We start from the raw sequence: 57,671 nt of genomic DNA, 5'->3' as shown, positions 1-57,671 counted from the left end.
AAGCCCAGCATCCTTTAATGGACTAATAACTTTTAATTCATTAGCTGCCTTCATTCCTGGTCTATAATCGGAAACATCATCAGCATTTGATCCATCCAAAACTGCGTTAATATTATTATCATCAGCAACTTTTCTAACCTTCGAGAAAAGTTCCTTTTTACAGAAATAACATCTATCAATAGGATTTTTAGCAAACCCTTCAATTTCTAATTCTTCAGAAATTATTACTATATGTTTTGCTCCAATGTCTCCAATATATTTAACAGCTTCTTTAAATTCTCTTTCTGGGTACGTTGTTGACTTTGCAGTAATTGCTATAACCTTATCCCCTAAAACATCAGCTGCTACTTTTAGAAGAAATGTACTATCAACCCCACCTGAATATGCTATGGCTACACTTCCTAAACTCTTAATATTTTTCTTTAAGTTTTGAAACTTTAAATCTAATTCCATATTTCATCCTCCTCGTTTAAAACAATTACTATATAAAATAAAAATTTACCAACATATTTAATGTAACACAATATTTAACTTTTGGATATAATAATATACTTTAAATTTTAAGACTTACATAAAAAAAGAACATTGATCTGTTAGATCAACATTCTATAAATTTTATTGAACTTAAAAAAGCTAAGTATTATTCTGCCATTCTTCTTTGTTCTTCTTTTTCTTCTTGTTTTTTTAGTTTATATTCATAACAAAGGTAAAGCTCTTCTATTTTAGTATTAAAAAACTTAGGTGATATCTTAACCTGTGTTAAATTACCAAGTTTATTTAAATCCTCAAAGAACTTTTTGATTATATTCTCTATAACTTCTACATTACTATATTTCACCTTATCAATTATAGCATCACATTCATCATTGAAAATCCTAAGAACCAGTTTAACCATATCTTCCGTCTTATCTTCCACTAGCTGGTTGCCTTGTTTTATACTTCCATTAATAATCCATTGCTTAAATTCTATGGCTTCTTTAGATTTAATCATCTCCATTTGCTTTTCTCTTATTTCTTGAAGCATTTCAGATGATTTTTCTGAATCCATTAAATCATATTTAGGTTTAGAAATTCCAAAACTTTGCATTAATACTTCAGTATCTAAGTTGACTATTTGAGATTTCAAACTGTCTACACGTGTTGTTACATTGTTATATTCCGAATTAAGTTCCTCAACAGATTTTGTTTTAGCCTCAATTAAAATTTCAAATTCACTGGATTTACTTTTAAGCTCATTAGCTTTTAATCCGATTAAGTCCTCATATTCTTTACTTTTCTTTTCAATGAATTCATCGTATTCCGTGGATTTATCTTCAAGTTCTTTATTCTTTTGTAAGATCAAATTATCATATTCATCTAATTTCTGTTCAAATTCTTTAGATTGATACACAGCTTGATTATTATATTCCATTTTAAGTTCTTCTATGTCTTTTGTTTTTGTTTCAATTAAGCTATTGTATCCTTCAAGCTCCACTTCAAGCTCTTTAGTTCTAGATAAAATTTGGCTCATTCCCATTTGAGTTGGAGTTAGTTTTATGTATTTTAAATTTTTATTTTCCTCGATTAATTTTTCAATCTCAGATTTATATTGTTTCGCGTTTAGAGCATCCTTAATAGATGTAAGTATTGCCATTCATAACCCTCCTTATTTCGTTAACAATCTACATTATACCACAAAAAATTCACGCGTAAAAATAGTAAAGTATTCCAAAAATAGCTTGATAATTAAGTTACTAATTATCAAGCTATTTAAATTAATACAAATAATTTTTGGTGTTAATTTTTAATTAACTATATATGTAATTAATTCAATTGATATTTTTGGGAAATATGCATTTCCTTTTGCTGCAAATACAACTGATTTGAGCATACTATTAATTTTGATATTTGCAAAGCCCCAGACAAGGCATATGTTATATCCCTTGTTGAACTCTCTAATTCCGAATTATATTTTTCTTGTAGCTTAAGTGCTATACCTTCTACATTATCTTTCGGCTTCTCTTGATCATTAAACTCTATCTTTCCTGTTAATAGAAGTGTTATTAATTTCACATGAAGCATCTCTTCATAAAAAAGGTGCTCAACTAAACCTTTTTTCTCATTACCTTCCCTGTGATATAGACAAAAATAATCACAAGCGAAATGACAAATCACCCCTAAAGACCTTGAAAATTCTTTGATAGAAATGTTTTTATTCATCAATTCTTCTGAATATTTATTAACACTATATAAGCTTTCCTCTAACGTGTGTGAATGATTAATATCTTTGTTAATTAAATCTGGTTTTATATTACCATATGCAAATGCTAACCTATCTAATTTAAAATTCATATTATTTGAAATGTATTTATATAATATTTGTGATATGAGTAAGTGGGTATCAACTACCATAGTATTACACCTCCCTATACTTATATACTATTCCAAAATGATGAAATTATAATTTAGATTAGGTTAAAATTTAGTTATCTTATGGTTAAAAATAAGATATTAACAAAGTTGGAAGTAAACTAGAGTCATACTGTAGGCATACTGTAGGCATACTGTAGACATACTGTAAACATAATACAATCAATTTCCACTTAAAAGACACTGTGACAAAAATATTTATATACTTTAGTCACAGTGTCAAATTAATAATATATTTTATTAGTTGGTGTTTGTTCTTTTATTACCATTCTTTTTTCCAACTAAATCAATAGCTCCGAGTACAATATGAGCTGCACCGAAACCAACTACTCCCGCTGCTATCATTGGTGCCATCTCCATTGCTACCATAACTGCGCCAACACCTGTTACAACAGTGCCTAGTGCTACTGGAACCGTTCCTTCACGAACTGCCATAATTATTCCTCCTTTAAATTACACAACACACCAAAGACATGACATGCCTAAATATCAATTGTATTTCCTTTAATATCTTGTGTATTTAAAGTTTTTTTATTCTCAATTTTGTTACAAATTTGGAGCCTCTTAATATCGCTTTTTTCTATTTATAATATTCTCATCACGAAAATTATTAGCTTTTGTCCATCTTATTCTTTCGTTTATCAAAAGTACCATAAGAGAATTCATTGTATTAAGTGATTTAGCTGTAAATGCATCAAAATATTGAAGAAAGGTTAAAGTTCCGAAAAAGAAATTATATGCTTGTGAAATTGTTATAGTATGATTTATTTCTTTTAAAGATTTATTGGATATCAAAATCAAATCCACAAGCTTTTCCATATCATCTTCAAAAATTATACAATCTGATTGTAATTTAAGTTTATCACAAGCATTATTTGAGAAACTTACACTTACATCTGCTGCTCCCATTGCCCTTTCATCGTTTATTCCATCTCCGACCATTAAAATTTTTCCTTTATTCCTAAGTTCTTTAACAAACCTCTCCTTTTGTTCATAATTATACCCACTAAATATTTTGTTTTCATCAATAGATAATCTTTTGGCAACATCTAATGCTACATCAAAATTATCTCCAGTAAGCAAGTAAATATCCTTTAAACCAATTTTCTTTAACCTTTTAACAAGCTCTATTGAACTTGGTCTTATAATATCTTGCATTGCAAATAAACCAGCAAGATTACCATTCACGCTTACCAATATAGGCTTACAATGTATTTTTTTATATTCTTCTAATTTATAAGATGCCTCTGATGTATTTATACCATTTTCGTTTAAGAAATCTAAACTTCCTATTAATACCTTTTGCTGATTACAATAAGCTTCTATTCCCTTTGATGGAATTTTTATAATATGTTCTACTCTGTTTGCATTACTATTATTTATATTACGTGTAGCTTCTTTAAATGATAGAGCAACTGCATGATAACTGTCTGCTTCGCATTCTGAACAAAGGATTAAAAGATCATCTCTACTATAACTGTCATTAAACGAATCAACGCGCATTATATTCATATTTCCTTGTGTCAGTGTACCCGTTTTATCAAATACAACCTGAGTAGTATTACTAATGCTTTCGATGCATTCTGGGTTTCTTAAATATATATTTTGTTTACTAAGCGCTGTTACATAATTTCTAATCCCCGAATTTAAGGCTGTTCTACTAGCCGAAGGTGTAAACACAAGTAATATACCAAAGGCATTTAATATGTTCCCTGTAAAAATGAAATTTAATGTAGCCATTCCTATAGAAACTGGTGTAATAATTTTTTCATACACGTTGAGCTTAGCAGTAACATCAAGTTCCTTTAATAAGAGATCAGTTTTATTATATTCTTCTGGCACTTTACTTACCTTTATTTTTAATTCACCTTCAATTAGTATAATTCCCTCATGCACTTTGTTACCTATAGTGACTTCATTAATAATTGGTTGCCCTGTAAGGTATAAGCTATTAACAGAAGCTTTTCCATCAACTACTTCACCATCAACAGGTATTAACTCTCCCTTGTGAATAACTATTATATCTTCAAGCTTTAAGTTCTTAACATTTTGTAGTATTTCCTGTTGATTATCTCTAATTAGCCATGCCATTCCCGAAGTACGGGACATGTTGCAATTTAGAGTTCTCATACACGATGCATCTGAAGCAAGCTTTATATAATTGTTCATGTGTTTAAGAACTAGAACTAGTACTCCTTTACTACTTTCTCTTGAAAGAGTAAAAGAAATCGCAACTATATTCAATATTACTTCTGATTGTGATGAAATACTACGAGTTGACTGCTTAAAAAGTTTTCTAAATAAAGGGTACCCCCCTATAATAGTAACTAAAGATGCTAATTCAAATACAAGTACATTTCTGCTAAGAGAAAACTTTCCAAAGGAGATTTGTTTTGTTTTAAAGAATATGTATATTAAACTAAAAGCTAAAAATTTATTTCTTGAAATATTTCTCTTTTCCAGAGTTTTATAGTACATATTGTAATGATTCAATTTCTCTTTTGTCTCCATTGCACTTGAGTTAATTACACAATATAAATTTTCTTTAATTGTATTATAATCAATTTTTTTAGAATCATATTTAATAAGAATTGAGGTGGTATATATATTTACATTACAATATATTACACCAAAGAGCCCATCAGTATATGTATTAATATATTCTGCCAAAGGCTTGTTGTTGTATATTTTATTACTTTTAAATCGTATACGTCCTGGTAAACTGCTTATAGCTTCCAATATTTACTGATTCCACCTTTCAATAAAAGCTAAAATAAAACTATAGTATTGAAAGCTGCTTTTTTATTTCTGCAAGCTGCTTTTTCAAATTATCTATATTTTCACTTGTATTAGCTTCTTTTTCTTTAGTACTATCTTCATTAATCTTTCTATAACTTTCCTTATTAAGTTTTAGCGCTGTTTCTGTTGCTTCCTTAAAAAAGTCTTTTGTGTTTTCACCTAATGATATTGTACTTTCTACAACTTTTACTATTCCTGGTTTAAATTTATTTTTAAATGAGTTATAATATTTGCACCCAATTATGCCCATACCCAAACCAATTAACAAATCACTTTTTTTCATAAAGGTTACCTCCATTAATGAATTTTAATAACTAAATTATTCCCTTTAATTTAGTTGTTAAACATTAAATTCATACAAAGCACAAAAAAATTTGCCCCCGCAAAGGGACACTAAAATTTATTTTTTTTGAAAATCATACTTTTAATTAATTTTTTATAAACATGTTTATTTCCCGTTCGCTCACATTCCAAAAATAACAAATCACCTATATGGAATACGTGTTTTGTCCAAAGAGATATTATTTCTTTTTCCTTTGATGGACTATTTTTCATTTCATTCAAAGACCAAATTAATACCTTTGATAACTCTTCTTCAATATTATTTAGAGAGTTTGAAGTTGTGTTTATATCTAATGAATTCATTTTGCTCTCCCTCATATAACTTACTTAAAAAATCTAAATATGTTTCTTTTTATTTTCATATTGAGCTTCCGCCACTATATCTTCAAAGCCTTCTTTTACATTTGACATTCCTTCTACTGTTTTATCCATCATTAAAAAGACAGATTGTATAGTTCCAATAGCTATTTTTCTCAAAGGATTAATAAGAATTTTTTTCAATGAAAATTCCATTTTATTTTCATTGAACATATTACTAAATGAATTATTTTCATAATCTTTTTTAAAGTTGTTTAATTCATTCATAATATTCTCCACATTTTTGCTAACACTCTGTACCACCTCATATGAATTTTCAACAATATCATTCATACTGTTTTTACTATCCTCAAGCCCCTTTACATCCTTAAGAAGTGTGTCATATTTTTGTCTTAAATCGTCAATTTCCTGTTGAAGTTGATTCTTGTCATTATTTATAGTTGTTTCCATCATAATCACTCCTTCTTATTTACATCTAAAATTATATTGTTTACCATTTATGCTAGATTTATTCTTGACAAAAAAAATAAAAGCGATATAATATTGCTCTCAATAATTAATAATCTGTAAGCATGTTATTTATTCTTAATACATATACTTTATATAGTTTGTGGTATCAAGGCCAAGATACCTAATCTTGAAAGGAGAATAGCATGCTTAATATTGTAAACTATTTAAGTGAAAGAGAACTTTTTAAAGTATTAGATAAGTATACTGTCTCTGAGATAGCAACCCATGGAAAAAAAGTCTCAAGTTGCGCCCTTCGTTTATTTGATTCACTAAATACTTTCTGTGATGTTAAATCTGAAGAAAGAAATCTCCTTCATTACAGTGCACTTCTCCATGATATAGGTTATTTTATTAACAAAAAAAAACATCATCAGCATACAAAATACATTATTCTAAAGGAACCACTTTTATACAATATACCAGCTAATCTTAGAGACAGTTTAGCATTCATTGCCAGTGGACATGGAAAATCTATTGATGATTCTTTAGATTTATACTCAGCTAAGGAAAGAGTCACCCTACTAAAATTAACATCTATTCTTAGAATTGCTGATGCCCTAGATCATAAACACAATCTCCAAGTTTCACTAGAAAAAGTTGAAATGGAAAACGGTATTTTAAACATTCTAATTAAGGGGGAGTCTTCTAACATAATAATAAAAAGATGCAAACAGAAATCCTCCTTATTTTCAAAAATATATAATATACCAATATATATGGAATGCTCTTAAAAGGCACCTACTTTAATAAAAGTAGATGCCTTTTCGTATTAATAATGATATGATATGTTTTTCTTTAACTTTAAAAGTATCAATCATATTATCTTCATATTATTATGTTAAACTAATAATATGCAAAATAAATATTTTTATTAAATTAAGATAGATTAAATGGAGGGATATAAATGAATATGATAAAAAAATGGTACAATAATTTTATAAAAAATATGGAAAAAGCCAATAAAGAAAGTTTTGGCGATAAGAAATTAGGTTGCTGTGGATTAAACTCTAGTAAGCCAAAAACTAATAATGGTAAAAACCCTAAAGTTTAAATCTTTAGGGTTTTTATCATTATTTCTATTTTAAATTTATTAATAACTCTCCAGCCTTTACCTGTTGACCTTCTTTAACATTAATTGACTCAACTTTGCCTGCTTTTGAAGCTATAACCCTAGTTTCCATCTTCATAGCTTCAACTGTCATTAATGGTTGATTCTCAGTTACTGTGTCTCCTTCTGCTACAAGAATGGCTAAAACGGTTCCAGGTATTGGTGATCCAATCTCTGATGGATTTTCTGGATCCGCCATATCGGTTGCCGCAAAATCCCGAACAGCTTTGTTATTTCTATCTTTTATCTTTATTTCTCTTCTATTTCCATCAACCTCGAAAACAAGAACTTTATTTCCCTCTAAATTCAATCTGCTAATGTGAAGCAACTTTATCATATAAGTTTTTCCATCAGCAACTTCGGCTTCACAGGTTTCACCCTCATTAAGCCCGTGGAAATAAACATCACTACCTATTCTACTTAAATCTCCAAACTCCTTAGTATATTTTATATATGCATCAAATACCTCAGGGTATAATGAATAGCTTAGTATATCTTTTTTATCTGGAGTAATATTAAATTTCTCTATTAAGTGGTTTTCTATCTTATCAAAATCTTCATCAGGAAGTAATTCACCCGGTCTGCAAGTAATTGGCTTTTCACCCTTTAAAACTAATTTCTGAAGTTTTTCTGGGAATCCTCCCATTGGTTGACCCATCATTCCTTTAAAATATGATACAACAGAATCTGGGAAAGACATCTTAGTTGCTTTTTCATATATATTTTCTGGTGTAAGATCATTTTGAACCATAAATATTGCAAAATCTCCAACCATCTTAGATGATGGTGTTACCTTTACAATATCCCCTACCATGTCATTTACATCTTTATACATTTCTTTAATTTCATTAAATTTATGTCCAAGACCAAAACTTTCTACCTGGGGTTTAAGGTTAGAGTACTGACCTCCTGGAATTTCATATCTATAAATTTCAGCAGATCCAGATTTCAAATCTGATTTAAATCCATCATAAACTGGTCTTACAGCATCCCAATAATCTGAAATACCCTGTATCCCTTTTAAATCTATACCTGTATCTCTGTCAGTATTCTTAAGTGCTGCAACAACTGAGTTTAAAGCTGGTTGACTTGTAAGTCCTGACATACTGTTAAAGGCTGTATCTACAATGTCAACACCAGCTTGCGCTGCCATCAAAACCGTAGCAACTCCATTTCCTGTAGTATCATGAGTATGAAGATGAATAGGCATTCCTACTTCCTGCTTTAAAGCATTAATTAGCTTAAATGCAGCATGAGGTTTAAGCAATGCAGACATATCTTTTATTCCCAAAATATGGGCTCCAGTTTTTTCTATTTCCTTTGCAAGCTTAATGTAATAATCTAAATTATATTTATCTTTTTTATCATTTAAGATATCACCTGTGTAACAAATACAAGCCTCTGCAACCTTGCCACTTTTAATAACTTCTTCGATTGAAATTTCCATTCCTTTTAGCCAGTTAAGAGAATCAAAAATTCTAAAAACATCAATGCCTGTAGCTGCTGATTCTTTAATAAATTCGCGAATTACATTATCCGGATAATTTTTATAACCTACTGCATTTGCCCCACGTATAAGCATCTGAAAAAGAACATTTGGAACTTTCTTTCTAAGTTCTGTTAATCTTTCCCATGGAGATTCATTCAAATAGCGATATGCTACATCAAAAGTTGCTCCTCCCCACATCTCAAGAGAAAACAAATCTGCTCCATAGACAGCGGTAGCACTTGCTATCTTTAACATATCCTTAGTTCTCATCCTAGTTGCCATTAAAGACTGATGTGCATCTCTCATTGTAGTATCTGTAAGAAGTAATTTATTTTGACTCTTAATCCATTTTAAAAGGCCTAACGTACCTTGATTATCTAAAATTTGTTTTGTCCCACCTAATCTTTCTGGCAATATAATTTTAGGAACTACTGGCACATCATAAAGCCTTTTAATGCCACTTACTTCATTTACCATTTTTTCGCCAATAAATCTAAGCACTCTATCTTCTTCATCTGCATGAGGTGCAATTGATATTAATTCTGGGTTTTCTTCAATAAAATCTGTATTGCATTCACCCTTCAAAAAAGTAGGATGATTCAATACATTAATTAGAAAACCTATATTAGTCTTAACTCCTGTAATTCTAGTTTCTTCTATAGCTCTTATTGACTTCTTTATAGCATCTTTAAAGGTTCTAGACCATGATATATTTTTTACGAGCAAACTATCATAGTAAGGGCTGATTACAGCTCCAGCAAACCCATTTCCTCCATCTAGCCTTATTCCAAAACCTGAGCCAGTTCTATATTCTTCTATTTTCCCAGTATCTGGTGCAAAATTATTAGAAGGATCTTCTGTTGTTATCCTACACTGGATAGAATATCCATTAACCTTAACATCTTCTTGTGAGTTAATTCCTATTTGAGGTGAATTTAAAGCATAATCTTCAGCTATTAGTATTTGACTTTGAACTATATCAATACCCGTTACCATTTCTGTAACAGTATGTTCAACTTGAATTCTAGGATTCATTTCTATAAAATAATGATTTCCCTTAGTATCTACTAAAAACTCCAAAGTTCCGGCACTTCTATAATTTACTGATTTAGCTATCTTTAGTGCGTCATTACAAATTTCATTTCTTTTTTCCTGTGATATTGAAAATGCAGGAGTATATTCTACAACCTTTTGATGCCTTCTTTGAATTGAGCAATCTCTCTCATGCAAATGAACAACATTTCCAAACTTATCCCCAAGAACCTGCACTTCTATGTGTTTAGATTTTTCAAGATACTTTTCTACATAAAGATGGTCAATACCAAAAGCTTTTTTTGCTTCACTTTTAGCACTTTTATAAGATGAGGACAACTCGTCTTCGCTTCGTACAATTCTCATCCCACGTCCACCACCACCAGCAACTGCCTTTATCATAACCGGATATCCACATTTTTCTGCTAGTTTCTTTGCCTCGTCTATCGTTTCAACTACTTTCTTATCTCCAGGTATAGTTGGAACACCTACAGCATTTGCAACAATTTTAGACTTAATTTTGTCACCAAGACTATCCATCATATCCGCTGTTGGTCCTATAAATTCGATACCTGCTTCGGTGCATTTTTTCGCAAATTCAGGATTCTCTGACAAAAATCCGTACCCTGGATGAATTGCATCTACTCCCTTTTTAATTGCAAGGCTTATTATTTCTTCAATGTTTAAATATGCATCAACAGGACCCCTGTTTTTACCAATCATATAAGCCTCATCTGCCTTAGTTTTAAACAATGAGTATTTATCCTCATTTGAATAAATTGCTACTGTACGAATCCCAAGTTCATTACAAGCTCTAAAAACCCTGATTGCAATTTCACCTCTGTTGGCTACTAATACTCTTTTAAATTTCCTCACTTTTGTTACCCCCTCTTAATCTATAATCTATTTCATTATTCATTATTTATTAATCATTATTCATTAGAATACAGGATTTTACGCAAAAATGCAATGAAATAAAGATTGCATTGTTTAATGCAATACGACTGTTATAAATCAAATGATTGTAATAAGCTATATTTTGCTAAAAAAAGATTAAAGTTAAATAAAAGAGAGTTCAAGGAGCAGCCTTCTGCTTTATGAATTCTCTTTTATTTCTAAAACTAATAATTATATCTAATTACTCATTCCGTCATAAGTATAATGCAATTTTTATCGTTATATCCTTTTTATTAACTTTAAATCCTCAATAAATGACTTAACAGCCTCTTCCTTTGTAGCCCATGATGTAACTAGTCGAATAGCCGAGTTATCATTATCGACTTTTTGCCATATAAAAAATGAATACTTTTCTTCTAGCTTCTTTATTATTTTATTAGGTAATATTGGAAATATTTGATTTGTTGGCGAATCTATTAAAAAGTTATATCCGCAATTACTAATTCCTATTTTTAATATCTCTGCCATACCGTTCGCATGTTTTGCAAGTTCAAAATAGATATCATCTTTAAATAACTCTAAAAACTGTATACCAATTAACCTTCCCTTTGCAAGTAGTCCTCCCTTTTGTTTAATGTGATACCTGAAATCTTCCTTAAGTGAATCATTGCAAATAACAAGAGCTTCTCCCATTAATGCACCGTTTTTTGTTCCACCTATGTAAAAAGCATCAGTAAGATTTGGCAAATCTGAAATTTTTATATCATTCTCTTTTGAGCATAAAGCAGATCCGAGTCTTGCCCCATCCATATATAAAATTATATTGTTTTTTTTACAAAAATCATTTAAATCTTTTAATTCTTGTTTCTTATATATAGTACCGATTTCTGTTGGATTTGATATATAAACCATCTTAGGTTTTACCATATGTTCATCTGTATGCATATCTATTGCTATTTTAACATGACTTGGATTAAGTTTTCCGTCCTCTACCTCTATGCTAATAACTTTGTGGCCAGTTGCCTCTATTGCACCAGTTTCATGAACTAATACATGCCCAGTATTTGCTGAAATGACAGCTTCATGAGATCTTAAAAAAGCAGAAATAACAGTTAGATTTGTTTGAGTTCCACCACAAAGCATATGAATGTCAACATCATTCGATTTTAATTTACCCTTTAACAATTTAATAGCCCCAAGTGAATACTTATCTTCTCCGTACCCATCTGTTTGCTCCATATTTGATTCCATTAAAGCTTTTAATATGCTTAAGTGGGCTCCTTCACTATAATCATTTTTAAAACTATACATTATTTTGCCTCGCCTTCTATTATAATTTTTATTTTTTATATTTTTAAGTTTCTATATCTATTGTATGATGCCATTATTTCTTGTTTTCTCGGCATTGCTAAACTTCCATTTCCACCTTTTACTTTTTCTATTGATATTAACCCATTTTTCTCTATAAGGCAAATTATATTATCCACCATATTAGCAAAGGTTAAGCCTTTATTCATAATACTTACCTCAACCCACTTCATAATTAAGCCGATAGCATTTATTTGTTCGTTATCAACTATCTGCTCCACACCCCTTAAATCTATGTCCTCTCTGTTTATACATAATGTGCTTAATCCTATTGCTTTGATTTTAAGACCTTTTTCTCCTTTAATTATAGTTTTCTCTTTTACTTTCCGATTAAAATTAATATCTATTTTTAAATCTCTATCATTAACTCTTTTCAATATATTACCATGTCTTAGTTTTTTGGCTTCTTTTGTAACATCTAACGCATCATAATTATCTAATAAGACTACACAATCTGCTACATCAAAAAAATCTCCTGAGCTTCCTACAACCATTATTGTTGAAATACATTTTTGTATATATAAAGGCCTCACTATTTCAATAAAAGGTGTGATTGGCTCCTTTTCTGCGTTGACTAATTTTTGCATTAAGTCATCTCTCATCATAAAATTAGTGGCAGAAGTATCCTCATCAATTAACAATAACTTAGCTCCACTTTCTATTCCTTCAATTATGCTCGCCGCTTGTGATGTACTTCCACTTGCGTTCTCCGTACAGAATTCTTTTGTGTCTTTCCCATTAGGTAAATTATTTATAAAAAGTGATATATCAGTTTTAGTAATAAATCTACTATCTTCCGCCCGTACTTTGAGCGCTGATCCATCTGTTATTACAAACTCTCTTCCATCACCCTCAATATGATTATAAACTCCAAGCTCTAAAGCTTTTAGTAATGTAGATTTACCATTATATCCTCCACCTACTATAAGAGTTATGCCGGCCTTAATACCCATACCGCAAATTAAACCTTTACTTTTTGTATTAAACTGCACTTCTAATCCCTTTGGGGATACAAATGCTTTGCCACCTTTTAATGCTTTTGTAGAGACACCACTCTCTCTAGGCAGCATTGATCCATTAGCTACGAATGCAATCAGTCCCCTGCTTGATAACCCATTTCTTATAAATTCTTGATCTTCCACCAACTCTACTCTATTTATTAATCCTTCACTATCAATATTTTTATAGATTAAAGTTTTCTCTACAATGCTAGGTATAACATTATATAAAATTTTCTCAAGTTCTTTTGATAAAACACTTCTTCCTCTTGCTGGAAATCCAACATAAAATCTAGCTTCTATTTTATCCTCATCTATAATTATAGAAGTTCTATTTAGTATCTCTTGTGGACATTTGCTTATAGCTATTAACCCACTTTTCCCAGATCCAAAAACCTTTTGAGAGCATTTATTTATATTAGAATAAAATTCTCTTGTTAAATAATCTGCTGTAGCTATATTTTTATTTTTGTTATTAAAAATTTCATTTGGGAATTTAGCATTTTTTTGGTCTACTATTACTCTAATTCTTGAAGGAGACGCAAATGGATCACCTTGAACATGATCTATGCTGAGGACAAAACTTCCAAAATCATATTCTCCCTCTAAATCTTTATATAGCCTATAACTTTTCCCATCAATTCTATCTAATTCTTTTTTTAATACTTCCAAACTTTTCATATAACTCTCCTTTTATTCCTTATAAAAATTTTCACTTTTTTATAATAAAAAAAGCTACTAAACTATGAATGTTTTGTTTAGTAACTTTCTATGTTGTCGCACATATGGCTTGTTATTTTAGTTAGCCTAGTATTAATTATACACATATTTAATTGCTGTATCAATAAGCAAAAAAAAGGGGGCATTACCCCCTTAAAATTTAAATTTCATATTCTACTATTTCATCAATAATATCACTAAACTTAATAGTTCTACATTGGATAAAATCAAGCCATTTATTTGCGAATTTTTCATTGATTCCATTTTTATATTCATTTTTGTATAATGATAAATCTTTCTCTGAAGTTAATTTGATACCAAAACCTTTTTCATTAATAATAGTTGTTGTAACGTATGAATAATCTGTAACTTTTATAATATCTGCTAATTTACCATTTCTTATTTTAGCAACAAGATTAGCATTTAAAGCTATTACATCGAAGTCTTTTGTGTAATCATAACTTTCACCAAGGAAAGGCACGCTGTCACCTATTTTATATTGAGTAGCCTTTATTAACTTTTTCTTAATTTGTAATGCTTTAATATCAAAATAATATTCATCAAAACAATTAATAGGAAGTTTAACCTGATCCTTACTAAAACTTGTTGCAATTACTCCAGCAGTGTCTACAATGCCAGAAATAATTCCACCACCACTTACATCATAACCATCTACAATTACAAATCTACCAGTGTTTTGGTTATCCGCAAACTTATCAAAACATATTTTTCCCTTTGTCCTTATAGTAACTTCTGCTACATCATTGGTTTTTGCCTCAGTTGCATTTTCATAAGTTCCTATAGTACTTGCATCTATAACTTTATTAAAAGATACAACTTCACATTCTACTTCTTGAGTTACAAGTTTTATCTTATATTTCTTACCCTTTACTAAACTATTTTTCCCCATCCAGAATATGTTTGTTGTAAAAACATCAGCAATTACAGGAGCATTATCAATATGTGAAATTATTTCTCCTCTTTTATTGAAAAACTCATCTTCAAAAGTAATTCCCACTGACATTCCTGCACTTATAGTATCTACCCTATCTTTTTCGACAAATGCTTCTATACTTTTAACTTTTGTGGTTCTGTTAGACGGAGAAATAAGAATTTCATCGCCAACCTTAAGTGTACCTGCTTCTATTCTTCCTGCAATTATACGTCTATTATCAAACTTATATACATCTTGAATTGGGAATCTTAATGGCTTTGCTTCTAGTCCTTCTTCCTGAGTAAATAAATCTAATGATTCAAGCACGGTTTCTCCTTTGTACCAAAATAATTTATCTGATTTTGAAGTTAAATTTTCACCGTAAAATGCTGAAATAGGAATATAACTCATTGGATGTACATTTAATTTTTTTAGAAAAACATTCATTTCATTTTTTATAACATTAAATTTTTCCTGGCTGTAATCTATAAGATCCATTTTATTAACTACAACACACACCTGCTTTATACCAAGTAGTGATAATATATAACCATGTCTTTTAGATTGTTCTTGAATGCCTTCTTTAGCGTCTATTATCAAAAGCGCAGCTTCAGCACTAGCTGCACCTGTAATCATATTTTTAAGAAATTCTATATGTCCTGGTGCATCTATAATTACATAGTCCCGCATGTCCGTATGAAATTGAAGTGACGTTGTATCTATTGTAATTCCTTGCTTTTGTTCTTCTTCAAAAGCATCTAATAGATACGCATATTCAAAAGGTTTACCTGTTTCTTTAGCAATTCTTTTAACTTTTTCAATTGCACCTTCTGGTAGTGATTTTGTATCATACAATAATCTTCCAATTACTGTAGACTTACCGTGATCTACGTGTCCTACTGCAACTATTCTTAATTGTTCTCTTGTATTTTCCATTAGTAATAAACCCCTCCCTTACATGTAACCATCTTTACGAAGTTTTTGCATAGCATATGAATCTTCTTGATCTTGAGCTCTGCCTGCTCTTTCTCCTGTTGTAGTATGTTTTAATTCTTCAATTATTTGATCAATCGTCACCGCATTAGACTTTATTTTACCAGTACACTCAGCACATCCAAGGCTTCTGTATCTCTCACCGTTCTTTGCAAAATATAAATCTATAAGTGGGATATTTTCTCTCTGTATATAAGACCAGATATCTATCTCATTCCAATGAAGTATTGGATGAACCCTAATATGATTTCCTTTTGGAAAATCAGTTTTAAATTGATCCCAAAGTTCTGGTGCTTGATTTGTATAATCCCACTCTGAGTCCTTATTTCTTTCACTAAATACTCGTTCCTTAGAGCGAGAACCTTCCTCATCACTTCTAATTCCAAGAATTAATCCATCAAATTCATATTTAGTAACCACTTGTTGAAGGCCATCTGTTTTTAGTGCCTTGCAACAAACGAGTCTTCCTTTATCTGGTCCCATACCTGCGTCGATTGCTTCCTGATTTGTATGCACTATAAGGTCGATATTAAACTCTTTAGCAATTTTATCCCTGTATTCAATCATCGCCGGAATTTTATGCTTTGTATCTACATGAATAAACGGGAAAGGAGAATGTCCGAAAAAAGCCTTTTTTGATAACCATAATAATACTGTTGAATCCTTTCCAATTGACCATAACATTCCAAGTTTACCTAATTTTTTATAAGATTCTCTTAATATGAAAATACTTTCTGCCTCTAATTCATCTAAATGATCCATAATTTTACCTCCCTAATATTTATTACCCTCTGTTTCATCTGTTGTTATAATTATCTCTTCATTATTCGGTTTAAAGATATGCCAATGAAGAAGTTTTTTTTCTTTTTTCGTATTTAAATAAGTCCCTTTACCTCCGATATCAACTCCAAGATAATAATTTATAGCTGCTACCGGGCATTCCTTAACACATGCACAACATCCCCAACACTCATCTGGGTATTTTATATATGCTTTTGATTTTTCATTTTTGGATATAAGATTTCCTGGGCAAGTTTCAAGGCATTTCCCACATCCCACACATTTTTGTGCATCAATTTTAATGCTCATAAATTTCATCTCGCTTTATTAAATTTCTTAAAACAACTTTAACCTTGCCATCTTTATATATTGTATTGACATATTTAAGCAATTTTTCATCTTTTTCCGGGTAATCTGCATTTTCACCATAACATTTCCAACGGGTTTCTTTTCGCTCTAGAAGATGAACTATCAGGACTTTGCAAACATATAATCTATCAATAACTTCAAATATTTTCAAAAGTTCACGCATATCCTTTGCCCCTAGATTACTTGAAAGTCCTAAAAGTTCCTCTATTTTTTCACTGGCTATGTGCAATCTCTTAGAACTAAACACATAATTTTTAGATATGCCACCTGCATATTCATCCATTACCTTTTGCATTGACTCTTCAATTTCATTTATAGAAAATGCACTTTTACAATTTTTAAGAAAAGCTTCTAAAAATATTGCTTTAGAGTTAATTTCTTCTTGACCTAGTAACTTATTATTCTTGTTTTTTATAAAACCAATTGCAGCTTCAGATGCAATTTCGCCTTCTACAAAACAACCAGTTACATATTTTTTTGGGCTTCCACCTGCTACATCCCCAGCCGCATATAAGCCTAAAATAGTAGTAGCTCGATTTGTATCCACCCAATAGCCACTTGCCCCGTGTCCACCAACTATATAAGGTTCTGTACCTTCTATCTCTAAATTTTTCAAGCTAGGTCCCTTCCCATCCTCAATCCATTTTAAAGTCTGCGCTGGTGCCATATTAAGATATGCCTTGTAAAGTTCTTCTTCTTCAACTTTTGAAATTCCCTTAGTTTTTAGGTAGCATGGACCGAGGCCCTTTCTATTTTCTTCTACAGTCGCAAATAACCTTGTAATGGTTAAAGGCTTGCCGTAATTTTTTACATATTCATTTCCATAGGCATTAACTTGCTTTGCACCAATCCCTTGGGCTACCGTGCCTGTCGGTGCTATAGTATCCTTACACCTGAGTGCAATGAATCTCATTTCAAAAGAAGTCATCTCAGCTCCCGCTCTTATTCCCATAGCATAACCTGCCCCCGTATTAAAGGGTGAATACCACATTTTATGTTTAGAAAAACCAGGATTATTAGGTTTATAAAGACCAGAAGCTCCACCAGTGGTGCAAATAACAGCCTTAGAATAAATTACATAAAAAGTATTTTCCTCTATATGAAACCCGTAAGCACCAATTACCACATTATCTTTAATAATATAATCTATTATATTTACCTTGTTTATTACCTTTATATTTTTCTTTGAGTTAACCTCATTTGCAAGAATAGGTTTTATATTTTCCCCATTGATTTTAATACTTCTTTTGCCACGAGTGACATACTTTCCATCTGGATCCTTTAAAATTGTAAGCCCCAGACTCTCCATGTTTTTTGTAACCTTATTTAAATTTTGTGCAATTGAATATACAAGGTCTTCCCTAATTATTCCCTCAGCTTCTTTTTTAACATAATCTACGAAGTCTTCTGGGGTATATCCTTCATTAATGTAAGCATTGATTGCATTAACTCCTGCAGCTAAACATCCACTTCTTTTTATATTAGCTTTATCTACTACTATAATGTTCATCTCTTCATTCTTACTTAATGTTAATGCAGCGTAACATCCAGCGGTGCCTCCACCAACAACTAATACATCAGTTTCCAAAGTTTTTATTTCAAGTTTCATCGTAACCTCCTAAACTATAGCTTTAAATAATCTAATATTTTGTCTACACATTGATCTATATTTTGATCCTTTGTATTTACCACAATTTCAGGATTTTCAGGTTCTTCATAAGGCGAAGTTATTCCTGTAAATTCTTTAATTACGCCTTGTCTTGCCTTTTTATATAAATTTTTAGGATCTCTTTTCTCACATTCAATTATTGGACAGTCTACAAATATTTCAATAAAATCCTCACCTAAGGTTTTTCGTACCTTCTCGCGGTCTACTTTTAATGGAGAAATAAAACAAGCTATAGTAATGATTCCTGCATCTACAAATAATTTCCCAATCTCACCAATTCTTCTTATATTTTCACTTCTATCATCCATAGAAAATCCAAGATCCGAATTTATTCCAAGACGAACATTATCACCATCCAACAAATAAGTTGTAAGTCCTTTTTCATTTAACCTACTATCTAATCTGTTTGCAACTGTAGACTTACCAGAACCTGATAATCCAGTAAACCATAATAACTTAGATTTTTGTGAGAGCATTTTTTCTCTATGCTGCCTAGTTACATTTGCCTCATGCCATGTAAGATTCTCAGTACTCATTTATTTCAACCTCCATCATTTTTTAAAAACTACACCCTGTCAAGACCCCATTTATGCCTCATATTTTTCTCTAATCTAGAAAAAACAAGTTTATCCACTAATAGCCCAAGAATTATTATTACTATCATTACAGCTACAACTTGGCTAATATCTGCTAAATCTCTACCTACCATAAGCACTTGCCCAAGACCTTTTGTAGAAGAAAGCATTTCCCCTGCCATTAGAGCTCTCCATGCAAAAGACCACCCCTGCTTTAATCCACTAACTATATCTGGTAATGCAGCTGGCAGGATTACCTGAGTATAAATTTTACTACCCTTTGCTCCCATAGTTTTTGCAGCTCTAATATATAGTGGATTAACATTTTTTATCGCATATTTAACTGACATAGCCACCGCAAATGTAGAACCAATTGCAATTACAAAAATAATAGAAATCTCACTAAGTCCAAACCATAAAATTGCGAAAGGCAACCAACAAATACTAGGTAAAGTCTGTAATCCTAAAATTAATGGTCCTAAATTCTCGTCTAAATATTTGAATTTAGCAATTGTGAGTCCTAACGCCACTCCTATTATTATTGAAATAAAATATCCCACTATAATTCTCTTCAAACTTGCAACAATGGCTATACCTATTGTGTTATCTTTTATTAAAACTGCTAAAGTACCAAAAACATCTATAGGTGATGGAAAAATGTAAGGCCTCCAAATTCTTAGAATATCAACACCTAGTTTATAAATCCCCTCCCATATTACTATCAGAAGGATATAGAATAGAATTCTCTTTAAAATCCCAATCACCATCGTACTCTGCTTTTGCAACCTTCTCCACCTCCTCTTTTAATGCTTTCATTATTTTACTAGTATAATAAGATATATCACTGCTTTCCATCTGTCTTGGTCTTGCAAGTTCTATAACAAACTCTTGCTTTATTCTACCTGGATTAGCCGCCATAACTACAACTCTATTGGCTAAATAAACAGCTTCTTCTGCATTATGTGTAATAAAAATAATTGTTTTTTTTGTATTTACCCATATTCGTTGCAATTCTTGCTGCAACATCATTTTAGTCTGACTATCAAGTGCCGCAAATGGTTCATCCATTAAAAGTATTTCTGAGTCAAGAGAAAGTGCACGAGCGAGTGCTACTCTCTGCTTCATCCCCCCTGAAAGCTCATACACATAAGAATTCTGGAACTTTGACAGATGTACCATTTTCAGATAATGTAGCGCCTTCTCATATCTAATTTCCTTAGGCATTCCAGCCATCTTCATTCCAAATTCTACATTATCGATTACCTTAAGCCACGGAAATAATGCGGCTTCCTGAAACATTACTGTCCTATCTGGTCCTGGTCCAGTTATTTCATTGCCATTAAGTATAACCACACCTTTAGTTGCCTTTTCAAGTCCTGCTAAAATATTTAGCAAAGTAGATTTTCCACAACCAGAAGGTCCTAATATACAAACGAAGTCACCCTTTTTTATCTCTAAATTAAAATTTTGGAGTGTGCTTGTCTTTTTATATTTAGAAACAAACTCCTTACTAACATCCTTAACAATAAGACTCAAATTTATCACCTCTATTATTTTATTTCGTCTAATCCTTTTGCTTTTAGAACTTTATTCAAGATAGTAAGATTAAATAAATCCTTTGTATCTGGCTTTAATTTTAAAAAACTCTCATTAAGTGAAAATTTAACAAAATCAAGTACAGAATCCTTTTCCGGATTATTTGTAATTGTTAACCTATTAAAAGCAGCATCTAAAACATCTTTGTCTATTGGTTTTTTAGTTAATTCAATAATTTGTTTATTAACTATTTTCTTTGCCGTATCTGGATTCTTATTAATATACTCTGTTATATCTACATGATTTTTTAGAAAATTTTCAACAATTTTTGGATGATCATTTAAAAATTCCGTTCTAACAACTACTACAGCAGATGTATATTTTCCTTTTCTAAATAATTCCTTGTAATCTAAAATTATATTTGCTTTCGCCTCTTTAATGAGTCTAGAACCCCAAGGTTCTGGTACCAAGGCTGCATCTATATCTCCTTTTTGTAATAAGCTTAAAATATCTGCATTAGATGCTTGTCTTACTTCAACAGTTCCACCTTTTGTTGTATCTTTAAGTCCATTCTCAGACATTATATTTCTAAGTGTTAAATCTTGAGTGTTTCCAAACTGTGGAACTGCAATTTTCTTACCATTTAAATCCTTTAGATTTTTAATAACTAATCCTTTTCTAGATACAAATATTGCTCCTGCGTCAGTTGCACCTGCAATAATCTGAATATCTCCTTTGGATTTTGCATATCCATTAATCGCTGGCCCAGGCCCTATATATGCTATATCAATAGCTTTTGCAAAAAGTGCTTCTACTTCTGCTGGCCCTGCATTAAATAATTTCCACTCTAGTTTGTTTGTTTTCCCTATAGCCTTTTGAAAACTCCCCTGTTCTCTCCCTACAAGAGCTTGTGAATGGGTTATGTTTGGAAAATATCCAACCCTAACATTAACATTTTCATTCGCATTTTCGACTTTTTTAGGTGAACATCCTGATATTCCTACAATTAATAAAATACCTAACAATAATACAATAGAAGATTTAACCTTATGCGAATTTTTCATTTTACACCTCCTTGTATAAAAATATTAAACCATAATAATAACAATTCAATATAATAACACAATGATTACATTTTTAACTTTTTACAATTTTGTCAGAAGTACTTAGTTCCTATAATTAGCATATCAAAGTTTCAAGCAGGTCTAATGAATTTAATTATTCATAGTCTTAGCTTAAATCATATTCATACTTTTCCTATAGGTTAGGTGTATATTATCATTAGTTTAATTAATTGTCAATAGAGTACTTAGTAATATCCACTTAAGTTTTACCAGCTAATATCTATATTCATAAATTTATCTGCGATAAGTACATAATAGATAGATTTTGTGTAGAGAATATGAAGGTGGAGAAAGTATAGATTTAAATCTCGTAATAACATAATGTAAGTGAAAATATTTATACAAGACATAGTTTTGATAACTATGTCTTGTATTATTTATAATTATGTGGTATATTTTTAATATACATTAAATTAATTAAAATAATCAATTTAGAAACTTATAATTTGATTTTATGGAGGTATATTATGGAAATAAAAGATAGTTACGTTATTGTAGCTTATGGAGATTCTATTACAAAAGGAATTATTTACGATGATAAAAGATCTAAATACGCAACTTTAAAAGAAAACTTTACGAGCATCGTTGAAAATAAAATAAAAGGACCTGTGTACAATGCAGGTAAATTCGGCAATACCATTCTAAGGGGCGCACGTAAGATGTACAATGATGTGATCAAAAAATCGCCTGATATGGTTTTAGTAGAATTTGGTGGTAATGATTGCGATTATAATTGGGATGACATCGCCAAAAATCCTGACCTGGAATACAAACCAAATACTGATATTTTTACTTTTCGTGAAACACTACTTACAATGATCGATACATTGAAAATTAATCACATACTTCCTGTTCTAATGACACTGCCCCCACTTGACCCTCTAAAATATTTTAATTGGATTTCTAAAGAAGATTCATTTGCTGAGAAAAATATTTTAAGTTGGTTAGGTACAAAAGATAGGCTTTTCACCTGGCATAATTCATATAGTAAAATGATTACTGAGGTGGCAAATGAAACTGGGACCTTACTTATAGATGTACGTTCAGCGTTTTTAAAATATAGTGATTACAGTCAGCTTTTATGTATTGATGGAATACATCCAAATACAGAGGGTCAATCATTAATAGCAACTGTTATATTAAAATTTATAGAAGAAAATTATAAATTTTTATTACAGAGTTAAAAAAAATAGTGGTTCTTTTAGAATCACTATTTTCTTTTGTACAATCATTGGTAAAAGATCCTTAATATAGTCTGTAAATTGATAAATTTGAATTTCTTTAAAATCAAACTTGCATAATTACAAAATCGTGGTACAATTTATATAATTCGTTTATATAATAAAAAGGGGGTAATATTGTGAAAAATAGCATTGGTTATCCTGAAAAGCAAGGATTGTACGATCCTGCGTTTGAAAAAGATAATTGTGGTGTTGGCTTTGTAGTAAATATCAGAGGTGAAAAAACCAATGGCATTATAAAAAAGGGTTTAAAGGTTCTTGTGAATTTAACCCATAGAGGTGCTGTTGGGGCAGATCCTAAAACTGGTGATGGTGCCGGCATTCTCGTACAAATTCCAGATGAATTTTTTAGAATTAGCTGTGACAATCTAGGACTCGAATTACCTAGAGTGGGTAAATACGCTGTTGGAATGATTTTTCTACCAAAAGAACCTGCACTAAGATTTCAATGTGAAGGAATATTTGAAAGAATTGCAGAAGAAGAAGGACAAAAGATATTAGGTTGGAGATCTGTTCCTATAGACAATAGAAATATTGGTGAGACGGCAAAAGGAACTGAGCCAATTATAAGACAGATTTTCCTAGGGTCAAATTCCGAAGATTCAGAGCTTACAGAAGATGAACTTCAAGAGGAATTTGAAAGAAGACTTTATATTATAAGAAAAAGAGCTGAAAAAGAAGTAATCAAATTGGTTAATAGAAACACAGAATATTTCTATATTTGTAGTCTTTCTAGTAGAACAATTGTTTACAAAGGTCTTTTACTTGCTGACCAAATAAAAGGCTTTTATATTGATTTACAAGACATAAATTTTAAAAGTGCACTTTGCCTTGTTCATCAAAGATATAGTACAAATACCTTTCCAACTTGGGATTTAGCACAACCTTTTAGATATTTGGCTCATAATGGTGAAATAAACACAATTAGAGGAAATAGAAATTGGATGAATGCACGAGAAGGAATAATAAAATCTAATGTATACGGAGAAAACTTAAAGAAACTATTTCCAATTATTAGTCCTAATGGTAGCGACTCTGCTTCCTTAGATAATATGTTAGAACTTTTAAAAATGGATGGAAGATCTCTACCTCATAGTTTAATGATGTTAATTCCTGAAGTTTGGATGTCAAATGATGATATGCCAGATTATAAAAAATCATTTTATGAATATCATGGATCACTTATTGAACCATGGGACGGCCCTGCTGTTGTTGCATTTACAGATGGCATTCGCATAGGTGCAACATTAGATAGAAATGGACTTAGACCAGCAAGATATGTAATAACAAAGGATGGCTTTGCTGTTCTTGCGTCAGAAGCTGGAGTACTTAAATTTAAACCAGAGGATATCAAGAAAAAGGGCAAACTTCAACCAGGAAAGATGTTTTTAATTGATACAAATGAAGGAAGAATAATTACAGACGACGAGGTTAAGAAAACAGTTTGTACAAACAAGCCTTATGGAGAAATGATATTAAAAAATAAAATTTATTTAGAAGATTTTGATGCTGTAATTGATGAAGTTGTAATAGATAAAGATATGTTAAAGGAAAAACAGCAAGCCTTTGGATATACACTAGAGGATTTAAAAATCATTTTAGCTCCTATGGCAACAGGTGGAAAAGAACCTATTGGTTCTATGGGAAATGATACTCCACTTGCTGTTTTATCTAATAAACCACAACTTTTATTTGCTTATTTTAAGCAACTTTTTGCTCAGGTTACCAATCCTCCAATAGATTCAATTAGAGAAAAAATGGTAATGTCTTTAATGAACTATGTAGGTTCTCAATATAATGTTTTAAATCAAGACGATAATGATAATCCATTTATAGAAATATGTAGACCTCTTTTGTCAAATTTAGAAATGGCTAAAATTAAAAATTTAAAAGATAATGCTTTTAAAACTACAACAATTCCTATAACTTTTAAAGCAGATACAGGAGTTGAAGGTTTTAAATTGGCACTTGATAAAATTTGCGAGCGTGCATCTGCAAGAATAAAAGAAGGATATAATATTATAGTTCTTAGTGATAGATTAGTAGATTCTTATGAAGCTGCAATACCGAGCTTACTTGCGTTATCTGCTGTTCAGCAGCACTTAACAAGGGAAAAAACCAGAACCTTTGTATCTATTATAGTTGAAACAGGAGAAGCAAGGGAAACCATGCATTTTGCTTTATTAATTGGTTATGGTGCTACAGGTGTTAATCCATACCTAGCATTTAAATCTATTGATAATATAATTGATGAGGGTGATATAGAAAATATTTCAATTGAAAAAGCTCATGAAAACTATATACATGCTATATCACAAGGACTACTAAAAATATTATCAAAAATGGGAATTTCGACTATACAAAGTTATCATGGAGCACAAATTTTTGATGCAGTTGGCCTTAGTTCTGATTTTCTAGAAAAATATTTTGGAGGAACTCCCTCAAGAATTGGCGGAATTGGTATAGAAACCGTAGCAAAGGAAGTATTAATTAGACATAAAAATGCCTTCAACAAGTTAAGAAAACCAATAGCTGAACTAGACGTTGGAGGATTATATTCTTGGAGAAAAGAAGGAGAATACCACTTATTTAACCCTGATACAATATTTAAACTTCAAGTGGCTGCTAGAACAAATAATTATAATTTATATAAAGAATATTCAAAAATCATAAATGAACAAGATAAACATTTATGTACAATTAGAGGATTATTCGAACTTAATTATGGGAATGGTATTCCAATAGAGAGTGTAGAACCAGTTAGCGAAATTGTTAAGAGATTCTGTTCAGGTGCTATGTCCTTTGGGTCAATTAGTAAAGAAGCCCATGAAACTATGGCTATAGCTATGAATAGACTCGGTGGAAAAAGCAACACTGGTGAAGGTGGAGAAGATCCCGATAGATTCATAGTTGATCAAAATGGAGACTTAAGGAGAAGCGCAATAAAACAAATAGCTTCTGCTAGATTTGGTGTTACTACGGAGTATCTTGTTAATGCAGATGAATTACAAATAAAAATAGCTCAAGGAGCAAAACCTGGAGAAGGTGGCCAACTACCTGGCAAAAAAGTTGATATTAATATAGCAAGGCTCAGGCATTCAACCCCTGGAATTGATTTAATATCACCACCACCTCATCATGATATATATTCAATTGAAGATTTAGCTCAGCTTATTTATGATTTAAAGAGTGTAAATCCTGGAGCACGAATAAGTACAAAATTAGTTTCAGAATTAGGTGTTGGCACAATAGCTGCTGGAGTTGTTAAGGCTCATTCGGATGCTATAGTAATAAGTGGTCATGATGGAGGAACAGGTGCTTCCCCACTATCTTCTATAAAACATGCAGGACTTCCTTGGGAACTAGGACTTGCTGAGACCCAGCAGGTATTGCTACTCAATAATTTAAGAAGCAGAGTAACAGTTCAAACTGATGGTCAGCTTAAAACAGGCCGTGATGTTGTTATAGCTGCACTTCTTGGAGCAGAAGAATTTGGATTTGCAACTACAGCTCTTGTAGTACTAGGCTGTACTATGCTAAGAAATTGTCATTTAAATACTTGTGATATGGGTATTGCAACTCAAGACCCAGAACTTCGTAAGAATTTCAAAGGAAAACCTGAATATGTTGTTAATTTCTTTACTTTTATTGCTCAAGAAATACGAGAACATATGGCAAAACTTGGATTTAGAACTATAAATGAAATGGTAGGTAGGGTAGATAAAATCAGTCAGAAAAAAGCTATTGACCACTGGAAAGCTAAGGATCTAGATTTATCGAATATTCTTTATAAACCTGATATGCCAAAAAGAATTAAAAGGTATTGCGTTAAATCACAGGATCATGGTTTAGATAATTCACTAGACTATAAGCTTATTGAAATGGCAAAAGAATCCCTAGAAAATGGGTATAAAAGTACCTCTTACCTAGAAATTGAAAATGTTAATCGATCGGTTGGTGCAATGCTTAGTGGAAAAATTGCTATGAAATATGGTGCAAAAGGATTGCCCGACGATACAATAATATTAAATTTCGTTGGAGCAGCAGGTCAAAGTTTTGGAGCATTTGGTGCTAATGGATTAACACTCAAATTAGTAGGAGATGCAAATGACTATGTCGGTAAAGGATTATCCGGTGCAAAAATCATTGTAAAGACACCAGAAAATTGTAGCTTTACTCAAGATGAAAACTTCATTGCAGGAAATACGATTCTTTATGGAGCAACCTCTGGTAAGTTGTTTATAAATGGATTAGTAGGTGAACGTTTCGCTGTAAGAAATTCAGGAGCACAGGCTGTAGTTGAAGGAATTGGAGACCACGGTTGTGAATACATGACTGGAGGAATTGTAGTTGTTATCGGAAAAACCGGTAGGAACTTTGCAGCAGGAATGAGCGGCGGCATAGCATATGTTATAGATGAAGATGATACCTTCCAATCAAAATGTAATATGGAGATGATTGATCTTGATTTAATAACTTCCAAAGCAGATTTTAATCAACTAAATTCAATAATAAAAGAACATTTTGAAGCTACAAACAGTCATAAAGCAAAAAAAATCCTAGATAACTGGAATGAATATAAGTTAAAGTTTAAAAAAGTAATACCAACCGCTTATAAAGCAATATTAGAAGGTAAATAGAAGATATGGGACGGTTCTCTATTTATTTTTAATAGGTACGGTTCTAGGTTTTCAATTTTTGGAGGTGTTAAATTTGGGAAAATTGCATGGTTTCACAGAATTCAAAAGAGAAACTGCAAAAAAACGCCCTGTAAAGGATAGAATTAATGATTCTAAAGAATTATTTGTAAAATTTCCTACAGAAAAATTACGTGAACAAGGTGCAAGGTGCATGGAATGTGGTGTTCCTTTCTGTAACTGGGGCTGTCCACTCGGAAACCTAATTCCTGATTGGAATGACATGGTATATAAAAACAAATGGGAAAAAGCATATAACAGGTTAACCCTTACAAATAACTTTCCAGAGTTTACTGGCAGAATTTGTCCCGCGCCTTGTGAAGGTTCATGTACATTAGGTGTCAATAGAAATCCTATTGCAATAAAGGAAATAGAACTAAACATTATTGAAACAGCATTTTCAGAGGGGTGGACAAAACCACTAGAGCCTAGAGTACGCACTGGTAAAAAGGTTGCTGTTGTTGGCTCAGGTCCATCGGGCCTCGCCACCGCTGCCCAGCTTAATTCTGTAGGCCATGATGTAACTGTATTCGAGAGGGCCGATGAAATAGGTGGACTTTTAAGATATGGAATACCTGATTTCAAATTAGATAAAAGCATTGTTGAACGAAGAGTAACTTTTATGAAAGAAGAAGGAGTTAACTTTAAGACTAATGTAAATGTTGGAGTTGATTATCCCACAGAAGATCTTTTATCTGAATTTGATGCAGTAGCTTTAACTGGTGGAAGTACAATTCCTAGAGATTTAAAAGTTGAAGGAAGAGAACTCAAAGGTGTACACTATGCTATGGATTATCTAAGGCAACAAAATAGAAGAGTTTCAGGCAAAGAAATAGACGAGGAAGAGATAACTGCTAAAGACAAAGTAGTACTAGTTCTCGGAGGAGGAGATACAGGTTCAGATTGTATCGGAACAGCAATAAGGCAAGGCGCTAAGAGTGTATATCAATTCGAAATTATGCCTAAACCTCCTGTAGATAGGGATGCTACAATGCCATGGCCGTCATTTCCGAGAACTTTAAAAACTACTACTTCTCATGAAGAAGGATGCAATCGTGATTGGAATGTTACAACAAGAAAATTCACTGGTGAGGATAGCAAGGTTAATACGCTTCATGCTTCTAAAGTTGAATGGACCCCTAATGGAAAAGGTGGTCAACAAATGAGTGAAATACCAGGATCAGAATTTGAACTCAAAGTTGACTTAGTCATTTTAGCTATGGGTTTTCTGCATCCACAACATGAAGGGATGCTTACAGATTTAGGTTTAGACTTTGATGGTCGCGGAAATGTTATTGTAGATGAGAATTCTATGACTAAAATACAAGGTGTTTTTGCCGCTGGAGATATGAAACGAGGCCAATCATTGGTTGTTTGGGCAATATATGAAGGTCGCTCTGTTACTAAAAATATTGATAAATATTTAATGGGGGAAACTTCATTAAGTTGATAATACAATGATAAAATTTGGGGACGATGCTCTAAAATATTCTTGCAAAATGCGAGAGTCTTTTAGGGAACCGTCCCCTTTTACATTGAATTTTGAATTTTTAATCTTTATTTATAATTGTCACTCTCTTTAAAACCATCACAGTTCTGCTAGGTGTGTTTATTGTAATTCCAGTTTTATTGTCCTTATGTTGTAATTTCTTCGCTTGATAAATATAATTTGTTGAAATTCTGCGAAAACCACCAAACATACCTTCGTCACTATTAAATATAACCTTATATTTACCCATTTCATCAGCGGGTGAATCATACTGGTCTCCAGTGGGGAGTTCATACTTTGGGAAAGAAACAGAAGGATTAAAATTAAATAAAAATACCAATCCACCTTTTTTGAAAGCAATTATCTTATTTTCCTCATCGTTCCAAAGATTTTGTAAATCGGTTGCACCCAAAATATTATATGTTCTCAATAAATCCAGCATTTCTCTATCAAAATTTGATAGATATTCATACTTAAGATCTTTGTTTTCCATAAGACTCCATTGTCTTCTTGCATAATGATAACTCCAATTATTTCCTGCTCTCGGAAAGTCAATCCATTCCGGGTGACCAAATTCATTTCCCATGAAGTTTAAATAACCCTCCCCACCTAGAGTTATAGTAATAAATTTAATAAGTTTATGAAGTTCTAGTGCTCTACTTATTATTAAATTGTCATCATTTTTAAGCATATGAGAATACATTTCCTTACCACCTAATTGGAACATTAGGGTCTTATCACCAACAAGTGCCTGATCATGTGATTCAGAATAACCTATATTCTTTTCACGTGGCCTACGACTAGTTAGCTCATACCACAACTGACTCATGCTCCATTTCTCATCTGGTATCTCTTTTAGTATTTTCACCCAAAGATCTGGTACTCCCATAGACAAACGATAATCAAATCCAATACCACCAAATTTCACTGGTAGGCACATTCCAGGCATTCCGCTCATATCCTCTGCAATAGTTATCGCATTAGGTTTCACTTCTCTTATTAAATCATTGGCAAACTGAAGATAAGTAATTGCTTCTATATTTGTATCCATACTAAAATATTTATTGTAATTTGTAAATGCTACACCAATCCCATGGTGATGATATAACATGGATGATACGCCATCAAATCGATAGCCATCGAAATGATATTCTTCCAGCCAAAACTTAATATTTGACAAAAGGAAATGAAGAACCTCTGGTTTCCCATAATTAAAAAGTTTTGTATCCCAATCTGGATGATATCCTTTAGTTCCTGTATTAAAAAACTGATAATCAGTTCCATCAAACTCATTTATTCCCTCTGCAATATTCTTAATAGAATGAGAATGTACTAAATCTAGTAATACTGCAATTCCCATAAGATGGGCAGCATTAATTAATGCTTTGAGCTCATCAGGTGTTCCAAACCATGAGGAAACGGCGAAAAAATTAGATACTTGATAACCAAAAGATGCATAATACGGGTGTTGCATTACCGCCATAAGCTGAATTGTATTATAACCAGCAGCTTTTACCTTTGGAAGAATAATTTTCGTAAATTCATTGAAAGTACCAATAGCTTCTTTTTCCTGTGCCATACCTACATGAGCCTCATATATAAACAATGACTTCCCGCTGTTAATCTCGAATTCACTATCCTGCCACTTAAATTCAAAATCCGGATGCCATATTTGTCCTACAAAATCGTGAGTAATAGGATCTTGAATAGCCCTTTTAATATAAAGAGGTATTCTATCTCTTGACACTCCTTTAGCTACCACTCTTACCTTAACGTGTGACATATGTTTTAGTGCTTGTGAACCTTTCAAAAAAATCTCCCAGTTCCCATTTTCTTTCTTTTGCAATGGATGTGCGTTTGGATCCCAATAATTAAAATCACCAATTAAATAAAGAGCATCTGCTCCAGGAGCCCATTCTCTATAAATCCAACCATTCTCCATCAAATGAAACCCATAATATAAGTCTCCATTCGCAAAAGAATTAAAACTTTGATGATTTCCCAATAATTTCTTTTTACTAGTTGTATATGCGTCCACCCTAAGTTTGATATCACTTTCAAATGGTTTGAGATATGGATCAATATCTATTATATTAATGTGTTTATTTTTATTATCCATCATGAAAAAGTTCCTTTCATATTTATAATTATTAAAAATTAAAATATATATTACTATTATGTTTAATTCGACTAGATTTTATAAATTCCTTTGTCTTTTAAGAAATAAATAAAAAGACAAGTTCAAGTGATTTAACTTAAACTTGCCAAAAATTACCTTTAAACAATGGATGCCAAGGCATTCTCTATATCTTGCAGTATGTCTTCAATATCTTCAATCCCAACAGACAACCTTAGTAGATCATCAAAAACTCCCATTTGTTCTTTTTCCGTCTCAGTGTTACTAGCACATATTGTTGAGGCAGGATGAATAATTAAGGTTTTGGCATCTCCAATGTTTGTAATGTTTAATATCAATTTCAAATTATTAATAAAATTAAAAGCATTTTCTTTGCTTCCAAGCCTAAAGGTAAGAACCCCACTTGCTCCATTTTAATAATATTTTTGTGCTATATCATAATATTTAGAACTTGGTAAACTCGGATAATTTACAAATGTTACCTTACTATGTTTGCTTAAAAACTTAGCTACTGCCAAAGTATTAGTGTTATGTTCTCTCATTCTAAGGGATAATGTTTCTACTCCCGTTAGATTTAAAAAAGCATTAAAAGGTGCCAGCGTTGCTCCAATATCCTTACCTACAGTATTTCTAAGCTTCGCAGTATATGCCATTTTCCCAAATTTTTTATTATACTCACTAAAGTTTTTATACTTAATATCTTTGTATTTATTGCTACCTCCATCTACTATAATTCCCCCAATAGAATTTGAGGTTCCATTTATATATTTAGATGTTGAATGTATAACAATATCTGCGCCATACTCAAATGGCTTTATAAGGTATGGAGTTGTTATAGTAGAATCTACAATGAAAATTACATTATAATCAGTGCAAACCTTAGATACAACCTCTATATCTAATACATCAAGCTTTGGATTGCCTAAAGTTTCTGCAAAAACAATTTTAGTATTGTCATTTATAGCATTTGTTAAACTATCTTTATCTAGATTGTCTAGAAATTTAACATTTATTCCATAACTCTTTAGATTTTTCAAAAGTGTATAGGTTCCCCCGAAGAGACCACTAGATGCTATTATTTCGTCTCCACTTTCAACAACATTCATTATTGCTAGATATAAAGCACTCATACCAGAAGCAGCTGCAGTAGCCGCAAGGCCACCTTCGATACTCGCAATTCTTCTCTCGAAAGAAGTAACAGTTGGGTTAGAAATCCTAGTATAAGCATATCCCATACTTGTACCTTTCATTATACCTTCAAGTTCCTCCGCTGCTGTATGAGCAAACGCATTGGATAAATGAAGTGGCGTATTGGTAGCTCCTGTTTCATCTTTTCTTAAATTTCCATGTATTAATTTAGTGTTAAATTTCATTTCTACACCTCTAAGGTTTATTTTTTCTCTAGTACAAGCAAATTGTAACCATCATAATTATTGTAAATTGATATTATCTTGTTGCCTTCTTTCTCTGCACTTAACGGAACATTTTTTATTGGGTCCCCATCATCTAAATAAAAACCTCTTTTTTCACCAGACTTTATTTTTGATAATTGAATCTTAACTTTCACAAAGTTTATAGGACACTTAACTCCTCTAAAATCAATAATTTCAAAGTCACTACTCTTTGAGACTTCTTCCAATGTTTCTAGTGTTACTTCCTTCGGAAGTGTTATTTCAAGTTTTCCGTTTAGTGAATCATACATTGCTTTTACTTTATTATAAAGATATTCAACCTCTAAGGCACTACTTGTTATATCAAGTACATCGCCAAGTTTATAATCAATTAGTATATCGAAAAGATTAAGTATATCTTTTTTAACATATCCTGTCTCAATAAAACTTATATTAAATTGTTTAAAAATTTCTCTATCCTTTGCTGTGTCTATTCCATTTAATATTAAAAGAGTTCGAGTTGCTGATACTGCTGCTTGGTAAAGATTTTTTGATTTTTTACCCTCTTTAAATTTTAAGAGATCACTTTCTGCATTAGATAAATCAAGTTTCATAACATCAAATACTCCAGTACTACACTCTCCAGGTCCTCTTCCCTCTATAGAGAATTTTTCACTTGCTCCCAAATCATAATATAGATCCGCATTTTCTTTAAGTGTTTCCACAATACCATATTTATTAGTTAAAACCCTTATATCCTTTTCGCTATTTTTTAAAAATTCTTCAAAACACTCATAACCGGAAGTATTTTTAAGTGCCGCTAATTCTACAAGATACTTTGGAAGCTTCTTTGCAGAAATATCCCCAAATACCTCTCCCATTTTAGCCACGCCATGTCCAACACTTCCACCAAATGAAACGGAATAAGCTGGCATTAACCCATCATCTGTTCTTTTTGCGCGTCCACTTAATCCTATCTCACCCATTTGATGTCTTCCACATGAATTAGGACATCCTGATATAAAAATTCTAGGAAGTGATGTTTTAATTTCTGTACAACATTTTTCAAATTCTTCCACTATAGCTTTTAAAAGATTTTGCGATAAACAAAGTCCTAATTGACAAGTTGATGCACCAGCACATGTTACTGAATTGTATATGTCAAACTTGGATGAAAATTCTCCTGTTATTTCAAGTAACTTCTTTGCATCCTCTTCTTTTAAATCTCTTACAAAAAAACCCTGAGTATTTGTAAGCCTTATAGATATTTTATAATTCAATTTGTTAACAAATTCTAAAATATTTTGTAGATTTTCCGCCTGTAAGGTTCCTCCTTGAGGGTGTACATACACTGAGTTATATCCTGCTTGTTTTTGATTAAATAGAACACTCTCGTAATTTTTGCTTATCTTAGTAAAATCAGTATTTTTGGTAGTCTCTTCAGCCAGTTTATTATCTATTATTAAATCAAGATCTTTACCCTCTTTTATTCTTTTTAGTTCTTCATTAAACAATTGGATGAATTTCTCTTCTCCTAATCTTTCAACAATATACCTTATTCTTGCTTTATGTTTATTACTTCTATCTCCCTCTCTTTCAAAGAGTTCCTTCATAGCCTGTACATAATAGATAACATCTTTAGTTTCTATAAAGTCTTTTAGTTTTATTGACACTTTTGGATTTCCTCCAAAGCCACCACCACCATAAACCTCAAACCCTTTTTTGCCATTAACTATCTTTGTTATAAAACCCAAATCAGATATTGTAGCGTTTGCTGTGTCTTGGGGACTGTTTGAAAAACCTATCTTATATTTTCTTGGTAGGTTCATAGTACTAGGATCTTTAAGTAAATAATTAGTAACTTCACGCACAAATGGTGTTACATCAAATATATCATCAAAAGAAACTCCAGAAAGAGGGGAACATTCAACATTTCTTACCGTGTTTCCGCCAGTCCCTTTAGTTATTATACCCACTTCTATAAGTTCCTTCATAATTTTATAAACATCTGGAAGCTGTATATTTTGAAACTGAATATCTTGCCTTGAAGTAAACCGTATCTTACCTGCTGCATATTTTTTTGAAATATCATTTATACATTGAAATTGCTTTAAAGTTATTACTCCACCAGGTATTCTAGTCCTTACCATATAGGTTTCTGAAGTTCTTTGTTCGTAAACACCCATAGAAACTCTAAATGCTTTAAATCTAATAGGGTCAAGTTCGCCACTTAAATACTTGTTTGCTTTTTCTTTAAAATCTTCTACAACTTTGTAACTATCCTCATTAATATTAATCATCTCTAATCACTCCCCTTTATGCTATTTAAAATATGTTTACTAAATAACTTGGTATTCAAGTTTAATAACCCCACTTTTGTTTATCTTAAATAAATTAAATACTTGTTCTTCTTTTTCAAGTGACAGAATTCCATAAATTACATTTGGATCATAGGCGAGTCTTATATCCTCCTCTGATGGTCTTGAGGGCGTATAAGGATGAGAATGATAATTGCCTATAAAAATCATATTTTCTTCTCTTATTATTTTTATTGTACTAAACTGCTCTTTAGGATCCATTGAAAAGTGTTCACTGCTTTTATCTAAATTTGTAAGTGGATAAATATTTTTTATAACTATTTCATCTCCACTTTTAGTTCCTGCTAAAAATCCACAGCACTCATTAGGAAATTCCAATTTTGCCTGCTCTACAATTTTTTTTAGCTCAAAGCTATCTATACTAATCATCAGTTTAGCTTTCCTGTTTTTAAATCACATGATGGATTAGCGTAGTCTATTAAAGCTGTTATAGTAGGGCTATCTCCACAAACTCCACATCTTTTATTATGATTTATTTTTATTTTCTTGAATTCCATCTTCAGTCCATCATAAGTTAGCAAATAACCTGCTAGTGTTTGCCCAAGTCCTAAAATGTATTTAATAGCCTCAGTTGCTTGAAGAGTTCCAACTACCCCTCCCATTACTCCGAGTACTCCAGCTTCTCTACAAGTTGGCACTATGCCTTCTGGTGGCGGTGTTTGAAAAATGCATCTATAACAAGGTGTATTGTTTCCCGGAATGTACGTTGTAAGTTGTCCTTGAAACCTTATTATTCCAGCATGAGAAAATGGTTTTTTAGCTAGTACACATGCATCATTTATTAGAAATTTTGCAGCAAAATTATCTGTTCCATCTATAATAAAATCATAATCCTGATCTTTTATAATGTCTAAAATATTTTCAGCAGTTGCAAATTCATTGTATGTAATTACATTTACATCGGGATTAAGTTCATTTATTGTATCTTTTCCAGATTCAACTTTAAGTTTACCTACGTCCTTAGTTTGGTGTATAATTTGTCTTTGCAGATTAGAAAGATCCACAACGTCCCCATCTACAAGTCCAATTGTGCCAACTCCTGCAGCTGCCAAATACATAGCAGCAGGTGCGCCAAGCCCACCTGTTCCAATAATTAAAACCTTTGACTCAAGTAATTTTTCTTGTCCTTCAACTCCAACCTCTGGCAATAATATATGTCTTGAGTATCTTTCAATTTGCTCATCATTAAAGTCCAAAACTTCCGCCTCCCATGAAATATAAGACTTCTATTTCGTCATTTTCCTTTAATACAGTTTCCTGGAATATATCTCTTTCTACAAATTCACCATTTAATTGAACTGAAACCATATCTGGCATTTCAACATTTTCAATTTTTAACATTTCAGTGACACTGACACCATCTTTGATTTCTTTTACTTCGCCATTAACTTTAATATTCATATTTATTCCTCCTATACTCTCAATAATTCACTTTAACTTTTTATAAATAATTATAGTGTATTCTCAATTGTTTTCTTGTAACTTACCCAAACTTGCGCTTATAATAACATCTAAAGTTAAAATTCCACCAATTTGAAGCTTTCAGTTTCCGTTTCATACAAAACCTGTATGTTTGATTTATTATACCATAGATAGTATTACATTAGTAAAAACATGTCAATAATTTTTTATTATTTTTTAATGAATTACTCATAGTCAATTCAACAAAATTTTGTTGCATTAAACTACCCTAACTACTTTCTAATGATTAACTTATTCATACTAGAATGATATATTCTTATTACATTTTCAATGAAAAAAACTATGTTAGATGCAAGAAAAAATCATTATAATTATATTAAAAATTGTATTGACAATTGATTTATTACATGATAACATACATCTAACCTATAGGTTAAGTATGCTTTCTTCTTTAAAAATTTTGTTTCATTAAATATACTTAATGCAAAAGTATATTTGTAAGAAAATCCTCTCAATTACTTCTAACGAAATAGTGAAAACTTAAGAATAAAATTTAAAAATATCAAGATTAAGTCGGTGAGGCATAACTGTGAAAGATAACCTTAATATACTAAAAAATTTAAGTAACGAAGAAAAAAAGATATTCTATTCTCTTCAAAAACACGGACCTATTTCTAAAAGTGAAATATCTATTCTATCAAATATTAAATTAACTACATTAAATTACACAATTGAACCTTTAGTAAAACATGGAATTATAGTTCAGAAATGTATAGGTGAATCTACAGGTGGGCGAAAACCAATTTTATATGACGTAAATTTACGGGAATTTTATATTATAGGTATAGATTTATCTAGAGTATATACGCAGGTAATTATTACTAATTTAAAAATGGAAATTCTATATAAAGAAATGTTTTACATGGATGCTTTTTGCTCTCCAGATGAAACTGTGAGAAGAATCGATGAGATTGTTAATAAGGCATACGTAAATCTTAGTTTAAATTATACCAAATTAGTAGGTATAGGACTCGGCACTGTTGGACCCTTAGATATAAAAAACGGAATAATGATAAGTCCTATTAATTTTAGTGCACCAGGGTGGTCTAATGTCCCTATAAGATCAATGCTAGAATCAAAATTAAAGTGTCCAATTGTATTTGAAAACGGGGTAAATGCCGCCGTTACAGGAGAATATTTTTATGGTGTTGGAAAAGGGATTGAAAATATTGCTTATTTAAATCTTGGTATTGGAATAAGAACAGGAACTGTTTTATCAGGCAAACTCATAAAAACAATAAATGATGAGGAAGATGCTTTAGGACACATGATCGTTGATATTAATGGAGAACAGTGCAAATGTGGAAACTTAGGATGCATAGAAAGTTATTCATCTATTAATGCAATAATAAAGAAGTTTTCATCAGAAGTTAAAAAAGGCAGATTTACTATCATCCGTAAAGCCTTGCAAGATATAGGTTATAGAGATATTTGTATTGCAGCAGATAAAAATGATACTTTAGCTAAAGAGATAATTAGAAATTCTGCATTAATTTTAGGCACTGGATTAGTTAATTATATAAATCTTCTAAATCCAGGATTAGTAATATTAAGTGGTCCTTTAATAATTAACTCAAAGCTATTTTATGATGAATGTATAAACATTGTATTTAAAAAATTGCATCCTGACAGAAGAAAAAAAATTATTTTCAGTAGAGGGGGATTTTTTAAAGAAAATGCAATTTCAATTGGAGCCGTGGCTCTAGTAATCGAAGACATTTAGAATAAGTATCAGTTTAAATATTTAAAAATTTTTATTTACAAAGGTAATAAAACTAATTTCAAATAGGGGGATATAAGTTGAAAAATTCAAAGGGTTTTAAATTATCAATTGTATTATTATTAGGTCTTTCATTACTTGGAGGAATAACTGGATGCTCATCAAAAAAAGCAGAAAGTGAAGCAGTTAATGTAAGGGTTGGATATTTTCCAAACATAACTCATTCACAAGCTCTTGTAGGCCGCGAACAGGGAACTTTTCAGAAGGCTGTAGGCGCAGCTAACAAAATAGATTGGAAACTATTTAATGCAGGTCCATCTGAAATAGAGGCACTTTTTGCAGGTGCTATTGATATTGGTTATATAGGACCCGGACCAGCTATTAATGGATATGCAAAATCAAAAGGAGATATTCAAATTATTGCAGGTGCAACAGATGCAGGTGCTATATTTGTATCTAGAAAAGGATTGGTTATTAAAAATTTAAAAGATTTAAGTGGTAAGAAAATTGCAGTTCCACAGTTTGGAAACACTCAAGATTTAACACTTAGAAGTATTTTATCCAAGAATGGACTTAAAGATAAAACAAAAGGTGGAACCGTTGAAATAAGTCAAGCAGCAAATGCAGATATTTTAACATTACTACAAAAGGGAGATATAGATGGTGCACTCGTGCCAGAACCTTGGGGTTCTAGACTTATTAAAGAGGCAAAAGCAAATATCATTTTAGATTATAAAGATATATTTAGAGAAGGAAAATATACTACTGCTGTTGTAGTTGTTAGAACTCAATTTTTAAAGGATCACCCACAAATTGTTGAAAATTTTATAAAAAATCATGTAGAGACAACAGATTATATTAATAAAAATCCAGGGGAAGCTAAGAAAATAGTTAATAAACAAATTACTGAATTAACTAAAAAATCAATAGCGACTGATGTTTTAGATGCTGCTTTTAAGAGATTAACAGTTACAAATAATCCAGAAAAGGACTCAGTACTCGACTTTGTTAAATCTTCAGTTAAAGAAGGTTTCTTAAAGACAGAACCAGATACAAAGGATTTATTTAACCTTACTATATTGAATAAAGTACTAAAAGATAAAGGCCTTGCTCAAATACAATAAAATTAAGTATTTCTATATATCGTTTTAAGTAATCACATAAATAACAAGGCTGTAAACTGATTGAGTTGCCAATCTATTTACAGTCTTGTTATATTTTTTATTCAATATTAACATTTATATTCAATATTTCAAAATTTCATTTTAGTTGTTTTCCTAAGAAATCTAGTGTAGACTCAATTACTTGCTCTTCCCACTCCTTTTTATCAAAAGTATGATTCGCCCCACTAATTACTTGTAACTTCGAAGACTCACCAAAATAACAAATATACTTTTGGGATGCACTTAATAGAACTACATCATCTTTTTCCCCATGAATTATAAGTGACTTTTTATCATATGCAGATGTTTTTTCATATATTCTTAGTTCTTTTATATTATCCACAAATCCCGTTCCAAGAAGTAATCCTTCAACATCAAAATAACCCAACCTTCTAAATTTCTCATAGTTACCAGCAATATAGTGCTTATCCAAAATTATTTCATCTATGTTTCCCGCAGGTGCCCATAAACATATTGTTTTTATTTCACTTTTTCTGTTTCCTGCTAACATGCTAGCAACTGCTCCTCCCATGCTCAATCCTACTATTCCTACATTATCATTATCTACAAAATCTAAGGTCCTTACGTAGTTCAAAATGTTATTTGCATCTTTAAGTTCACTACCCACAGTCATATCTATAAAATCCCCATCACTTTCGCCGCTACCAGCAAAATCAAATCTTATACTTGCTATTCCTACTTTTTCTAGTAGTCTAGAGAGCTTTACAAAGATAAAATACGGACCCATTTTATCTCCACAAAGGCCATGAAGTATTATAACTATCGGAACCTTACCATTTATATTATCTGGGACATGTAACATTCCACGAAGTTTCAATTTACCACTTTCGATTTCAACTGTTTTTTGCATTTAAATCACCTCCGTATATTTTTGTACACCTTCCCTTTTATTTTTTCATTAATCTTAAATTTTAAAATCGCATATTTTAAATATTAATAATCTAATCATTATTACAATGAATACCCAATATCAAATGCCCTTATATTTTCGTCTATCATTCTTGGGATACGTTGTTTTAATGCTTCAATAGCAAGTTCTCTTGTAATCTTTCCATCTAAAAATTTAATTATTTTACCAAATAGAATCATGTTTGCAAAAATATCATTTCCAAGCTTTTCAACAGCTAAATCTCTAGCGGGAATTGGAATTTGTATTATATTTATACTTTTATCTGGTGTAATGAATGCGGGGTCATAAATTATAATACCGCTATTCACCATTTTATAGAATTTATTATATGCAGCCTTAGATAAAGCGCAAAAAATTGTTGGTTCTTCAACAACAGGGCTATCTACCACTTCATCAGAAATAACAATTTGAGTACGAACATAACCTCCCCGAGTCTCCGTTCCATGGCTAACAAGCATAGTTGTAAATAAGCCTTCTAAAACTGAAGAAACTCCTAGTATTTGTCCAATACGAACTACTCCTTGTCCACCAAATCCACTTACTAATACTTCTGTGCGTTTAGACATGTTTAGCACCGCCTTCAATTCTATCAGTAAATTCTCTTATATTTGTTGCGAATTCCACTCTTGTATCCGTCCCATCATAATATACTCCTGTATGAAATCCTATTTTACCTTCTTTAACTTCCTCATCTTTTTTTAATGTAATCTCTTTGAACCATTTATAGCTATCTTCTGGTTTTCTACTTCCGAGTGCTCTTCCTCCAAAGTTTGTAACACATGGATAAAGGGCGTGAATTAAGGAAAAACCTTTATTTTCAATTCCTTTTTTTATACTTTCAACTGCGGATTGACCTTCAAAACTAGTATGTCTAGCTAAGAATGTAGCACCAGCATCCTTAAGAATTTTAAGTATATCAATACCATTTTGCGTCCAATTTGCCTCATTCATACCATAAGGACTACTATCGGTCTTATATCCTATAGGTGTTGTATATCCAAATTGCCCACCAGTTGATTGATATCCAAAATTATCTGCAACTATTACTGTTATATCTACATTACGCCTTGCACAATGTAATAAATGTAATAATCCAATACCAAAAGCATCACCATCACCAACAGTTAATATAATTTTCTTTTCAGGAGCTAATGCAACTCTAAGTCCTGCTGCTAATGCATACACACGTCCGTGTGTTCCTGCAAAATTGTCACCTTTCCAAGTATTAAATGTCTGTCTTCCTGCGCAACCAATTCCAGTTCCCCATACGACATCTTCTATTCCAAGATTTAATTCATCAATTGCCATAACTACTTTCTTATGAACTTGCCCTAAGCCACATCCACTACATGCGGTACTTGGTATCTTTTGTGCTCTTAGGTATTTATTTGCTAAATTATCCATTACCACGCCTCCGATTTCCATTGCTCAGTTACAATAGGTTCGTTATTTAACACATTTTTTATAACACCAATTAGTTCATTAACTGACGGAAGTTCACCACATTTCCCGAAAAAATGTACTTCACTACCGTTTGAGGTAGCCCTTTGTACTTCACGTACAAGCTGTCCCTCAAAGTTAAGTTCTACAGATAAATACTTAGTTTTTCTAGAGAATAACTTATCTTGGAAAGGCCAAATAGAAATTAATCTAATACAACCAACTTTAAGTCCTAATTCCCTAGCTTTTTTTACTGCACTTATCACAACTCTTGCAGGACTTCCATAAGCAACTAATATAAGTTCTGGATCACCATCTAGAAAATGTTCTTCGTGACGATCAATTATATCTCTATGATTTCTAATCTTATAAACCAATCTATAGGAATGCTTCATATGTGCAGCCGGATCTTCTGTATCATATCCATCCTCGGTTGGTGTCCAGTCGGAACATGCAGCCCCAGTATTATGTCCAAGTACAACTGGTGGAATATCAATTTCATCCGTTGCTGGATAAAAAACTGGTCCATAATTAACTTTTCTTTCTAAAACCTTTATTCCCATTTCATTTCTTTCTTCCTGGGTTTCTGGTATACAAAAGGATTCCCAACCATCAGTTACTAACTGATCTGCTAAAATAGTTACTGGGGTTCTAAAACGCTCTGCTAAATAAAAAGCTTCAATAGTAAGCTGGAATGCTTCTTGAACACTAGATGGTACAAGTACTATTGTTTCAAAGTTTCCTCCATGAGTTGGATATCTACTTAAATAAAATTCTCCTTGTCCTGGTGCACCAGTAATTCCACTAACTGGTCCAACCCTTTGCGCATCAATTATTACAACTGGGATTTCACAACTTATTCCCCAACCATAAGGATCTGAAAATAAGACATAACCCGGTCCTGATGTGGATGTCATTACCTTTTTACCACCCAGTGAGGCACCGAGGCACATATATAAGCCTGCAAGTTCATCTTCCGCTTGAATATAATATCCACCAACTTGTGGAAGCCTTCTTGACATATTCTCAGCAATTTCTGTTGATGGAGTTATTGGATATCCGGCATATACCTCACAGCCTGCGATTATTGCCGCCTCTGTAATCGCTGCATTTCCTGTATCAAATATTCTTTTCATATTAATCCTCCACTTTCTCTACTTTTAATGCAAAATCAGGACATGCAAAAAAACATTTATTACATCCAACACATTTATCTGCATTTACTACTTTATATGATCTATATCCTTTTTCATTGAAGTCGCTTCCTTTTTCAAAAACGTCCTTTTTACAAACAAGTTTACAATAACCACATTCCTTACACGCATTAAAATCAATTGAAACATTATATTTATTACTCATAACTGTTATAATTCCCCCTATTCATATACTTGAACACGCCAAAACCTTGTTATTTTCTCAATTGGTGCAAAAAACAATTGTTCCATTATAATCATAATTGCACCTAAGCAAATAATCGTTACAATTGTAACTGCCGTATCACCTGTGTTCCTACCTACATTTAATACAAAACCTAAGCCGTCAGGCACTCCTACAAGCTCTGCTGCAATTACTACTCTCCATGCAAATCCAAGCCCTAATTTAAATCCGCTAACAATGTATGGGATAATACTTGGAGCAATGCACCAGCGAATTACTTGCCTTAACACTGACCCTCCCAAAAATGCCTGTATTAGATGCAATAGTCCATATCAATAGTAATATGGCAATAGATAACGTAGTCTGAAACATTGGCATTAACTTCTTTTTCACTTTATCATCTCCCTAGCCAATAATTATGGCAAGAATCTTAAATCAAACAATTCTTTTTCTTTTGGAACTACCTTTAGATACCCAAGATTATGTGCCCAATCAAGGGTTTTAAAAGATCCTGGAACATCTACTTTATATGTATAATCAACACGTTTTCTTGCTTTTACTATAATAGCTTTATCTAATGATAATGCCTTTGCTATTTTGTCGTTTGCAGTAGGATCGTTATTAATAAAATCAACTGTTTTTACATAACCTGCTAAAAATGATTTTAGAAGTGCTGGATTATCATCAATAAATTTTTGACTTGCAGCTACGACATTTACAGGATATAAAGCTTTTGATCCAGTTTTTGTTTGAATTTCTTTTGCAGCGTCATATAATACTTTAATGTTAGGATCTTTACTCTCTGCTTGAGACGCAAATGGTTCCCAGGTAATTGCGGCATCAACTTGACGAGTTGCTGTAAGAGCGGTAGCCATATCAGCCGGTTTTAATCCCGATACAATTTGAATATCTTTTGGGACTTTAAGCTTACTTGATGGTAATATATAATCTCTAAGTAATGTATCCGTTACAGTACCTGGATTAGGTTCTGCTATTTTATGTCCAGCTAACTCTGCAATAGAATTTATCCCACTATCCTTTCTTGTAATGATAACATGCCCTCCACCATTAGCAGATGCAACTATCTTAAGTTCACTTCCCTTCGATTGCCACGTAGCTATTGGTGCAATTCCACAAAAGGCGATATCAATATCACCAGTAGCAAAAGCCTCCATAAGAGCAGCTCCATCAGCAAAATCTACAATTTGAACATTAATTCCTTGCTTCTTATATATTCCTTCTTCAACAGAAATATATGGTGTAATTGTTCCTAATGCTCTTATTGAACCAACTTTTATTGTTTTTGCTTTAGCTGCTTTGGTAGCTTCATTTTTCGATGACTTTTGGCATCCCATAAGTACTAAAGTTAAACTTAAAACTAAACTTACTAATAAAACAATCTTCTTTTTCATATTATTTACGCCCCCCATTTTTCTTTATTATCTTCATATATCTTTTTGAATTTTAGTCTTTGAATTTTACCATTTGGTCCTTGTGGAAATTCATTTACAAAGAATATTTCCTTAGGCACTTTAAAGTATGCTAATCTCTCTGTGCAAAAATTTATTATTTCAGATACATCTAAATCTTTGTTATTTTTCAACTTAACGTATGCTACAACTTCCTCTCCATAGAGATTATTCGGAATTCCTACAGTTGCTGCTAATTCAACTTCTGGAATCATATATAATACTTCATCGATTTCTCTTGGCGAAAACTTTTCACCAGCCCTATTAATAAGTTCTTTTTTTCGTCCTGATATAAATAAGTATCCTTCATCATCAAAATATCCTATATCTCCTGTATGGAACCATCCATCAACAAAAGCTTCTTTTGTAGCAATTTCGTTTTTATAATATCCAATTGCAATATTATCTCCTTGTACAATTATTTCTCCTTGCTTAAAAGCTGGCAGTTCATTAAGATTTTCATCAACAACCCTTAGCTCATTACCAAATCCAAAACCGACAGATCCTACCTTAGTCTTTTGTGGTGGTACTGGATTTGTTGTAATTTGACTTGCACCTTCTGATATTCCATAAGACTCAATAATTTGAACATGAAATCTATTCTGAAATTCTTCTATAACTGCTATCGGTAATGCCGCTGATGCAGATCTTGCAAATCTCATACAACTTAAATCTAACTTTTCATCTACTTCTTTTGAAAGAATAATAGACAAAATTGTTGGAACTGCACTAAACCAAGTAACACGATATTTATTTATCCATCTCCAAAACATGCTAACACTAAATTTTTCTGGCATTACTACTTTAATTCCAACAAACAGTGGTGTAATTAAAGTAACTACTAAACCATTAATATGGAAGAGTGGTAATATACAAAGAGCAATATCTTTTCTATTTAATCCATGTGCCATAGAAATGTGTTCTGCTTCAACTAGCAAATTCTCATGTGTTAGCATAACCCCTTTGGGGTTTCCTGTGGTACCTGATGTATATAGAATTAAAGCTAAATCTTTTTTGGTTAATTCATTATTATCACAATAATCATCACTTAATTGATTTATAAGTTTTATCAATACTAAGTCCCTACCTATATTTACTTTACTCACTATGTTAGTATCACTTAACATAGAATTTAAAAACTCTTCATTTGTAATAATATACTTACTATCTGAATTGACTATTAAATACTCGAGCTCTTTTTCTTTTAAGGAAATGTTAATTGGAACTACAACTCCACCGATATTTGTAATTCCGAAAAAACTAGTTGATGCTTCAATTCCATTTTTCAAAATTACAGATACTTTATCTCCCTTTTTAACTCCATTAGAAATAAGAATTTCTCCGATTTTATCGACTTCTTCTTTAAATTCATAAAAACTTATGCTTTCTTCATTTATGGGAGAAACAAGGAATATACTATTGCCACTTTTAGAAGCTCTATCATTTACTAATTCCTTTAATGTATTAAATTTCATATTCAACATTCCTCTCATCTTTATATCCATATTGTTCAAGTACATAATTTCTTATGGAAACAAATTCTTGACTTGTACGTTCTCGTGGCCTAGGCAGTTCAACTGGGACTATTGTTTTAATTTCACCAGGTGATGATGTCATAACAACAATTTTATCGGCCAAATAGACAGCTTCATCAACATCATGTGTAACAAATACTGAAGTAAAATTTTGCTTTTTCCAAAGTTTCATTAAGTCTTCTTGTAAATTCATTCTTGTAAATGCATCAAGAGCACCAAAAGGCTCGTCCATTAAAAGTATATTGGGACTCATTGCAAGAACCCTTGCGATTGCAACTCTTTGTTTCATGCCACCAGATAGTTGATGAGGATAGGATTTCTCAAACCCTCTTAGATCAACTAACTCAATATACCAAGCAACCTTTTTCCTTATTTCCTGTTTGCTTTCTTTTCTGATTTCTAACCCTAATGCTACATTTCTTTCTACTGTTAACCATGGAAATAAGGCATAATCTTGAAATACCATTCCTCTATCTTTCCCTGGTTTTGTTACAATTTTATTATCTATTTTCACATTTCCACTGTCAGCATTAATTAATCCTGCAATAATTTTAAGTAAAGTGGATTTCCCGCATCCAGAAGGTCCGAGTAAACAAATAAATTCATTATCATTCACTTCAAAAGAAACGTTATTTAATGCAATAAAATCATCTTTTTTATCAGAACTTTTGTATTTTTTAATGATATGTTTCGCTTGTATTGACAATTACTCACCTCATTTCAAATTAACAATATATTAATTTTTAATTAAAAAATTGATTATTTTAATTTCTGTTATTTTATTCGAATGATTAATACCTAGTATTCCAGTATGTTTGTTTATATATTGTTACTATATTAATACTCTTCTAAAACAATGTCAAGTATATTTTTCATTTATTTTCTTTAGATTAACATATATAACATGTTGAAGAAAAATATTGAGGTCTGAACAACTAGATCAAATAAAACAAAAAGAGTTTCAAATCAAATTATTCTGATTTGAAACTCTTTTCATTATCCATAAAATTTAAATTCATTAGTGTGTTGGACTATAATTTTTAGTCTTAATTTTTATTAGTATGTTGCTAAATCATCATCCTTTATATCAGAAATAAACATACATCCGGGAGCATGAGTTATTACAAACTCTGGTTTGACATTCATTACTACTGCCTGTGGTGTAACACCACACGCCCAGAATACGGGCACCTCTCCCTCTTTGATTGTTACAGGATCTCCAAAATCCGGTTTTGATATGTCTTTTATACCAATTTTTTCTGGATCTCCTATATGTATTGGTGACCCGTGAACCCTAGGGAACCTTCCTGTAATGGCGACAGCTTTTTCAACCAACTCTTTTTTTATTGGTCTCATACTTACAACAGTAGGTCCATTAAAAATTCCAGCTGGATTGCATTCTATATTTGTTATATACATAGGAACATTACAATTCTCTTCAATATGTCGTATACTAATTTCTGCATCTGACAGCGCCTTTTCAAAGGTAAAACTACAGCCAAGAAGAAAAGAGACCAAATCCTCAGACCACAAATTTAAGATATTATTCACTTCTTCAACCAATATTCCATCCCGGTAAACGCGATATTTGGGTATATCTGTACGGATATCTGCCGTAGGAGCGATCATACTAGGTGTGAATTTTCCAGGTTCACAAATATCTAAAATAGGGCAAGGTTTTGGATTTCGCTGACAGAATATAAGAAAATCCATTGCATATTTAGCAGGTAATATCACCAGATTGGCCTGAGTATATCCATAAGCTAGACCTGGTGTAGGCCCTGTCCAGTTTTCAAGTCTTATTTCGTTCCTAGCCTGTTCTCCATTATTAAACTTCACTATTACCCTCTCCTTTAATTAATTTCTTCTACTATCCATTGTAACATAGAAAATAATTTTTCATATTATTTCATATACCCACCCTTCACTCTCATTGTTTTTCTGTTAAAATAACTAAAACACGTTTAGCAAGTTGTGCAAAATAATTCGCACCTGGCAGAAGTGCGCCATCATCTACTGTAAATTTAGGATGATGAAGTGAATATGACATACCTGTACCAATATTTACAAATGCACCTGGTATTTGCTCCTGATAAAAAGCAAAGTCTTCACCAATTAGTGTTTGTGGGAGTTCTACAATTTTAAATCCCTGTTCTTTTGCTACCTCTAATGCTACAGACGTCCACTCACCCGAGTTATTTGTTGCTGGTGGTCCGGAGTACCATTTAAACTCAGCAGTTGCACCAAATGAGTCAGCCATTCCTTTAACTATTTGTCTCATTCTTTTAGGAATAAACTCACGAGTTTCAGCATTAACTGATCTTACAGTGCCTTCAAGATAAGCTGTAGTGGGAATTACGTTCCATGTATTCCCACTGTCCAAGTGAGTAACACTAATAAGTGCTTGATCAAATGCACTAACATTACGACTTACAATTGTTTGTAAAGCCGTAATTATATGGGCTGCAACAATAATTGGATCTATTCCCTTTTCCGGTGATGACGCATGTGTCCCCACACCAACAATTTTAATCTCAAATCTATCAACCGCTGCAGTCATAGATCCCGCATGTGTTCCAAAACTACCTACTGCTAAATCTGGTGCGCTATGCAATCCAAATATAGCATCAACACCAGATAATGCTCCTGTTTCTAAAACATTTGTTGCACCCTTTCCTATTTCTTCAGCTGGTTGAAATATAAAACGTACCGTCCCAGATAATGTTGACTCTTGCTCTTTTAATAAATAAGCTGCACCTAAAATAACAGTTGTATGAAAATCATGACCACAAGCATGCATTTTACCAAAAACTTCAGATTTATAATCTAAATCTGTTTCTTCATTAATAGGTAACGCATCAATATCCCCTCGAATTGCAATAATAGGACCTTTATTAAATCCTGTTACTTCTGCAACTAATCCTGTTGATAAGGGTAACTCAAGTATACGAATTTGAGCCTCGTTTAATAGTTCACGTAAAGTCTTCGTTGTGTTAAATTCCTCATTTGATAACTCTGGGTGTTTATGAAAATTATGACGTACTTCTATTAGTTTTTCTTCCAATTTATTAATAATTTTTAACATTGCCTCATTCTGCATGTAATTATACCCCTTTACTTTATTTAAGCGCATCTACAATTTATTGGTGTACCTCTGATATTTTATAAGATTTGAATCCTTCTTTACCTGTAAAATATATTATACATGGTTTAGCACTCTCTTCATAGATAATTTTAGGATGTAGATCATCTCTATGCACAACTTATATATAGTTTATGTATAACCCACTTAATATAATCATTTAGTCATATGGTAGCCACAACAATAGTTTTACATCAATAAAAAAGGGTTATAAGCCTCAAAACTTATAACCTTTTCTTTAAATATTACGTTTAATCCTAAATAACGTCGACTTTATTAACTAATTTTCCTATATTTTCAATATAGCATTCCACAACATCTCCATTTTTTAAAACTTTAGGAGGAACAAATCCCATCCCAACACCGCTTGGGGTTCCGCTACAAATTATATCACCGGGTTTTAATGTTAATCCTTTTGACAAATCACTAATAATATATGGTATATCGAAAATCAAACTTTTCGTATTTGAGTTCTGTCTTAATTCTCCATTTATTCTGCACTGAATATTTAACTCAACAGGAAATTTAATTTCATTTTTATGTACAATGTACGGACCCATAGGACAAAATGTGTCTAAACTTTTTCCTTTAAACCACTGTGTATGTTTTCCTTGCAAATCTCTGGCTGAAACATCGTTAACTATTGTATATCCAAAAATATATTCTTCTACTTTCTCAGGTTTAATATTCCTACCTTCCTTCCCAATTACTATAGCTAGCTCAACTTCATAGTCTACTTGAGTCGTAACATCATAGGAAAATTTAATAGAATCTCCATTGCCGATTGCTGGAGATGCGACCTTAGTAAAATATATAGGAAAATCTGGAATCCCTGTATCTGTTATTTTAGTCATTTTAATTTCTTTTGCATGTTCTACATAATTTTTACCAAGGCAAAATATATTTCTTTTTGGATTTGGTATTGGTGCAAGTAATTTAACTGAATTTAATAGTATACCGTCAAAATCATTTCTATTTATGGCAGCTTGAACCTTATCACTTGTACTATCATCAAACTCTTCTATTAGCTGGATCATAGAACTAACATTATTTTTACCTATAGAATTAAATATATCATTAATAGGTATAACTTTTTCTCCAATAATAATTCCTACTTTTTCTTCACTTTCATTAATATATGTAACTAATTTCATCGTTTAAACGCCCCTTCTCATATCTTATATAATTGCCAACTAAGTATTAATAGAAGTATAACAATAATTAACAAAAAAGTCCTTTTATTTTTATAAAAAATAGACCAACTTAATTAAATTAAGTTGGTCTATTACTATTAAATTTTATATATAATCATTTATCATAACGAAGTGCATCTCGACCTTCAGCACCATTGCTTATTCTGATAATATTTTTTACATCATAAACAAATATTTTTCCATCACCCATTTTACCTGTATGAAGCACTTTTTTTGCGATTTCTACAACCAAGTCCACAGGAACATCACAAACCACTACTTCTACTTTTATTTTAGGAAGAAGATTAATATCTAAAGCGAGTCCTCGATAAAATTCTTTATGACCCTTTTGCATTCCACATCCTAAAACGTTAGATACAGTCATGCCACTAATACCAATTGCATTTAGAGCTTCCTTCAATTCATCAAATTTACTTGAAGAAGTAATAATCTCTATCTTTGAAAACTTTTGGTCCATGCACTTACCCCCTTTTATTTTAAAATAAATACTTTAGTGAGTTAAATATCTATCCCACCATAAGCCTCTTCCCCATGTAAAGAAACATCTAATCCGTCCATTTCTTCTTCACTTGTTACTCTTAAACTCATAAATTTACTTATCACTTTTAATATAATAAAGGTCATTATTGCTGAATATGCAATAGTTGATACAATTGCTATCAGTTGAATTTCTACTAATTTAATATTACCATATATTAATCCATTTGTACCAGCAGAATTTATAGCCTTTGAAGCAAAAATACCAGTAGCTATTGACCCCCAAATTCCTCCAATTCCATGACACCCAAAAGCATCTAATGAATCATCGTATCCGAGTCTTTGTTTAACTACCGTTACGCTAAAGAAACATAACGCTCCAGCAATTCCGCCTATTAATATTGATGTCATAGGGCTTACAAACCCTGCACCTGGAGTTATTGCTACAAGTCCTGCAACCATACCGCTTGCAATTCCCAGGGACGTAACTTTTTTTCTAACAACTACCTCGCATGTACTCCAAGCTATAATTCCAGCAGCAGCAGCCGTATTAGTTGTAATAAATGCATTTAACGCTACACCGTTTATTGCTAGTGCGCTCCCAGCATTAAATCCAAACCATCCAAACCACAAAATTCCGGCGCCTATCATTGTCATAGGAATATTATGAGGAGTAATTGTTTTTAGTTTTTTTCTCTTCCCTATTACTAGGGCTGCAACGAGTGCTGATATACCTGAACTTATTTCCACAACATATCCACCTGCAAAATCTAATACTCCTAAATTTCTAAGCCACCCGCCAGCACCCCATACCCAGTGTGCAATTGGGTCGTAAACTATTATTGACCATAGTAAAATGAATACCGAAAACGCAAAAAATTTCATTCTCTCAGCAATTGCTCCTGAAATTATGGCAGGAGTAATTATTGCAAACATAAGTTGAAATAACATAAATACTGATTGTGGAATCGTAGCTGCATAATTAGCGTTTGGAAGAAATCCCACTCCTCGTAATCCAAAAAATTGAAAATTACCAATAAACCCGGCAAAATCTTTTCCGAAACATAATGTATACCCAATTAATACCCATTGAATTGATACAATTGCCATTGCCGCATAACTGTGTACTGTAATGCTAAGTACATTTTTTCTTCTTACCATTCCTCCATAAAATAATGCTAATCCTGGTGTCATTAACATTACTAATGTTGTTGCAAAAATTATAAATGATGTATCTGCAGCATTCACTGCGTTCATAAAAATTCCTCCTAAATAAATATTATTATTAGATGAGAGAAATTTACATTGCAGTTACAATGAATTTAAACTTACCAATAAACGTCATTTTACTTAATATTACGACAAAAGTCAAGTTTTTTTGTTCTATTAACTTAGTCTTAGAACTAACATTAGTTTTACCTATAGCATTAAAAAACAGACTAACTTAATAAAATTAAGTTAGTCTGTTACTATTAAATTCTAAAATTATTTATCATAACGAAGAGAATCTCGTCCCTCTGCTCCATTGCTAATTCTGATAATATTTTTCACGTCATAAATGAATATTTTCCCATCACCCATTTTTCCTGTGTGCAATACCTTTTTTGCTGTTTCTACAACCAAATCTACAGGTACATCGCAAACAACTATTTCTATTTTTATTTTAGGTAGAAGATTAATATCTAAAGCGAGTCCTCGATAAAATTCTTTATGTCCCTTTTGAATTCCACATCCTAAAACGTTAGATACTGTCATGCCACTAATACCAATTGCGTTTAATGCTTCCTTTAATTCATCGAATTTACTTGAAGATGTAATAATATCTATCTTTGAAAATTTTTCTTCCATACTCGTACCCCCCTCTATTTTATTAAATATCTATTCCACCGTAAGCTTCTTCACCATGTTGAGAAACATCTAATCCATCACTTTCTTCATCTGCTGTTACTCTTAAACTCATAAATTTGCCTAGCACCTTTAATATAATAAAGGTCATTATTGCTGAGTATGCAATAGTTGCTACAATAGCTATTAATTGAATTCCTAACAACTTAATATTACCATGTATTAACCCATTTGCACCCGCAGAATTTATAGCTTTTGAAGCAAAAATTCCAGTAGCTATTCCTCCCCAAATTCCTCCAATTCCATGACAACCAAATGCATCTAATGCGTCATCATATCCGAATTTCAATTTAACTACCGTTACACTGAAGAAACATATTACACCGCCAACTCCACCAATTAACATGGAAGATAAAGGGCTTACAAAACCTGCGCCCGGTGTTATTGCTACAAGTCCTACAACTATACCACTTGCAAGACCGAGTGACGTAACTTTCTTTCTAATAATTAGCTCACATAAACACCAAGTTAAGGCTGCAGCAGCAGCAGAAGTGTTAGTTGTAATAAATGCATTAAGTGCTACACCATTTACTGCTAATGCGCTTCCTGCATTAAATCCAAACCATCCAAACCACAAAATTCCAGCTCCAAGAAGTGTCATAGGAAGATTATGTGGAGTAATTGATTTTAATTTTTTTCTTTTCCCTATTACAAGTGCTACAACAAGTGCAGAAATACCTGAACTTATATGAACAACATTTCCACCTGCAAAATCTAAAGCTCCTAAATTTCTAAGCCATCCACCCGCACCCCATACCCAGTGTGCAATTGGGTCATAAACTAATGTTGTCCATACTAAAATGAAAACCGCAAATGCAAGAAACTTCATTCGCTCAGCTATTGCTCCTGAAATTAAAGCCGGAGTAATTATCGCAAACATAAGCTGAAATAACATAAATACTGATTGTGGAATTGTAGCTGCATAATCAGGGTTTGGTAGAAACCCAACACCGTGCAAGCCAAAGAATTGAAAATTTCCTATAATTCCAGCAAAATCTTTTCCGAAACATAAAGTATAACCTATTAGTACCCATTGAAGTGAAACAATCACCATTGCTGCATAACTGTGCACTGTAGTACTTAGTACATTTTTTCTTCTCACCATTCCACCATAAAATAAGGCTAATCCTGGCGTCATTAACATTACTAATGCTGTTGCAAAAATGATAAATGATGTATCAGCAGTATTTATTGCGTTCATAATAATTCCCCCTAATTAAATATTATTCCTTGGATATTAAAAATTCTTATATGGCCACTATGAATTTTCTCTTACCGTTAAAAATCATTTTACTAACTTTTTGAACAAATGTCAAGCTTTTAAATTGCCTCTTTTTAGTATCAACTTCAGTTATATCTATTTAAAATGCAGTGTTTACGGTGTGTAACCATTTTCATTTGTAAAATTTTATTTATTTTTAGAAAAACAGTATATTGCATGCAATTATAAATTTCATGTCATTATTTTATATAAAAGAGAGATAAACCAAAATAATTAAGTTGATCTCTTTTATAAGTTTCTCATTATATAACTCCAGTTAATTTTCAAACCTCACCTTTTACTATATGTAAACGAATTCAAGTTGAAAATAGCTAATGATAATGATAAAATATACTTATAACATACTTTATTAAGATAAAATTGAGTCGAGCTAAAAATATTACTATTAAAAGTTAAATTCAGTTTTATATTTGAATTGAAAGGAGCGACATAAATGGATTTATTATTAGGTTTAACGGAGCAAGTAATTAAAAAAAATCCAAACGAACCAGAATTCCATCAGGCTGTAAAAGAAATACTAGCATATTTAGAACCGGTGGCAAAAAAACATCCTGAGTGGATAAAGGCTGGAATATTTGATAGAATTGTAGAACCAGAAAGACAAATTATTTTTAGGGTATCATGGATAGATGACAATGGAGTTGTAAAAGTGAACAGAGGCTTCCGTGTCCAATTTAATAGTGCTATAGGACCTTATAAGGGTGGTCTTAGGCTTCATCCGTCAGTTAATTTAAGTATTATTAAATTTCTTGGTTTTGAACAAATCTTTAAAAACTCTCTAACTGGACTTCCAATAGGTGGCGCCAAGGGCGGAAGTGATTTCGATCCTAAAGGAAAATCTGATATGGAAGTAATGAGATTTTGTCAGAGTTTTATGACTGAACTTTCAAAGCATATCGGAGCTGATACTGATATACCCGCTGGTGACATGGGTGTTGGTGCCCGTGAGATTGGTTACATGTATGGCCAATATAAAAGGCTTAAAAACGAGTTTACAGGTGTATTAACAGGCAAAGGTCTCCCTTATGGTGGAAGCCTTGCGCGAAGAGAAGCTACAGGATATGGTATGTGTTATTTTGTTAAAGAAATGCTTAAAGCTTGTGGAGATTCTTTTAAAAATAAAACTGTTGTAATTTCTGGTTCAGGTAATGTTGCAATATATGGAGCTGAAAAAGCTATCCAATTAGGAGCAAATGTGGTTGCATTAAGTGATTCTAATGGATATATATATGATGCTTCTGGGATTAATCTAAATACGGTTAAAAATATTAAAGAAGTTAATAGAGAAAGAATAAGTGAATATGTTAAATACCATACAGATTCAGAATATCATGAAGGATGCTCTGGAATTTGGACAATAAAGTGTGATATTGCACTTCCTTGTGCTACTCAAAATGAAATAGATGTAGCATCAGCAAAAATTCTTGTATCAAATGGATGTATCGCAGTTGGGGAAGGCGCAAATATGCCATCAACTCCAGAAGCAATTGAGGTATTCTTAAAAAGCAACATACTTTTTGGACCTGCTAAAGCAGTAAATGCAGGTGGTGTTGCTACTTCGGCTCTTGAAATGTCACAAAATAGCATGAGATACTCATGGTCATTTGAAGAAGTTGATTCTAAATTAAGATCTATAATGTCAGACATTTATAAAAATGCAAGCAATGCTGCAAATGAATATGGATTTGAAGGTAATTTAATTGCTGGCGCTAATATCGCTGGATTTATTAAGGTAGCAAATGCTATGTATTCTCAAGGAATAGCATATTAATATTCATACTAAAATTTAATAGCAATACTATAATTAAAAATACACAGTTGCATTTTCCAACTGTGTCATTTTTTTAATTTTACAAATTAAATTACAGCCCATCTTTAAAAGTCATATTTTTAGATAACACACCAAACTGAGTATGAATTCCCATTTACAGTAAAATCACCATTACCATCCCCAGCTATTTTAATTTCTCCAGAAACATTACCAGTTATATCAATAAAACTCTTACCTGAAAGTTCTTCTCCAACAAACATTTTCTTAGAACCGCCATCTTTTGTATTACAAATCAAGGCAGCTAGTCCCTTTTCTCTTGTCCATCCCACAATATGGGCATCATCGAAATAATCATGTTGCCACCCATAAGCAAAATTTTGTCTAGCTTTTAATAATTTATCTAGTGCATCTTTTAATGGAGTTATATCATTACTTGGCATTCCATAATAATCTCCAAAGAAAACACAAGGTATACCTTCTTGTCTTGTCAAAATAAAAGTATATGCTTGTAGTTTAAATGAATTATCTACCCATGATTCAAGCGACTGGCCAGGTTGGGTATCATGGTTGTCCACAAATGTCACTGAGTTTTCCGGATAACAACTTATTAATGTATTTGACATCAAACCTCTTAAATCATAATTTTCTTTTTCATTTACGGCTGTTAAAAAGTTATAGTGAAGTGGCACATCAAATAAATTAAAAATATGTGAAGTATCCTCAACATATTTTTTTAAAACATTCATATCAGTATGCCAATATTCTCCTACAGTAAAAAGCCCTTTTTTTGTAACATTTCTTATGTCATTAATCCACTTAGTGAAAAATTCAACTTCTATATGTTTTACTGCATCTAATCTAAATCCATCAAGTTTTGTTATCTCAATGTACCATAATCCCCATTTTAAGAGTTCTTCATATACCACAGGTGAACTTACATCTATATCTGTAAGCATAAGATAATCATAATTTCCATTTTCCTCATCTACTTCAGCATCCCAACCCTTACCAAGTCCAGTAAATTGGAATATAGCACTTTCTTTTTTATTTTCATCCCAATCTACCCCATCAAAATGACTCCAGTTCCACTTAAAATCAGAATACTTATTATTTCTTACTGGAAAATTGAACTTAGTCCATGCCTTTATATCATATTCTTCAGATATTTTGTTGTTTCTATCTTCAGGATCCACTTTAACTGCTTTTACCCACTCAGTTTCGTCTGCTCCACCTTTATGATTAAGTACTATATCTGCTAATATCTCAATATTATTTTTATGCGCCTCAGCTATTGCATCTATGTATTCATCTTTTGTGCCATATTTAGATCGTACGCTTCCCTTTTGATCAAATTCACCAATATCATATAAATCATAAACACCATACCCTGTATCGTTACTACCACCTGCACCTTTGTAGGCCGGTGGAAGCCAAAGAGTATTTATACCAGCATCGCGTAA

General features: G+C 31.9%; 49 protein-coding genes and 1 pseudogene (2 of these 50 cut by a window edge). 8 read left to right on the top strand and 42 right to left on the bottom strand.

Annotated features, from left to right (window positions below):
- The 8 genes from larE to VIM70_RS02730 form a co-directional block, all read right to left on the bottom strand.
- Window positions 1-453, bottom strand: partial view of an ATP-dependent sacrificial sulfur transferase LarE gene (larE, locus tag VIM70_RS02765; protein WP_331943911.1) — the 5' portion only. Its footprint begins 387 nt before the window's first position; only the first 453 of its 840 coding nucleotides appear in the window; its start codon is at window positions 451-453; the stop codon falls past the left edge of the window.
- Between the two features lie 187 nt (window positions 454-640).
- On the bottom strand, window positions 641-1,633 hold the full coding sequence (locus tag VIM70_RS02760) for a DUF4041 domain-containing protein (RefSeq protein WP_331943909.1): 993 nt from the start codon (window positions 1,631-1,633) through the stop codon (window positions 641-643).
- A gap of 170 nt (window positions 1,634-1,803) precedes the next feature.
- Window positions 1,804-2,391, bottom strand: coding sequence for a zinc dependent phospholipase C family protein (locus tag VIM70_RS02755; protein ID WP_331943907.1), 588 nt, complete (start codon window positions 2,389-2,391; stop codon window positions 1,804-1,806).
- A 258-nt stretch (window positions 2,392-2,649) separates the two neighbouring features.
- Window positions 2,650-2,844 (bottom strand): asparagine synthase, encoded by a 195-nt coding sequence (locus VIM70_RS02750; RefSeq protein ID WP_331943905.1) that lies wholly within the window; start codon window positions 2,842-2,844, stop codon window positions 2,650-2,652.
- 129 nt (window positions 2,845-2,973) lie between these two features.
- Complete coding sequence (locus VIM70_RS02745) at window positions 2,974-5,148, bottom strand: HAD-IC family P-type ATPase (RefSeq protein ID WP_331943903.1); 2,175 nt, start codon at window positions 5,146-5,148, stop codon at window positions 2,974-2,976.
- Window positions 5,149-5,188: 40 nt separating this feature from the next.
- Window positions 5,189-5,491: a hypothetical protein gene (locus VIM70_RS02740; protein WP_331943902.1), complete on the bottom strand. Its 303-nt coding sequence runs from the start codon at window positions 5,489-5,491 to the stop codon at window positions 5,189-5,191.
- A 110-nt stretch (window positions 5,492-5,601) separates the two neighbouring features.
- Complete coding sequence (locus VIM70_RS02735; RefSeq protein ID WP_331943901.1) at window positions 5,602-5,853, bottom strand: hypothetical protein; 252 nt, start codon at window positions 5,851-5,853, stop codon at window positions 5,602-5,604.
- 33 nt (window positions 5,854-5,886) lie between these two features.
- Window positions 5,887-6,321 (bottom strand): hypothetical protein, encoded by a 435-nt coding sequence (locus tag VIM70_RS02730; RefSeq protein ID WP_331943900.1) that lies wholly within the window; start codon window positions 6,319-6,321, stop codon window positions 5,887-5,889.
- 200 nt (window positions 6,322-6,521) lie between these two features.
- On the opposite strand from VIM70_RS02730, the gene VIM70_RS02725 reads away from it, so the two are divergent.
- Both VIM70_RS02725 and VIM70_RS02720 read left to right on the top strand, forming a co-directional pair.
- On the top strand, window positions 6,522-7,109 hold the full coding sequence (locus VIM70_RS02725; protein ID WP_331943898.1) for an HD domain-containing protein: 588 nt from the start codon (window positions 6,522-6,524) through the stop codon (window positions 7,107-7,109).
- A 173-nt stretch (window positions 7,110-7,282) separates the two neighbouring features.
- Window positions 7,283-7,429: an LDCC motif putative metal-binding protein gene (locus tag VIM70_RS02720; protein ID WP_331943896.1), complete on the top strand. Its 147-nt coding sequence runs from the start codon at window positions 7,283-7,285 to the stop codon at window positions 7,427-7,429.
- A gap of 25 nt (window positions 7,430-7,454) precedes the next feature.
- Here the strand turns inward: VIM70_RS02720 and VIM70_RS02715 are convergent, their stop codons facing one another.
- The 11 genes from VIM70_RS02715 to VIM70_RS02665 all read right to left on the bottom strand — a co-directional run bounded on the left by VIM70_RS02715 (window position 7,455) and on the right by VIM70_RS02665 (window position 21,910).
- Window positions 7,455-10,883 (bottom strand): pyruvate carboxylase, encoded by a 3,429-nt coding sequence (locus VIM70_RS02715; protein ID WP_331943894.1) that lies wholly within the window; start codon window positions 10,881-10,883, stop codon window positions 7,455-7,457.
- A gap of 300 nt (window positions 10,884-11,183) precedes the next feature.
- The gene (locus VIM70_RS02710) at window positions 11,184-12,215 is read right to left on the bottom strand and encodes a threonine aldolase family protein (protein ID WP_331943893.1); all 1,032 of its coding nucleotides are present in this window, start codon (window positions 12,213-12,215) and stop codon (window positions 11,184-11,186) included.
- Window positions 12,216-12,250: 35 nt separating this feature from the next.
- The gene (locus VIM70_RS02705; protein ID WP_331943891.1) at window positions 12,251-13,951 is read right to left on the bottom strand and encodes an ABC-ATPase domain-containing protein; all 1,701 of its coding nucleotides are present in this window, start codon (window positions 13,949-13,951) and stop codon (window positions 12,251-12,253) included.
- Window positions 13,952-14,150: 199 nt separating this feature from the next.
- Window positions 14,151-15,860 (bottom strand): sulfate adenylyltransferase subunit 1, encoded by a 1,710-nt coding sequence (locus VIM70_RS02700; protein ID WP_331943889.1) that lies wholly within the window; start codon window positions 15,858-15,860, stop codon window positions 14,151-14,153.
- Between the two features lie 18 nt (window positions 15,861-15,878).
- Window positions 15,879-16,679, bottom strand: a complete 801-nt coding sequence (gene cysD / locus VIM70_RS02695; protein ID WP_331943887.1) for a sulfate adenylyltransferase subunit CysD — start codon at window positions 16,677-16,679, stop codon at window positions 15,879-15,881.
- A gap of 12 nt (window positions 16,680-16,691) precedes the next feature.
- The gene (locus VIM70_RS02690; RefSeq protein ID WP_331943885.1) at window positions 16,692-17,006 is read right to left on the bottom strand and encodes a ferredoxin family protein; all 315 of its coding nucleotides are present in this window, start codon (window positions 17,004-17,006) and stop codon (window positions 16,692-16,694) included.
- On the bottom strand, window positions 16,996-18,675 hold the full coding sequence (locus tag VIM70_RS02685) for an adenylyl-sulfate reductase subunit alpha (protein WP_331943883.1): 1,680 nt from the start codon (window positions 18,673-18,675) through the stop codon (window positions 16,996-16,998). The genes VIM70_RS02690 and VIM70_RS02685 overlap by 11 nt, the downstream gene beginning before the upstream one ends.
- A 14-nt stretch (window positions 18,676-18,689) precedes the next feature.
- On the bottom strand, window positions 18,690-19,271 hold the full coding sequence (gene cysC, locus VIM70_RS02680) for an adenylyl-sulfate kinase (protein WP_331943881.1): 582 nt from the start codon (window positions 19,269-19,271) through the stop codon (window positions 18,690-18,692).
- Window positions 19,272-19,300: 29 nt separating this feature from the next.
- Complete coding sequence (locus VIM70_RS02675; RefSeq protein ID WP_414648649.1) at window positions 19,301-20,077, bottom strand: ABC transporter permease; 777 nt, start codon at window positions 20,075-20,077, stop codon at window positions 19,301-19,303.
- Complete coding sequence (locus tag VIM70_RS02670) at window positions 20,007-20,846, bottom strand: ABC transporter ATP-binding protein (RefSeq protein ID WP_331943877.1); 840 nt, start codon at window positions 20,844-20,846, stop codon at window positions 20,007-20,009. Before VIM70_RS02670 ends, VIM70_RS02675 begins: the two co-directional genes overlap by 71 nt.
- A gap of 14 nt (window positions 20,847-20,860) precedes the next feature.
- The gene (locus VIM70_RS02665) at window positions 20,861-21,910 is read right to left on the bottom strand and encodes an aliphatic sulfonate ABC transporter substrate-binding protein (RefSeq protein WP_331943875.1); all 1,050 of its coding nucleotides are present in this window, start codon (window positions 21,908-21,910) and stop codon (window positions 20,861-20,863) included.
- Between the two features lie 527 nt (window positions 21,911-22,437).
- Between VIM70_RS02665 and VIM70_RS02660 the strand changes: the two genes are divergently transcribed.
- From VIM70_RS02660 to VIM70_RS02650, 3 genes are all read left to right on the top strand, one after another.
- The gene (locus VIM70_RS02660; RefSeq protein ID WP_331943873.1) at window positions 22,438-23,154 is read left to right on the top strand and encodes an SGNH/GDSL hydrolase family protein; all 717 of its coding nucleotides are present in this window, start codon (window positions 22,438-22,440) and stop codon (window positions 23,152-23,154) included.
- Window positions 23,155-23,330: 176 nt separating this feature from the next.
- Complete coding sequence (gltB, locus tag VIM70_RS02655) at window positions 23,331-27,851, top strand: glutamate synthase large subunit (protein WP_331943871.1); 4,521 nt, start codon at window positions 23,331-23,333, stop codon at window positions 27,849-27,851.
- A 73-nt stretch (window positions 27,852-27,924) separates the two neighbouring features.
- A complete protein-coding gene (locus VIM70_RS02650) occupies window positions 27,925-29,358 on the top strand; it encodes a glutamate synthase subunit beta (protein ID WP_331943869.1) in 1,434 nt (477 codons plus the stop codon).
- 100 nt (window positions 29,359-29,458) lie between these two features.
- Here the strand turns inward: VIM70_RS02650 and VIM70_RS02645 are convergent, their stop codons facing one another.
- From VIM70_RS02645 to thiS, 6 genes and pseudogenes are all read right to left on the bottom strand, one after another.
- The gene (locus VIM70_RS02645) at window positions 29,459-31,519 is read right to left on the bottom strand and encodes an alpha-amylase family glycosyl hydrolase (RefSeq protein WP_331943867.1); all 2,061 of its coding nucleotides are present in this window, start codon (window positions 31,517-31,519) and stop codon (window positions 29,459-29,461) included.
- A gap of 155 nt (window positions 31,520-31,674) precedes the next feature.
- Window positions 31,675-32,907 (bottom strand): annotated as a pseudogene (locus VIM70_RS02640) (O-acetylhomoserine aminocarboxypropyltransferase/cysteine synthase family protein).
- A gap of 17 nt (window positions 32,908-32,924) precedes the next feature.
- Complete coding sequence (locus VIM70_RS02635; RefSeq protein ID WP_331943865.1) at window positions 32,925-35,225, bottom strand: sulfurtransferase TusA family protein; 2,301 nt, start codon at window positions 35,223-35,225, stop codon at window positions 32,925-32,927.
- 39 nt (window positions 35,226-35,264) lie between these two features.
- Window positions 35,265-35,672 (bottom strand): M67 family metallopeptidase, encoded by a 408-nt coding sequence (locus VIM70_RS02630; protein ID WP_331943863.1) that lies wholly within the window; start codon window positions 35,670-35,672, stop codon window positions 35,265-35,267.
- A complete protein-coding gene (locus VIM70_RS02625; protein ID WP_331943861.1) occupies window positions 35,672-36,499 on the bottom strand; it encodes a molybdopterin-synthase adenylyltransferase MoeB in 828 nt (275 codons plus the stop codon). Before VIM70_RS02625 ends, VIM70_RS02630 begins: the two co-directional genes overlap by 1 nt.
- A complete protein-coding gene (thiS, locus tag VIM70_RS02620) occupies window positions 36,489-36,704 on the bottom strand; it encodes a sulfur carrier protein ThiS (protein WP_331943859.1) in 216 nt (71 codons plus the stop codon). Before thiS ends, VIM70_RS02625 begins: the two co-directional genes overlap by 11 nt.
- A gap of 610 nt (window positions 36,705-37,314) precedes the next feature.
- On the opposite strand from thiS, the gene VIM70_RS02615 reads away from it, so the two are divergent.
- Window positions 37,315-38,508 carry an ROK family transcriptional regulator gene (locus tag VIM70_RS02615; protein ID WP_331943857.1) on the top strand — a complete coding sequence of 398 codons (1,194 nt, stop codon included), beginning with the start codon at window positions 37,315-37,317 and terminating at the stop codon, window positions 38,506-38,508.
- Window positions 38,509-38,585: 77 nt separating this feature from the next.
- The gene (locus VIM70_RS02610; protein WP_331943855.1) at window positions 38,586-39,629 is read left to right on the top strand and encodes an aliphatic sulfonate ABC transporter substrate-binding protein; all 1,044 of its coding nucleotides are present in this window, start codon (window positions 38,586-38,588) and stop codon (window positions 39,627-39,629) included.
- A 136-nt stretch (window positions 39,630-39,765) separates the two neighbouring features.
- On the opposite strand, the gene VIM70_RS02605 is transcribed toward VIM70_RS02610, so the two are convergent.
- The 16 genes from VIM70_RS02605 to VIM70_RS02530 all read right to left on the bottom strand — a co-directional run bounded on the left by VIM70_RS02605 (window position 39,766) and on the right by VIM70_RS02530 (window position 54,359).
- Window positions 39,766-40,539 (bottom strand): alpha/beta hydrolase, encoded by a 774-nt coding sequence (locus tag VIM70_RS02605; RefSeq protein ID WP_331943853.1) that lies wholly within the window; start codon window positions 40,537-40,539, stop codon window positions 39,766-39,768.
- 101 nt (window positions 40,540-40,640) lie between these two features.
- Window positions 40,641-41,165, bottom strand: coding sequence for a 2-oxoacid:acceptor oxidoreductase family protein (locus VIM70_RS02600; protein ID WP_331943851.1), 525 nt, complete (start codon window positions 41,163-41,165; stop codon window positions 40,641-40,643).
- A complete protein-coding gene (locus tag VIM70_RS02595) occupies window positions 41,158-42,003 on the bottom strand; it encodes a thiamine pyrophosphate-dependent enzyme (RefSeq protein ID WP_331943849.1) in 846 nt (281 codons plus the stop codon). Before VIM70_RS02595 ends, VIM70_RS02600 begins: the two co-directional genes overlap by 8 nt.
- Window positions 42,003-43,175 (bottom strand): 2-oxoglutarate ferredoxin oxidoreductase subunit alpha, encoded by a 1,173-nt coding sequence (locus VIM70_RS02590; RefSeq protein WP_331943847.1) that lies wholly within the window; start codon window positions 43,173-43,175, stop codon window positions 42,003-42,005. Before VIM70_RS02590 ends, VIM70_RS02595 begins: the two co-directional genes overlap by 1 nt.
- 1 nt (window position 43,176) lies before the next feature.
- Window positions 43,177-43,398: a 4Fe-4S dicluster domain-containing protein gene (locus tag VIM70_RS02585; RefSeq protein ID WP_331943845.1), complete on the bottom strand. Its 222-nt coding sequence runs from the start codon at window positions 43,396-43,398 to the stop codon at window positions 43,177-43,179.
- A gap of 17 nt (window positions 43,399-43,415) precedes the next feature.
- Window positions 43,416-43,706, bottom strand: a complete 291-nt coding sequence (locus VIM70_RS02580; RefSeq protein WP_331943843.1) for an ABC transporter permease — start codon at window positions 43,704-43,706, stop codon at window positions 43,416-43,418.
- A 126-nt stretch (window positions 43,707-43,832) separates the two neighbouring features.
- Entirely contained in the window at window positions 43,833-44,828 is a 996-nt protein-coding gene (locus VIM70_RS02575) for an ABC transporter substrate-binding protein (protein ID WP_331943841.1), read from the bottom strand.
- 5 nt (window positions 44,829-44,833) lie between these two features.
- Complete coding sequence (locus VIM70_RS02570; protein ID WP_331943839.1) at window positions 44,834-46,360, bottom strand: AMP-binding protein; 1,527 nt, start codon at window positions 46,358-46,360, stop codon at window positions 44,834-44,836.
- Window positions 46,350-47,126, bottom strand: a complete 777-nt coding sequence (locus tag VIM70_RS02565) for an ABC transporter ATP-binding protein (RefSeq protein ID WP_331943837.1) — start codon at window positions 47,124-47,126, stop codon at window positions 46,350-46,352. The genes VIM70_RS02570 and VIM70_RS02565 overlap by 11 nt, the downstream gene beginning before the upstream one ends.
- Window positions 47,127-47,476: 350 nt before the next feature.
- Complete coding sequence (locus tag VIM70_RS02560; protein WP_333783841.1) at window positions 47,477-48,262, bottom strand: putative hydro-lyase; 786 nt, start codon at window positions 48,260-48,262, stop codon at window positions 47,477-47,479.
- An 88-nt stretch (window positions 48,263-48,350) separates the two neighbouring features.
- Entirely contained in the window at window positions 48,351-49,520 is a 1,170-nt protein-coding gene (locus VIM70_RS02555) for an amidohydrolase (protein ID WP_331943833.1), read from the bottom strand.
- Between the two features lie 299 nt (window positions 49,521-49,819).
- Entirely contained in the window at window positions 49,820-50,716 is an 897-nt protein-coding gene (locus VIM70_RS02550; RefSeq protein ID WP_331943831.1) for a fumarylacetoacetate hydrolase family protein, read from the bottom strand.
- A gap of 154 nt (window positions 50,717-50,870) precedes the next feature.
- Window positions 50,871-51,233, bottom strand: coding sequence for a P-II family nitrogen regulator (locus VIM70_RS02545; protein ID WP_331943829.1), 363 nt, complete (start codon window positions 51,231-51,233; stop codon window positions 50,871-50,873).
- Window positions 51,234-51,274: 41 nt separating this feature from the next.
- Window positions 51,275-52,510 carry an ammonium transporter gene (locus tag VIM70_RS02540; RefSeq protein ID WP_331943827.1) on the bottom strand — a complete coding sequence of 412 codons (1,236 nt, stop codon included), beginning with the start codon at window positions 52,508-52,510 and terminating at the stop codon, window positions 51,275-51,277.
- A 228-nt stretch (window positions 52,511-52,738) separates the two neighbouring features.
- Window positions 52,739-53,101 carry a P-II family nitrogen regulator gene (locus VIM70_RS02535; RefSeq protein WP_331943825.1) on the bottom strand — a complete coding sequence of 121 codons (363 nt, stop codon included), beginning with the start codon at window positions 53,099-53,101 and terminating at the stop codon, window positions 52,739-52,741.
- A 22-nt stretch (window positions 53,102-53,123) separates the two neighbouring features.
- Window positions 53,124-54,359 carry an ammonium transporter gene (locus VIM70_RS02530; protein ID WP_331943823.1) on the bottom strand — a complete coding sequence of 412 codons (1,236 nt, stop codon included), beginning with the start codon at window positions 54,357-54,359 and terminating at the stop codon, window positions 53,124-53,126.
- A 514-nt stretch (window positions 54,360-54,873) separates the two neighbouring features.
- On the opposite strand from VIM70_RS02530, the gene gdhA reads away from it, so the two are divergent.
- Window positions 54,874-56,211 (top strand): NADP-specific glutamate dehydrogenase, encoded by a 1,338-nt coding sequence (gdhA, locus tag VIM70_RS02525; protein ID WP_331943821.1) that lies wholly within the window; start codon window positions 54,874-54,876, stop codon window positions 56,209-56,211.
- Between the two features lie 119 nt (window positions 56,212-56,330).
- Here the strand turns inward: gdhA and VIM70_RS02520 are convergent, their stop codons facing one another.
- A protein-coding gene (locus tag VIM70_RS02520; RefSeq protein ID WP_331943819.1) for an alpha-amylase crosses the window boundary here: on the bottom strand, window positions 56,331-57,671 show its 3' portion. It continues 87 nt past the right edge of the window; the window shows 1,341 of its 1,428 coding nt (coding positions 88-1,428); the start codon falls outside the window, past its right edge; the stop codon is at window positions 56,331-56,333.

Origin of the sequence: Clostridium sp. (genome assembly GCF_036569345.1) — a bacterium.
Classification (GTDB): Bacteria; Bacillota; Clostridia; order Clostridiales; family Clostridiaceae; genus Clostridium_AD.
The sequence above is the reverse complement of the archived record's forward strand: the minus strand, read 5'-3'. Positions and strand labels throughout refer to the sequence as shown.

Coding starts and splice junctions, on each gene's coding strand:
- VIM70_RS02760 (WP_331943909.1), bottom strand. CDS start 1,633: ATGGCAATACTTACATCTATTAAGGATGCTCTAAACGCGAAACAATAT.
- VIM70_RS02755 (WP_331943907.1), bottom strand. CDS start 2,391: ATGGTAGTTGATACCCACTTACTCATATCACAAATATTATATAAATAC.
- VIM70_RS02750 (WP_331943905.1), bottom strand. CDS start 2,844: ATGGCAGTTCGTGAAGGAACGGTTCCAGTAGCACTAGGCACTGTTGTA.
- VIM70_RS02740 (WP_331943902.1), bottom strand. CDS start 5,491: ATGAAAAAAAGTGATTTGTTAATTGGTTTGGGTATGGGCATAATTGGG.
- VIM70_RS02735 (WP_331943901.1), bottom strand. CDS start 5,853: ATGAATTCATTAGATATAAACACAACTTCAAACTCTCTAAATAATATT.
- VIM70_RS02730 (WP_331943900.1), bottom strand. CDS start 6,321: ATGATGGAAACAACTATAAATAATGACAAGAATCAACTTCAACAGGAA.
- VIM70_RS02725 (WP_331943898.1), top strand. CDS start 6,522: ATGCTTAATATTGTAAACTATTTAAGTGAAAGAGAACTTTTTAAAGTA.
- VIM70_RS02720 (WP_331943896.1), top strand. CDS start 7,283: ATGAATATGATAAAAAAATGGTACAATAATTTTATAAAAAATATGGAA.
- VIM70_RS02710 (WP_331943893.1), bottom strand. CDS start 12,215: ATGTATAGTTTTAAAAATGATTATAGTGAAGGAGCCCACTTAAGCATA.
- VIM70_RS02705 (WP_331943891.1), bottom strand. CDS start 13,951: ATGAAAAGTTTGGAAGTATTAAAAAAAGAATTAGATAGAATTGATGGG.
- VIM70_RS02700 (WP_331943889.1), bottom strand. CDS start 15,860: ATGGAAAATACAAGAGAACAATTAAGAATAGTTGCAGTAGGACACGTA.
- cysD (WP_331943887.1), bottom strand. CDS start 16,679: ATGGATCATTTAGATGAATTAGAGGCAGAAAGTATTTTCATATTAAGA.
- VIM70_RS02690 (WP_331943885.1), bottom strand. CDS start 17,006: ATGAGCATTAAAATTGATGCACAAAAATGTGTGGGATGTGGGAAATGC.
- VIM70_RS02685 (WP_331943883.1), bottom strand. CDS start 18,675: ATGAAACTTGAAATAAAAACTTTGGAAACTGATGTATTAGTTGTTGGT.
- cysC (WP_331943881.1), bottom strand. CDS start 19,271: ATGAGTACTGAGAATCTTACATGGCATGAGGCAAATGTAACTAGGCAG.
- VIM70_RS02675 (WP_414648649.1), bottom strand. CDS start 20,077: ATGGTGATTGGGATTTTAAAGAGAATTCTATTCTATATCCTTCTGATA.
- VIM70_RS02665 (WP_331943875.1), bottom strand. CDS start 21,910: ATGAAAAATTCGCATAAGGTTAAATCTTCTATTGTATTATTGTTAGGT.
- VIM70_RS02660 (WP_331943873.1), top strand. CDS start 22,438: ATGGAAATAAAAGATAGTTACGTTATTGTAGCTTATGGAGATTCTATT.
- VIM70_RS02645 (WP_331943867.1), bottom strand. CDS start 31,519: ATGATGGATAATAAAAATAAACACATTAATATAATAGATATTGATCCA.
- VIM70_RS02635 (WP_331943865.1), bottom strand. CDS start 35,225: ATGATTAATATTAATGAGGATAGTTACAAAGTTGTAGAAGATTTTAAA.
- VIM70_RS02630 (WP_331943863.1), bottom strand. CDS start 35,672: ATGATTAGTATAGATAGCTTTGAGCTAAAAAAAATTGTAGAGCAGGCA.
- thiS (WP_331943859.1), bottom strand. CDS start 36,704: ATGAATATTAAAGTTAATGGCGAAGTAAAAGAAATCAAAGATGGTGTC.
- VIM70_RS02605 (WP_331943853.1), bottom strand. CDS start 40,539: ATGCAAAAAACAGTTGAAATCGAAAGTGGTAAATTGAAACTTCGTGGA.
- VIM70_RS02600 (WP_331943851.1), bottom strand. CDS start 41,165: ATGTCTAAACGCACAGAAGTATTAGTAAGTGGATTTGGTGGACAAGGA.
- VIM70_RS02595 (WP_331943849.1), bottom strand. CDS start 42,003: ATGGATAATTTAGCAAATAAATACCTAAGAGCACAAAAGATACCAAGT.
- VIM70_RS02590 (WP_331943847.1), bottom strand. CDS start 43,175: ATGAAAAGAATATTTGATACAGGAAATGCAGCGATTACAGAGGCGGCA.
- VIM70_RS02585 (WP_331943845.1), bottom strand. CDS start 43,398: ATGAGTAATAAATATAATGTTTCAATTGATTTTAATGCGTGTAAGGAA.
- VIM70_RS02575 (WP_331943841.1), bottom strand. CDS start 44,828: ATGAAAAAGAAGATTGTTTTATTAGTAAGTTTAGTTTTAAGTTTAACT.
- VIM70_RS02570 (WP_331943839.1), bottom strand. CDS start 46,360: ATGAAATTTAATACATTAAAGGAATTAGTAAATGATAGAGCTTCTAAA.
- VIM70_RS02555 (WP_331943833.1), bottom strand. CDS start 49,520: ATGCAGAATGAGGCAATGTTAAAAATTATTAATAAATTGGAAGAAAAA.
- VIM70_RS02550 (WP_331943831.1), bottom strand. CDS start 50,716: ATGAAATTAGTTACATATATTAATGAAAGTGAAGAAAAAGTAGGAATT.
- VIM70_RS02545 (WP_331943829.1), bottom strand. CDS start 51,233: ATGGACCAAAAGTTTTCAAAGATAGAGATTATTACTTCTTCAAGTAAA.
- VIM70_RS02540 (WP_331943827.1), bottom strand. CDS start 52,510: ATGAACGCAGTGAATGCTGCAGATACATCATTTATAATTTTTGCAACA.
- VIM70_RS02535 (WP_331943825.1), bottom strand. CDS start 53,101: ATGGAAGAAAAATTTTCAAAGATAGATATTATTACATCTTCAAGTAAA.
- VIM70_RS02530 (WP_331943823.1), bottom strand. CDS start 54,359: ATGAACGCAATAAATACTGCTGATACATCATTTATCATTTTTGCAACA.
- gdhA (WP_331943821.1), top strand. CDS start 54,874: ATGGATTTATTATTAGGTTTAACGGAGCAAGTAATTAAAAAAAATCCA.